Annotated in this window: 48 protein-coding genes, 1 tRNA gene and 2 pseudogenes (1 of these 51 running past the window's edge); 19 read left to right on the top strand and 32 right to left on the bottom strand. The window is 72.4% G+C overall.

Annotated elements, in window-relative coordinates; translation table 11 throughout:
• Positions 1-14: 14 nt before the first annotated feature.
• Positions 15-947: a DUF5995 family protein gene (locus tag Pma05_RS32220; protein WP_203861251.1), complete on the bottom strand. Its 933-nt coding sequence runs from the start codon at positions 945-947 to the stop codon at positions 15-17.
• 320 nt (positions 948-1267) lie between these two features.
• Here Pma05_RS32220 and Pma05_RS32215 point away from each other — a divergent pair, with 320 nt between their 5' ends.
• From Pma05_RS32215 to Pma05_RS42995, 3 genes and pseudogenes are all read left to right on the top strand, one after another.
• A complete protein-coding gene (locus Pma05_RS32215; protein WP_203861250.1) occupies positions 1268-2404 on the top strand; it encodes a glutathione-independent formaldehyde dehydrogenase in 1137 nt (378 codons plus the stop codon).
• A 68-nt stretch (positions 2405-2472) separates the two neighbouring features.
• Positions 2473-3129 (top strand): annotated as a pseudogene (locus Pma05_RS32210) (HAD family hydrolase); the annotation flags it as partial.
• The gene (locus Pma05_RS42995; protein WP_344921149.1) at positions 3106-3477 is read left to right on the top strand and encodes an Mth938-like domain-containing protein; all 372 of its coding nucleotides are present in this window, start codon (positions 3106-3108) and stop codon (positions 3475-3477) included. The pseudogene Pma05_RS32210 and the gene Pma05_RS42995, both read left to right, overlap by 24 nt.
• 33 nt (positions 3478-3510) lie before the next feature.
• Here Pma05_RS42995 and Pma05_RS32205 read toward each other — a convergent pair whose 3' ends face one another.
• Positions 3511-4482, bottom strand: a complete 972-nt coding sequence (locus tag Pma05_RS32205; RefSeq protein ID WP_203861249.1) for a quinone oxidoreductase family protein — start codon at positions 4480-4482, stop codon at positions 3511-3513.
• Positions 4483-4859: 377 nt separating this feature from the next.
• Between Pma05_RS32205 and Pma05_RS32200 the strand changes: the two genes are divergently transcribed.
• The gene (locus tag Pma05_RS32200; RefSeq protein ID WP_203861248.1) at positions 4860-5687 is read left to right on the top strand and encodes an FkbM family methyltransferase; all 828 of its coding nucleotides are present in this window, start codon (positions 4860-4862) and stop codon (positions 5685-5687) included.
• Between the two features lie 102 nt (positions 5688-5789).
• On the opposite strand, the gene Pma05_RS32195 is transcribed toward Pma05_RS32200, so the two are convergent.
• Positions 5790-7802 (bottom strand): acyltransferase family protein, encoded by a 2013-nt coding sequence (locus tag Pma05_RS32195; protein WP_203861247.1) that lies wholly within the window; start codon positions 7800-7802, stop codon positions 5790-5792.
• Positions 7803-8383: 581 nt separating this feature from the next.
• Here Pma05_RS32195 and Pma05_RS32190 point away from each other — a divergent pair.
• Complete coding sequence (locus Pma05_RS32190; protein ID WP_203861288.1) at positions 8384-9409, top strand: NADPH:quinone reductase; 1026 nt, start codon at positions 8384-8386, stop codon at positions 9407-9409.
• A 62-nt stretch (positions 9410-9471) separates the two neighbouring features.
• On the opposite strand, the gene Pma05_RS32185 is transcribed toward Pma05_RS32190, so the two are convergent.
• The 3 genes from Pma05_RS32185 to Pma05_RS32175 form a co-directional block, all read right to left on the bottom strand.
• Positions 9472-10815 (bottom strand): beta propeller repeat protein, encoded by a 1344-nt coding sequence (locus tag Pma05_RS32185; RefSeq protein WP_203861246.1) that lies wholly within the window; start codon positions 10813-10815, stop codon positions 9472-9474.
• A gap of 52 nt (positions 10816-10867) precedes the next feature.
• Positions 10868-11398, bottom strand: coding sequence for an RNA polymerase sigma factor (locus Pma05_RS32180; protein WP_203861245.1), 531 nt, complete (start codon positions 11396-11398; stop codon positions 10868-10870).
• 307 nt (positions 11399-11705) lie between these two features.
• Complete coding sequence (locus tag Pma05_RS32175) at positions 11706-12620, bottom strand: NADP-dependent oxidoreductase (protein WP_203861244.1); 915 nt, start codon at positions 12618-12620, stop codon at positions 11706-11708.
• A gap of 410 nt (positions 12621-13030) precedes the next feature.
• Here Pma05_RS32175 and Pma05_RS32170 point away from each other — a divergent pair, with 410 nt between their 5' ends.
• A complete protein-coding gene (locus Pma05_RS32170) occupies positions 13031-13975 on the top strand; it encodes a PDDEXK family nuclease (protein WP_239313523.1) in 945 nt (314 codons plus the stop codon).
• Positions 13976-14064: 89 nt separating this feature from the next.
• Here the strand turns inward: Pma05_RS32170 and Pma05_RS32165 are convergent, their stop codons facing one another.
• Positions 14065-15711 (bottom strand): long-chain fatty acid--CoA ligase, encoded by a 1647-nt coding sequence (locus Pma05_RS32165; RefSeq protein WP_239313520.1) that lies wholly within the window; start codon positions 15709-15711, stop codon positions 14065-14067.
• Positions 15712-15764: 53 nt separating this feature from the next.
• Here Pma05_RS32165 and Pma05_RS32160 point away from each other — a divergent pair, with 53 nt between their 5' ends.
• From Pma05_RS32160 to Pma05_RS32150, 3 genes are all read left to right on the top strand, one after another.
• A complete protein-coding gene (locus tag Pma05_RS32160; RefSeq protein WP_239313518.1) occupies positions 15765-16259 on the top strand; it encodes an NUDIX domain-containing protein in 495 nt (164 codons plus the stop codon).
• Between the two features lie 161 nt (positions 16260-16420).
• Positions 16421-17206 (top strand): helix-turn-helix domain-containing protein, encoded by a 786-nt coding sequence (locus tag Pma05_RS32155; RefSeq protein ID WP_203861243.1) that lies wholly within the window; start codon positions 16421-16423, stop codon positions 17204-17206.
• Positions 17203-17382, top strand: coding sequence for a DUF397 domain-containing protein (locus Pma05_RS32150; RefSeq protein ID WP_203861242.1), 180 nt, complete (start codon positions 17203-17205; stop codon positions 17380-17382). The genes Pma05_RS32155 and Pma05_RS32150 overlap by 4 nt, the downstream gene beginning before the upstream one ends.
• Positions 17383-17531: 149 nt before the next feature.
• Here Pma05_RS32150 and Pma05_RS32145 read toward each other — a convergent pair whose 3' ends face one another.
• Positions 17532-19160, bottom strand: a complete 1629-nt coding sequence (locus Pma05_RS32145; RefSeq protein ID WP_203861241.1) for an MDR family MFS transporter — start codon at positions 19158-19160, stop codon at positions 17532-17534.
• Between the two features lie 306 nt (positions 19161-19466).
• Here Pma05_RS32145 and rfaE2 point away from each other — a divergent pair, with 306 nt between their 5' ends.
• On the top strand, positions 19467-21575 hold the full coding sequence (rfaE2, locus tag Pma05_RS32140; RefSeq protein ID WP_203861240.1) for a D-glycero-beta-D-manno-heptose 1-phosphate adenylyltransferase: 2109 nt from the start codon (positions 19467-19469) through the stop codon (positions 21573-21575).
• A gap of 14 nt (positions 21576-21589) precedes the next feature.
• Positions 21590-22519, top strand: a pseudogene (locus Pma05_RS32135) (glycosyltransferase family A protein); the annotation flags it as partial.
• A 61-nt stretch (positions 22520-22580) separates the two neighbouring features.
• Here Pma05_RS32135 and Pma05_RS32130 read toward each other — a convergent pair.
• The 5 genes from Pma05_RS32130 to Pma05_RS32110 all read right to left on the bottom strand — a co-directional run bounded on the left by Pma05_RS32130 (position 22581) and on the right by Pma05_RS32110 (position 27348).
• Positions 22581-23684, bottom strand: coding sequence for a glycosyltransferase family 9 protein (locus tag Pma05_RS32130; protein ID WP_203861239.1), 1104 nt, complete (start codon positions 23682-23684; stop codon positions 22581-22583).
• 22 nt (positions 23685-23706) lie between these two features.
• Positions 23707-24282, bottom strand: a complete 576-nt coding sequence (locus Pma05_RS32125) for an Hsp20/alpha crystallin family protein (protein WP_203861238.1) — start codon at positions 24280-24282, stop codon at positions 23707-23709.
• A 323-nt stretch (positions 24283-24605) separates the two neighbouring features.
• On the bottom strand, positions 24606-25121 hold the full coding sequence (locus tag Pma05_RS32120) for a DUF2231 domain-containing protein (protein ID WP_203861237.1): 516 nt from the start codon (positions 25119-25121) through the stop codon (positions 24606-24608).
• A 134-nt stretch (positions 25122-25255) separates the two neighbouring features.
• Positions 25256-26446: a low temperature requirement protein A gene (locus tag Pma05_RS32115; RefSeq protein ID WP_203861236.1), complete on the bottom strand. Its 1191-nt coding sequence runs from the start codon at positions 26444-26446 to the stop codon at positions 25256-25258.
• Positions 26447-26700: 254 nt separating this feature from the next.
• Positions 26701-27348 carry a maleylpyruvate isomerase family mycothiol-dependent enzyme gene (locus Pma05_RS32110; RefSeq protein WP_203861235.1) on the bottom strand — a complete coding sequence of 216 codons (648 nt, stop codon included), beginning with the start codon at positions 27346-27348 and terminating at the stop codon, positions 26701-26703.
• Positions 27349-27469: 121 nt separating this feature from the next.
• Here Pma05_RS32110 and Pma05_RS32105 point away from each other — a divergent pair, with 121 nt between their 5' ends.
• Complete coding sequence (locus Pma05_RS32105; RefSeq protein WP_239313516.1) at positions 27470-28543, top strand: sigma-70 family RNA polymerase sigma factor; 1074 nt, start codon at positions 27470-27472, stop codon at positions 28541-28543.
• A 163-nt stretch (positions 28544-28706) separates the two neighbouring features.
• On the opposite strand, the gene Pma05_RS32100 is transcribed toward Pma05_RS32105, so the two are convergent.
• The 5 genes from Pma05_RS32100 to Pma05_RS32080 all read right to left on the bottom strand — a co-directional run bounded on the left by Pma05_RS32100 (position 28707) and on the right by Pma05_RS32080 (position 31466).
• Positions 28707-29441, bottom strand: coding sequence for a hypothetical protein (locus tag Pma05_RS32100; RefSeq protein ID WP_203861233.1), 735 nt, complete (start codon positions 29439-29441; stop codon positions 28707-28709).
• Positions 29438-29725 carry a hypothetical protein gene (locus tag Pma05_RS32095; protein ID WP_203861232.1) on the bottom strand — a complete coding sequence of 96 codons (288 nt, stop codon included), beginning with the start codon at positions 29723-29725 and terminating at the stop codon, positions 29438-29440. Before Pma05_RS32095 ends, Pma05_RS32100 begins: the two co-directional genes overlap by 4 nt.
• Before the next feature lie 632 nt (positions 29726-30357).
• Positions 30358-30837 carry an SRPBCC family protein gene (locus tag Pma05_RS32090; protein ID WP_203861231.1) on the bottom strand — a complete coding sequence of 160 codons (480 nt, stop codon included), beginning with the start codon at positions 30835-30837 and terminating at the stop codon, positions 30358-30360.
• A complete protein-coding gene (locus Pma05_RS32085; RefSeq protein ID WP_203861230.1) occupies positions 30834-31157 on the bottom strand; it encodes an ArsR/SmtB family transcription factor in 324 nt (107 codons plus the stop codon). Before Pma05_RS32085 ends, Pma05_RS32090 begins: the two co-directional genes overlap by 4 nt.
• Before the next feature lie 232 nt (positions 31158-31389).
• Positions 31390-31466: transfer RNA gene (locus tag Pma05_RS32080), tRNA-Thr, on the bottom strand.
• Between the two features lie 163 nt (positions 31467-31629).
• On the opposite strand from Pma05_RS32080, the gene Pma05_RS32075 reads away from it, so the two are divergent.
• Entirely contained in the window at positions 31630-33354 is a 1725-nt protein-coding gene (locus Pma05_RS32075) for a metallophosphoesterase family protein (RefSeq protein ID WP_203861229.1), read from the top strand.
• 51 nt (positions 33355-33405) lie between these two features.
• Here Pma05_RS32075 and Pma05_RS32070 read toward each other — a convergent pair whose 3' ends face one another.
• The 6 genes from Pma05_RS32070 to tmk all read right to left on the bottom strand — a co-directional run bounded on the left by Pma05_RS32070 (position 33406) and on the right by tmk (position 39451).
• Positions 33406-34251 carry a PSP1 domain-containing protein gene (locus tag Pma05_RS32070; protein WP_203861228.1) on the bottom strand — a complete coding sequence of 282 codons (846 nt, stop codon included), beginning with the start codon at positions 34249-34251 and terminating at the stop codon, positions 33406-33408.
• Positions 34252-34386: 135 nt separating this feature from the next.
• Complete coding sequence (locus Pma05_RS32065; RefSeq protein ID WP_203861227.1) at positions 34387-35121, bottom strand: hypothetical protein; 735 nt, start codon at positions 35119-35121, stop codon at positions 34387-34389.
• On the bottom strand, positions 35121-35426 hold the full coding sequence (locus Pma05_RS32060) for a hypothetical protein (RefSeq protein WP_203861226.1): 306 nt from the start codon (positions 35424-35426) through the stop codon (positions 35121-35123). The genes Pma05_RS32065 and Pma05_RS32060 overlap by 1 nt, the downstream gene beginning before the upstream one ends.
• Entirely contained in the window at positions 35427-35753 is a 327-nt protein-coding gene (locus tag Pma05_RS32055) for a YbaB/EbfC family DNA-binding protein (RefSeq protein WP_203861283.1), read from the bottom strand.
• A 222-nt stretch (positions 35754-35975) separates the two neighbouring features.
• Positions 35976-37250 carry a DNA polymerase III subunit delta' gene (locus Pma05_RS32050; RefSeq protein ID WP_203861225.1) on the bottom strand — a complete coding sequence of 425 codons (1275 nt, stop codon included), beginning with the start codon at positions 37248-37250 and terminating at the stop codon, positions 35976-35978.
• A complete protein-coding gene (gene tmk / locus Pma05_RS32045; RefSeq protein ID WP_239313541.1) occupies positions 37250-39451 on the bottom strand; it encodes a dTMP kinase in 2202 nt (733 codons plus the stop codon). The genes Pma05_RS32050 and tmk overlap by 1 nt, the downstream gene beginning before the upstream one ends.
• A gap of 469 nt (positions 39452-39920) precedes the next feature.
• On the opposite strand from tmk, the gene Pma05_RS32040 reads away from it, so the two are divergent.
• Positions 39921-41141, top strand: a complete 1221-nt coding sequence (locus tag Pma05_RS32040) for an amino acid deaminase/aldolase (protein ID WP_203861224.1) — start codon at positions 39921-39923, stop codon at positions 41139-41141.
• A 36-nt stretch (positions 41142-41177) separates the two neighbouring features.
• Here Pma05_RS32040 and Pma05_RS32035 read toward each other — a convergent pair whose 3' ends face one another.
• The gene (locus Pma05_RS32035) at positions 41178-41822 is read right to left on the bottom strand and encodes a TetR/AcrR family transcriptional regulator (protein ID WP_239313514.1); all 645 of its coding nucleotides are present in this window, start codon (positions 41820-41822) and stop codon (positions 41178-41180) included.
• A gap of 195 nt (positions 41823-42017) precedes the next feature.
• Between Pma05_RS32035 and Pma05_RS32030 the strand changes: the two genes are divergently transcribed.
• Both Pma05_RS32030 and Pma05_RS32025 read left to right on the top strand, forming a co-directional pair.
• The gene (locus Pma05_RS32030) at positions 42018-43340 is read left to right on the top strand and encodes a D-arabinono-1,4-lactone oxidase (RefSeq protein WP_203861223.1); all 1323 of its coding nucleotides are present in this window, start codon (positions 42018-42020) and stop codon (positions 43338-43340) included.
• A gap of 61 nt (positions 43341-43401) precedes the next feature.
• Positions 43402-44328, top strand: a complete 927-nt coding sequence (locus tag Pma05_RS32025; RefSeq protein WP_203861222.1) for a GNAT family N-acetyltransferase — start codon at positions 43402-43404, stop codon at positions 44326-44328.
• Positions 44329-44349: 21 nt separating this feature from the next.
• Here Pma05_RS32025 and topA read toward each other — a convergent pair whose 3' ends face one another.
• The 6 genes from topA to Pma05_RS31995 all read right to left on the bottom strand — a co-directional run bounded on the left by topA (position 44350) and on the right by Pma05_RS31995 (position 52755).
• Complete coding sequence (gene topA / locus Pma05_RS32020; RefSeq protein WP_203861280.1) at positions 44350-47241, bottom strand: type I DNA topoisomerase; 2892 nt, start codon at positions 47239-47241, stop codon at positions 44350-44352.
• A 371-nt stretch (positions 47242-47612) separates the two neighbouring features.
• Positions 47613-48392: a hypothetical protein gene (locus Pma05_RS32015; protein ID WP_372441594.1), complete on the bottom strand. Its 780-nt coding sequence runs from the start codon at positions 48390-48392 to the stop codon at positions 47613-47615.
• Positions 48389-48931 carry a hypothetical protein gene (locus tag Pma05_RS32010; protein WP_203861221.1) on the bottom strand — a complete coding sequence of 181 codons (543 nt, stop codon included), beginning with the start codon at positions 48929-48931 and terminating at the stop codon, positions 48389-48391. The genes Pma05_RS32015 and Pma05_RS32010 overlap by 4 nt, the downstream gene beginning before the upstream one ends.
• Before the next feature lie 315 nt (positions 48932-49246).
• Positions 49247-51631 carry a sodium-translocating pyrophosphatase gene (locus Pma05_RS32005; protein WP_203861220.1) on the bottom strand — a complete coding sequence of 795 codons (2385 nt, stop codon included), beginning with the start codon at positions 51629-51631 and terminating at the stop codon, positions 49247-49249.
• A 286-nt stretch (positions 51632-51917) separates the two neighbouring features.
• Positions 51918-52355 carry an ATP-binding protein gene (locus Pma05_RS32000; protein WP_203861219.1) on the bottom strand — a complete coding sequence of 146 codons (438 nt, stop codon included), beginning with the start codon at positions 52353-52355 and terminating at the stop codon, positions 51918-51920.
• 43 nt (positions 52356-52398) lie between these two features.
• Positions 52399-52755 carry an STAS domain-containing protein gene (locus tag Pma05_RS31995; RefSeq protein WP_203861218.1) on the bottom strand — a complete coding sequence of 119 codons (357 nt, stop codon included), beginning with the start codon at positions 52753-52755 and terminating at the stop codon, positions 52399-52401.
• A gap of 128 nt (positions 52756-52883) precedes the next feature.
• Between Pma05_RS31995 and sftH the strand changes: the two genes are divergently transcribed.
• Both sftH and Pma05_RS31985 read left to right on the top strand, forming a co-directional pair.
• On the top strand, positions 52884-55577 hold the full coding sequence (gene sftH / locus Pma05_RS31990; RefSeq protein WP_203861217.1) for a DEAD/DEAH box helicase: 2694 nt from the start codon (positions 52884-52886) through the stop codon (positions 55575-55577).
• Positions 55578-55705: 128 nt separating this feature from the next.
• Entirely contained in the window at positions 55706-55915 is a 210-nt protein-coding gene (locus Pma05_RS31985) for a hypothetical protein (RefSeq protein ID WP_203861216.1), read from the top strand.
• Between the two features lie 71 nt (positions 55916-55986).
• Here the strand turns inward: Pma05_RS31985 and Pma05_RS31980 are convergent, their stop codons facing one another.
• Positions 55987-56691: a glycoside hydrolase family 12 protein gene (locus Pma05_RS31980; protein ID WP_239313512.1), complete on the bottom strand. Its 705-nt coding sequence runs from the start codon at positions 56689-56691 to the stop codon at positions 55987-55989.
• Between the two features lie 565 nt (positions 56692-57256).
• Between Pma05_RS31980 and Pma05_RS42990 the strand changes: the two genes are divergently transcribed.
• On the top strand, positions 57257-57671 hold the 5' portion of the coding sequence (locus Pma05_RS42990) for a hypothetical protein (protein ID WP_239313547.1). Its footprint extends 128 nt past the window's final position; 415 of the gene's 543 nt are visible here — the first part of the coding sequence; it begins with the start codon at positions 57257-57259; the stop codon falls past the right edge of the window.

Raw genomic sequence — 57671 nt, 5'->3', positions numbered from 1 at the left:
CTCCGCCGCCGCCGTCAGTACGCCGGCGGCACGCCGAACGGGTACGCCAGCGGCGGCGCGTCGCCGTTGTGCCCGGCACAGTACGCCGCCCGGGGCCCCGGCCCGGTGAACGGCGGGACGTAGCTGGTCAGCGTGGCGAGTCCGGTGGCGATGGCCAGCGCGCCGGACTCGATGTCGAGTTCGACCAGGGTCCGGGCGAAGGGGGTACGGGCGCCCGCCAGTCGCACGGCGTTGCGCCACGCCTGCTCCCGCCAGCTCACCAGCAGCCCGAGGGCGGCACTGGTCGGGATGCCGGTGTCGAAGCCGTCCCGGTCGAGCCGGGCGATCAGCTCCGCGAGCAGCGGGTCCAGCACGGCGGCCAGAATCTCGTTGACCTTGTCGTGGTCCGGCTTTCGGCTGCTGCCGTCCGGGGCGGTCAGCCCGACCCGTTCGAGCACGTACGGCAGGTCCCGGTTGATGTGCGCGTTCATCCCGAGCAGCAGGTCACCGGCTCCGGTGAGCCGGCGGGACCGGGCCGCGTCCAGGGCGGCCAGCCAGGCGGCCGGTACGGCGGAGCGCCGCCCGGCGGCCCAGTCGTCGTACGCCCGGTAGTAGTACTCGGCGAAGAGCGCGCCCTCCCGGTTGACCCAGGCGTTGTCGACGAAGTACCCCTCCTGGTCCCGCCCCCACCTGAAGCCCTCGGTGGTGCGCAGGTACGCGAGCGTGAAGCTGGCGTGGTGCTGGCAGGACCGCCCGAGCGCGCCGAACCGCTCCCGCAGTCGCCCGATCGTGTCGGCCACGCACTCCGACCCGCCGTCCGGGCAGGTGTCGGGTACGACGGCCCGCACCGCCGCCCCGGCCGGTCGGGACGGCGACGGTGCGGCGGCGACGGGTGGGGCGGGCGACAGAACTCCCGTCACGCCCAGCGTGGCCGCCAGCAGAGCCCGCGTCGCCGCCCGCCGTCCCATGTCCGCCCCCTCAGATGATGATCGACATCGATGCCAGACATCATTCCGAATCTGAGTGACCAGTCAGGAACATTGGTCCGATACCCGACTCGACCAGCAAAAAGAGCCGGATTGGCCGCTACCCTGGCGGCCAATCCGGCTGCTCTCGCGCACTTTGTCGTGCGCGTGGCGCCGGGCAGCCCCGGTCGGCCCGCCGGGTCAGGGCGGCGCGGGCCGGCCGGGGCATCCGGCCCAGGATCCGATTTGCTCCTTATCCGAAGATCATCCGCTTAGGCTGGAGCCGGGAGTGGCAGCGCCGCCACGCGCCGGAGGGAGCAGCCATGAAGGCAGTGGTCTACCAGGGGCCGCGCGAGGTCGCGGTGGAGAACGTCGAGGACGCCCGGGTCCAGGATCCCAACGACGTGGTCGTACAGGTGACCAGCAGCGCGATCTGCGGCTCCGACCTGCACATGTACGAGGGGCGTACCGCCGCGGAGCCGGGCACCGTCTTCGGGCACGAGAACATGGGCATCGTGGTCGACGTCGGCCCCGGCGTGGTGCACGTCAAGCGGGGCGACCGGGTGTCGATGCCGTTCAACGTCGCCTGCGGGTTCTGCAAGAACTGCCTGGCCGGCTACACCGGCTACTGCCTCACCGCGAACCCCGGCTTCGCCGGCGCCGCCTACGGGTACGTCAAGATGGGCCCGTACCGGGGCGGCCAGGCCGAGTACGTCCGGGTGCCGTTCGCCGACTTCAACTGCCTGAAACTGCCGCCCGGCAACGAGCACGAGAACGACTTCGCGATGCTGGCCGACATCTTCCCCACCGGCTACCACGGGGTGGCGATGACCGAACTGCGCCCCGGCGAGACCATCACGGTGATGGGCGGCGGCCCGGTCGGACTGATGGCGGCGTACGCGGCGACGCTGATCGGCGCGGCCAAGGTCTTCCTGGTCGACCGGGTACCCTCCCGGCTCCAACTCGCGGAGTCCATCGGCGCGATCCCGATCGACTTCACCAAGGGGGACCCGATCGCGCAGATCCGGGACCAGACCGGCGGCGACGGCACCGATCGGGGCGTCGACGCGGTCGGCTACCAGGGGACCGGAAAGGGCGGCGAGGAGCAGCCGGCGGGGGTGCTGAACAGCCTGGTCGAGATCGTCCGGGCCACCGGCCAGATCGGGGTGGTGGGGCTCTACGTACCGCACGATCCCGGGGCACCCGACGAACACTCCCGCAACGGCGAACTGCTGTTCCGGGTCGGCAAGTTCTTCGAGAAGGCGCTCCGGATGGGCAGTGGGCAGACCAACGTCAAGGCGTACAACCGGTACCTGCGGGACCTGATCATCGCCGGGCGGGCCCAGCCGAGCTTCGTGGTCAGCAAGGAGTTGCCGCTCGACGCGGCACCGGAGGGTTACGAGCGGTTCGACAAGCGCGACGAGGGCTACTCGAAGGTGCTGCTCAAGCCCGCCGCGTGACCCGTCCGGCAGCCGGCCGGCCGGTGCCCAGGGCGGCCGGCGACGCCCGACTGGGGCAGGATGGAGCCGTGGTGGATGCGGTGGTCTTCGACCTGGACGGCGTACTGGTGGACTCGGAACCGGTCTGGGAGCGGGTCCGCCGGCGTTACGTCGACGCCTCCGGCGGCCGGTGGCAGCCCGACACCCAGCGCCGGCTGATGGGGATGAACACCGGCGAATGGGCCCGCTACCTCGGCGAACTCGGCGTACCCGGCAGCGCCGAGCAGGTCGCGACCGACGTGATCGACTTGATGGCCCGGGAGTACCAGACCCACCTGCCGGTCATCGACGGCGCGCCCGAGGTGGTCCGCCGGCTCGCCCGGCACTGGCCGCTCGGGCTGGCCAGCTCGTCCCCGCGCAAGCTGATCGACGTGGCGCTGGACGCGATGGGGCTGACCGACCAGTTCCGGGTGACGCTCTCCACCGAGGAGGTGGCCCGGGGCAAGCCGGCCCCGGACGCCTACCTCGGAGTCGCGCAGCGCCTCGGCGTGTCCGCCGGCCGCTGCGTCGCGGTCGAGGACTCCAGCAACGGGGTACGCTCGGCCGCCGCCGCCGGGATGCGGGTGGTGGCGATCCCGCACGGGTCGTACCCGCTCGACCCGGACGCCGAACAGCTCGTCGCGGTGGTGTTGCCGCACGTCACCGACCTCACCGAGAGGTCGGTGCCGCCGGCCCGGTCGCCGCGGATCCAGGAGATCTCCTGGGGCCGGATGACGGTCGACGGGCTTGGCGAGGGCAAGGACTTCAAGCTCTATCCGGGCGGCGGCCGGTCCTGGGACTGGACCGAGACCGGCACCCGGCACGAGCCCGGGATCCAGCCGGCCGACGTCGAGGAGTTGCTCGACAACGGGGCGACCCGGGTGGTGCTCTCCGAGGGCTTCGACGGGCGGCTCCGGGTCGACCCGGCGACGCTGCGGTTCCTCCAGGAACGGGCGGCCGAGGTGCACGTGGCCCGGACCGGCGAGGCCGTCGAGCTCTACAACACCCTCGCCGTCCGCGAGCCGGTGGGCGGCCTCTTCCACTCCACCTGCTGAGTCTGTCCGCCCGACCCGGGGCGGCCGGCGCCGTCAGCCGGGCAACAGCAGGGACTTGCCGCTGGTACGCCGTCCCTCCAGGTCGGCGTGTGCCCGGGGCGCGTCGGTGAGCGGGTACGTCGCGCCGATCCGGATCGACAGCCGCCCCGCGCCGATCCAGCCGAACAGGTCGGCGGCCCGACCCAGCAACTCGGCGCGACTCTCGATGTGCTGCGGCAGGGTGGGCCGGGTCAGATAGAGCGAGCCTCCGGCGGCCAGCCGCTCGGTCTCGACCGGCGGCACCGGCCCACTGCTGGCGCCGTACGCGACCAGCAGGCCACGGCGACGCAGCGCGGCCAGGCTGTCGTCGAAGGTGGCCCGGCCGACGCCGTCGTAGACCACCGCCGCACCGGCACCGCCGGTCAGCTCGCGGACCGTGTCGAGGAAGCTGTCGTACCGGGCGACGTGGTCCGCACCCGCCTGACGGGCCAGCTCGGCCTTCTGGTCCGTCGAGGTGGTGCCCACGACGATCCCACCGGCCAGCTTGACGAGCTGGGTGAGCAGCAGTCCGACCCCACCGGCCGCCGCGTGCACCACTACCGGCTCGCCGGCCGCCACCGGATGGGTGGTGTGCGACAGGTAGTGCGCGGTCAGCCCCTGCATCATCGCCGCCGCCGCGACCGGGAAGTCGACGTGTTCCGGCACCGGCACCGCCCGCTCGGCCGGGATCGCGACCTGCTGGGCGTACCCGCCGGGCACGCTCACCCAGGCCACCCGGTCGCCCACGGCGACACCCTCGACCCCCGGCCCGACCGCCGCCACCGTGCCGGCGCCCTCCTGCCCCGGCACCGCCGGCAGGTCGCCCGCGTACGGCTGGACGCCCTGCCGCTGGTAGACGTCGGTGAAGTTGACCCCGACGGCGGCGACGTCGACGAGGAGCTGACCGGCGCCGAGCTGCGGCGTCGGGGCGTCCACGATCTCCAGGACCTCCGGTCCGCCGTGTCGCCGCATCAGCACCGCCCGCATGCGGCCATCGTCCCCCGTACGCCGCCACGGCACCCCCGGATCCCCGCGATCGGCGAGAACCGTCGGCCCCAGCGGTGTCGGCTTTCCGACCGGCTCGGATCGGTGGGCGTACCGGCTCCGGCGGGGAGAACGGCGCCGGAGAACGGGGTTTGTGCGGCGTACGCCCGGGAGCGCCGGGACTGTCCCGCACCCCGGTCACGACCTGGGAAAACGCGAGACTGTTCCGCGTATTACTCCGCTACGTATCGGGTCTGTTGCTCTAGGTGATTGTCTGCGTAACATGCCCGAGGAGCAGGCCCTACTGGAGGAGGTCGCTGGAGCCGGCGGGCCCCGGACGGGTGACAAACCCCCAACGATCAGCGAGAACGGTCAACGGTATGCCAACTTTTCGATCGACGCTGCGCCGTGCCTACCACCAGTCCGGTGCGCACCACGTCCGCCGGGCCGCCCACCGGATCGCCCTCCGTACCCGCGCAGGGGCGTTCCGCAACGAGATCGGCGTCGTACTGCACGCCGACCACACCGACATCAGGGGTACCGAACTCGCCGTCTACAAGGGAAACCTCGACCGGAAGGCGGTTGCCGCCTGGCGACGCCTGGTCTCCGAGATCCGGCCCACCGTGGCGATCGACGTCGGCGCCAACTACGGCGAGGTGGCCTTCTCGACCTGCTACTACGGCCTCCGCGAACTGCATCTGGTCGAACCGAACCCGGCCGTCCTGCCCTGGCTGCGCAAGACGATCGCGGCGGCCACCGGCGACTACCCGGGCACCGTGCTGCACGCGGGTGCCGCCAGTGACCGGGCCGGCACCGCCCGGCTCTACCTGCACGAGCACACCGGTGTCGCGTCGCTGCGGGTGCGGAACGACCGGGGCGTCGAGGTGGAGTGCTTCCGGCTGGACGAGCGGATCCAGCTCGGCGACGACGACTCGCTGCTGTTCAAGATCGACGTCGAGGGTCACGAGCAGGCCGCCCTGGAGGGGATGGCCGGGCTGTTCCACCGCCGCCGGGTCGCCGGCATCTGCGAGATCCTGCACGCCGACGACGACCTGCTGAAATACCTCTGCGCCAACTTCACGGTCGCCCTGCAACAGGCCGGCCGGGAGCAGCCGGTGGACGAGTCGCAGTTGCGCGACACCGTCGCCCTGGCCCGGGAGACCGGCTGGGGCGACCTCAGCAAGGACGTGGTGCTCCGGTCCCACTGACCGCCCGCCGCCCGCCGAGTGCGCCACCTGCCGAGCGCGCCACCCGCCGAGCGCGCCACCCGCCACCCGCCCAGTGCCGAGCGCCGACGGCTACGGCTACGGCTACGGGACGCAGACGAACTGCGGATCCGCCCAGACCCCGACCGCACCACCGGACGGGCTGCTGGTCACCAGGTCCACGACGCTGGCGCTGGCGATCGCCACGTCGATCTGCTCGGCGCTGTCCACCCCGCTCCGTACGCCCGACTCGAAGACGGTCACGTCGTCCGCGCGTACCGCGAAGGCGACCTCGACGTCGTCGGTGCCGACGTCGATCACGGCCCGGAGCCGTTCGCAGCCGGCGGGCGGCTGCACCCGGACCCGGCTGGGCGCCGCGGTGAGCACCGCGCGCGGATAGACCTGGCCGTGCACGGTGACCGAGCCGGGGGTCGAGCCGGTCGCCGGGGTCGGCGACGGCCGCTCCGAACTGCCGTCCAGCAACATGGGCAGGTCGGACAGGTGGTAGGTGACCTCGGCCGCGGCCGACTGGACCTGGCTGCGGGTCGTCACCCCGGGCCACAGGTTGAGCGCCATGACCGCCAGACCGACGGCCAGCACCGCGACGGTCGAGGCCATCGCCCGGTGCCAGCCCCGCGCCGCGCCGCCCGACGCCGTCGGCCTCACGGGCGTCGGGCTCGCGGGCGTCGGGCTCGCGGACGTCGGGCTCACGGGCGTCGGGCTCACGGGCGTCGGGCTCACGGGCGTCGGGAGCGGGGGCGTCGGGAGCGGGGGCGGGAGTGTCGGGAGCGTCGGCGTCGGCGTCGGCGTCGGCGTCGGCGGAGCGGCCGGAGCGGCCGGAGCGGTTCCGGTGGCGGCTTCGGGTACCCCGGCTCCGGCGCCCTGGCCGGACGGTGGCGCGGTACGGGCGGTCCGGTGCCGGCGCGGGCTGACCCGGGCCGGGAGCAGCGCCGGGCGGCGGCGGGCGGCCAGATCCTCGATCCAGCCGAACAGCACCACCGCCACGGCCACCAGCAGCCAGACGGCGGCCAACCGGACCGTGACGACCTGCACCCAACCGGAGACGGCCAGCGGGGCGATCAGCGCACCGGCCAGCACGGCCAGCGGCAGGTGCCACAGATAGATGGTGACCGCACGGGCGTTCAACAGCCCCACGAGGCGGTCCAGCAGGCGGATCCGGCCCAGCCAGTCGAGTCGGGGCCGGAACCGGAGCACCGTCGCGACGAACGCCATCGACCACAGGGTGTTGCCGCCGGCGACCCGGTTCAGGTCGTAGTTCCCGGTCGACCAGCCGACCGCCAGCACCCAACCGGCCCCGGTGACCGCGAGCAGCGCGACCGCCAGCGCGTACCGCCGGGCCGGGATCCGGCGCAGCAGCCCGTCGTGGTGCGCGAAACCGAGCAGCCAGCAGGCCAGGTACGTGCTGACGTTGGTGGCCTGCTCGTTGAAGTACCCGCCGACGTTGACGACGTTGAACCGGAAGGCGATCGGCAGCGCGACCGCCACCGCCAGGCTGTGCCAGGGCCAGCGGCGGAACGCGGCGAGCAGGGCCGGCGAGAGCAGCACCAGCCACAGATAGGTGACGATGTACCAGAGCACCACGTTGTAGGCCCAGGCCCAGGACTGGCCGCCGACCGGCGGGGTACGGGCGGGGAAGGCCCACCAGACCAGTTCGCCCCAGCCGAGTTCCGCGGCCGGTGCCGTACGCCAGCCGGTGACCAGCAGCAGCGTGACCGTTACCGCCCCGAACCCCCAGAGCGGGGGCAGCAACCGGCGCAGCCGTCGCCCGACCGCGCCCCGGCCGGTACGGTCCAGCGAGCTGGCCATCAGCGAGCCGGCGAGCGCGAACATCAGCCCCATCGCCGGGAACAGCACGGTCAGCCAGATCCACCCGAGTACGTGGTAGGTCACCACCCGGACCAGCGCCGCCGCCCGCCACAGGTCCAGGTACCGGTCCCGACCGCCCGCCCGACCACCCGACGAGCCGCCCGCCGAACCGGCCGAGGAGCCGCCTGCCGAGCCGGCCGAGGAGCCGTCCGTACCCGCCGAGCAGCCATCCGCCGAACCGGCCGCCGGCACGACCTCAGCCGGCACCGCATGCTCGGCTGAGGTTCTCATCGGCGTCTCCACGTCTCCGGTCGGCCCGCGCCCGACGGTCCCGGGCGACTCGTACGTCGTCGGCACGGGCGCCCCGGACTACTCCCCGTCAACGCCGCCCGCCCGGCCCGCACCTCCGGCGGAACCGACCGGCAGGCCGGCGCCCTCGACAGACGGACCCTTGCCCACCAGTCCTACCCGACAAACCTGAACGATCCCTGACCAGGCTTTCACAACGTGTTCCCCGTCGCTTCCCGGCCCGTTCCGCCAGCCAACCGCGAGGCCGGGCGGAGTCGACCACGGGTCGGACCTGTGGCGGCGGCGAGCGCGGGTGTGGCCCCCGCCCCAGTTTGTGACGCCGCACACCGGCGACCGACGACGAAACCCTGCCGATCCACCCGTTCGGGCAGCAAGATGGTGATCGGTCGTTCGTGTGCACCCGTTCGGGCAGCACGATGGTGATCGGTCGTGGCGCGTGCGGGATTCGGGGCGAGCAGGTCGGGGCGAGCGGGTCGGGGCGAGCAGGTCGGCCGGGCTGGCCTGGCCGGCCGGCGGATCGAGACGAGAGGTGATCGGACGTGGCAGCACCGGAGAAGTCGACGATGAAGGCGGCCGTCTACCAGCGCACCGGCGATCCGTCCGTGCTGGAGCTGGTGGACCGGCCGGTGCCGGAGCCGGGTCCGGGCGAGGTGCTGGTCCGGGTCGCCGTCTCGGGGGTGAACCCCACCGACTGGAAGTCGCGGCAGGGCGACGGCTCTGGCGGGCCGCCCCGGAACGGCTGGCAGATCCCGAACCAGGACGGTGCGGGGATCATCGAGTCGGTCGGTACCGGTGTCGACGCGAAGCTGGCCGGCGAGCGGGTGTGGATCTGGGAGGCGGCCTGGCAGCGGCCCTGGGGCACCGCGGCGGAGTACACGGTGGTGCCGGTCCGGCAGGTGGTGCGGCTCGGCTCGGCCTCGTTCGACCTCGGCGCCGCCCTCGGCATCCCGTTCCTGACCGCGCACCGCTGCCTGACGGTCGGCGAGACGATGCCCGACCGCCTCGACGTCGGCGCGCTGACCGGGCGCACCATCCTGGTGCAGGGCGGGGCGGGCGCGGTCGGCAACGCCGCCATCCAGCTCGCCCGCTGGGCCGACGCCACCGTCATCGCCACGGTCAGCAGCGCGGAGAAGGCCCAGCTCGCGGTCGCGGCCGGCGCGTCGTACGTGATCGACTACCGCGAGGAGGACGTGGTGGCCGAGGTCCGGAAGATCACGCCGGACGGGGTGGACGCGATCGTCGAGGTCGCCGCCGCCCGCAACGCCGAGATCGACTGCCAGGTGATCGGTGCCAACGGCGCGGTCGCGGTGTACGCCGACGACGGTGGCGCCGCGCTCACCCTGCCGGTCCGCCCGCTGATGGTGCCGAACGTCCGCTGGCAGTTCGTGCTGGTCTACACCCTGCCGACGGTCGCCAAGGCGCTGGCCGTGACGGACGTCGCCGCCGCCGCGTCGTCCGGGGTGCTCCGGGTCGGCACCGAGGCGGGCCTGCCGCTGCACTACTACCCGCTGGACCAGGCCGCCCAGGCGCACGCCGCCGTGCAGAACTCGGCGGTCGGCAAGGTGCTGGTGGTGACCAGCGAGTCCTGACCGTCACCGGCACGGCTGCCCGCGCTCCGCCCGGCGGTACGGGGTCGACACGCCGGGCGGGGTCAGCGGTTGATCGTGGGCGGGCCGACGTACGACCAGGCGATGCCGTCCGAGGAGAGCCATCCGCCGGAGGAGTCCTGGGTGCCGTGCTGGGCATAGCCGCCGGGAACGGCCACCGCCGAGGCACCGGGACCGACCGGGATCTCCCGCAGCCGCTCGCCCCGGTCGAGGCTCTCGAACATCATCGGGTTCTCGCCGGCCAGGATGCCGGCCTGGATCAAGAGCGCACCGTCGGGCCGGACCGAGGCGTGGATCATCCGATCGCCGACCTGGGCCCGTGCGGCCGTACGCCGCCAGGTCCGCCCCTGGTCGACGCTGCGGTACACCCGCAGCTCGCCGTCGACCTGGCCGACCGCGTACGCGACCTGGTCGCCGATCGCCAGTGCGGCGGCCCCCGCGTTCCCGCCCGCCTCGATGTCCTCGGGCAGCACCGTCCGCCGCCAGCTGCGTCCACCGTCCGAGCTGACCCCGATCGCGCTGCCGCTGAAGATCGCAACGTTCTCCGAGACGGTGCCGTTCTCCTCCCGCACCGAGCCGATGGTCTCGTCGGCCCAGCCGGTGACCCACAGCCCGGCGCCCGCCGCCCTGCCCTCGATCACCCGCGCGTGTTGCAGCGGCACCTGCTCGGCCAGCCGGACCACCTCCCCGGTCGCCGGGTCCGCCGCCAGCACCGTCAACCCGTCGATGTCGGGCAGCCACTCCAACGGCCGGTACGTCTCCGGCACGGCGGCGACCTCGGTGATCTGGATCTCCCGCCAGTTGACCCCGCCGTCGGTACTGGCGAGCCAGAACTGCCGGATCCGGTCGCCCTCGATCACGCCGTCGTCGCGCTTCGGCCTGGTCTGCACCTCGGCCACCAGCGTCCGCGGCGCCACCACCCGCAGCCCGACCAGGCTGTTGTCCGGCACCGGCAGCGGGTACGACTCCCAGTTCGCCCCGCCGTCGACGGTGGCCGCGAGCCGGATCGCGCAGTTCTCCCCTTCGCAGTCGCGGTATCGCAGGTAGAGCCGGCGCAGGTCGCCGGCGAGCATCCAGCCGGTCACGGTGGGCAGGGCTGGCGGGTTGGCTCCCGGCGAGGCGCTCGGGGCCGGCGTCGGGACGAAGTCGGGCGTACGGTCGAGCGCGATCGGCGGGCCCAGGGTGCCGTACCGGTCACCGCCGTCCCCAGAGGGCAGGCCGCGCCAGACCGCCCCGGCACCGACGACGACCACGGCGGCCAGCGCGGCGGCCCCGGCCACCCGGGTACGCCGCCGTCGGCGCCGCGCCCGGCGTTCCACCTCGGCGAAGTGCGGCCTGAACGCGGCCTGGGCCGCCTGGTCGAGGCCGGGAAAATCGAGTTCGGGCATGGATATCCTCCGGTCTGGGTGTGCGACGTGGATACGGGGAAGATCGGGCGGGTCAGCGGCGGTTCGCCCGACCGGCGGCAGCGCCGCTGACTGGTGATGCCGCCTCGTCCAGGTGCTCGGCGAGCGCCTGCCGGCCGCGTACCAGTCGGGTCTTGACGGCCTCCACCGAGCAGCCGAGCGTGGCGGCGACCTCGGCCACCGGCAGGTCGCCGATGTGGTGCAACACCACGGTCTCCCGGGTGGCCCGGGGCAACCGTTGCAGGGCGGCGACCAGCGCCACGTGGTCGGGTGAGAGTTCCGGGCTGCCGCGCTCGACTCCGGTCAGCCGGCCGGACCGGATCAGCCGGTCGAGCCGCAACTGGCGCCGGAACCGGCTCCGCGCCACGTTCAGCGCGACCCTACGCAGCCACGCCTCCGGGTTGTCGAGCTGCCGGAACCGGCCCGACCGGGTCAGTGCCCGGACGAACGCCTCCTGCACGGCGTCCTGCGCCTCGGCGTAGTTCGCGGTAACCGCGAAGAGCTGGGCCACCAGCCGGGCCGCCGAAGCCGCGTACACCTCTCGAATTGCCTGCTGTCCGTCCACATCATCCCCTGCCCACCGACCGCGTTCACCCAGTACGACCCCCCGCCGGGTCGTCCGGTGACATCCGAATCGGCGGTCGCCCCGTGGGGCGATCCGAGCGAGCCAGTCCGGTCGCCGGGTCCACCGTCGATGGTGGTGGACGACGTGGACCCTCCGATCGGCGCGGATGCCGACCGTTGCCGATGCGGTGACGGCTTCGCCGGGTCTGCGCCCGGCCACTGCCGGTGCGGAGGCGCTGCGCCTGGTCTGCGTGCGACCGCTGCCCGGTGCGGAGGTGCTTCGCCGGGTCGGTGCCCGGCCGCTGCCGCTACGGCACGAGGACGATCTTTCCGCGCAGCCGTCCCGCCTCCACGAGCCGGTGCGCGTGGGCCGCCTCGGCCAGCGGTAGCGAGGCCGCGACCCGGGTCCGCAGCCGCCCCTTGGCCACCTCGGTCATCAACTCCGCCAGCATCGGCTGGTCGAGCCGCACCAGGACCGTCTGCTGCCGTATCCCGCGCGGTGGATCGAGCGGCGGTACCGGCCGGGTCGTCACCAGCGTGCCGCCGTCGGCGACCGCGGCTCCGGCCGCCGCCCCGACCGGTACCGCGTCGAAGACCGCCGGGACCGGTCCGAACCCGGCCAGCTCGGCGGAGCGGGGCACCACCTCGGCGACGCCGAGGCCGCGTACCCACTCCTCGTCGTCGGAGCTGGCCACCGCGACCACCCGGTGGCCGGACCGGGCCGCCAGTTGCGCGGCGAATCCGCCCACCCCGCCGCTGGCACCGGTGACCAGCACCGTCGACCCGGAGCCCAGCGACATCGTCTCCAGCGCCTGCCGGGCGGTCAGCGCGTTCAGCCCCACGGTGGCCGCCTCCGCCGCGTCCAACTCGTCCGGCACGGCGACCAGCCAGTCCCGCCGGGCCACCACGAACTCGGCGTACGCCCCGACGGCGCCCCGGGTGAGGTACCACGGCACCATTCCGGCGACCCGACTGCCGGGCCGGTGTTCGGTGACCCCGTCCCCGACCGCCACCACGTCACCGGCGAAGTCCCAGCCGAGCAGGAACGGCGGCTCGATCGGGCCGCCGGGGATCCGCCCGACCCGGGCGCCCAGGTCGGCGGGATGCACCGCCACCGCGCGTATCCGGACGAGGATCTCGCCGGGGCCGGCCACCGGGTCCGGCCGCTCGACCACCCGCAGCACACCGGGACCGCCCAGTGCCGTCACCGCCACCGCTCGCATCGCTCGCCCCTTCCGCGTGGCCAATATCCTTCCCGCCGCAACATCGAGTTGGCAACGGGTCGACCCGGCACCGGACCGCCAGGTGGCGGCCGGACGCTCGTCGGGTGGCGGGTGGGGCGCGCTGGATCGTGTGCTGCTACTGCCCCTCTGGGGGTAGCAAGAGCACACGATCCAGCGGGCCCCCACCCCCGTTGTCCACAGGGGTGGGGAGTGGGGTGGAGGTGGGTGGGATGGCGCGGGATAGTCGGCGGATGCCGCGCCGTGCCAGCGTTCCGGGTCGTGCCAACGTTCCTCCGCCGGGTCGCGGTGGCGTTCCTCAGCCGGGTCGTGCCAGCGTTCCTCAGTCTGGTCGGGGTGGTGGCGGGGCCGGGGCGCGTCGGGGTGGCGGGGTCGGACCGCGTCGGGAGGTCGTGCCCGGGTTACGGCCGCCACCGCCGCCGGACGCGGACGAGTTGACGTACCTGCGGTGGCTCCAGGACGACGTGGTGAGCCGGCGACAGGCACTGCGGCACCTGTCGGCGAAGGCGCTGCAACACCGGTTGGCGACCGGCGAGTGGCAGATCATGTCCCGGGGCGTCTATCTCGCGCACAACGGCCCGGTGACCCGCCAGCAGCGGCGCTGGGCGGCGATACTGGCGGCTGGCGCCGGACGGCGTGCCGTGCTGGCCGGACTCTCCGCGCTGGAGGTGCTGGGCATGCGCGGCTACCACAGCGCGACGCTGCACGTCCTGATCCCGGCACGTCGCCAGGACCGCGATCCCCCACCCGGCGTCGTGGTGCACCGCACCCGGCGACTGACCGAGGCCGACGTCCATCGGCTGGGCCTGCCGCCGTGCACGATGCCGGCCCGGTCACTGCTCGACGCGGCACAGTGGGCCACGGACGACGAGCGGGCGCGGGCGATCATCGCCGCCGGATTCCAGCAGCGGCTGGTCGACGGCCCGGAACTGGACAGGGCCCTGGCCCGGCTACCCCGACTACGTCGCCGGAGTCTCATCGTGGCGGCAGCCGCCGACGCACGCGCCGGGGCCGAGTCCGTCGCCGAGTCGGACCTGCTCCGGCTGTGCCGGCGGGAGGGTCTGCCGACACCCAGCCGGCAGGTCCGGCGAACCGACTCTCGGGGGCGGCGCCGGTATCTCGACGTCTACTTCGAACAGTGGAAGGTCATGGTCGAGATCGACGGGGCACAACACCTGGAGGTACGCCACTGGTGGGCGGACATGCGCCGGCAGAACGACCTCTGGATCAGCCGGATCCGGATCCTCCGCTTCCCCGCCTGGCTGGTCCGGGACCGCCCCGCCGACGTCGCCGCCCAACTACGCGCCGCCCTCCTGGCCGCCGGCTGGCGCCCGTGAAAGACGACCTGCGTGTGCTGCCACTACCCCTCCAGGGGTAGCAACCGCACACGCTCCGGTCCGGCCGGGCCCGGCCAGGCCCGGCCAGGTCAGGTCGACAGTACGATCACGTCGAGGGTGGCGGCGGCGTGGTCGGCGCGGATCCGCTTCTTGTCGAACTTGCCCACCGAGGTCTTCGGGACGGCGTCGACGAAGGCCCACCGCTCCGGTACCTGCCATCCGGCCACCCGGTCGGCGAGGAAGTCCCGCAGTTCCTCGGCGCTCACCTCGGCGCCCTCCCGCCGTACCACCGTCGCGAGTGGACGCTCGTCCCAACGCGGGTCCGGTACGCCGACCACGCACGCCTCCAGCACCGAAGGATGCGCCATCAGCGCGTTCTCCAACTCGACCGAGGAGATCCACTCGCCACCGGACTTGATCACGTCTTTCGCCCGGTCGGTGAGGGTGATGAAGCCGTCCGCCGAGAGCGTGCCGACGTCACCGGTACGCAGCCAGCCGTCCCGGAACTTCTCCGGGTCGGGTGCGTCGTCGCCGACGTACCGTGCGGTCACCCACGGGCCACGGACCTCCAGTTCGCCGACGGCCCGACCGTCGGCGGGCAACTGCGTGCCGTCCGGGCCGACGATCCGGGCGGCGACCCCGGCCGGCACCCGCCCCTGGGTGTAGCGGTAGCGCCAGGCGTCGTCGCCGGTCGCGCCGGCCGGCGGTCGGGCCACCGAGCCGAGCGGGGACATCTCGGTCATCCCCCAGGCGTGGATCACGTCGATCCGGTGCCGCTCCGCGAAGGCGTGCATCAGCGCGGGCGGGCAGGCGGAGCCGCCGACGATCACCTCGGTCAGCGAGGAGGTGTCGACGTCGTTGGCGTCCAGGTGGTTGAGCAGGTCGGTCCAGATCGTCGGTACCGCGCCGGCCAGGGTCGGCCGCTCGGCCGCGATCATGGCGGCGATCGGGGCGCCCTGGAGGAACCGGTCCGGCATCACCAGGGAGGCGCCGGAGAGGAAGGCGGCGTACGGGATGCCCCAGGACATCGCGTGGAACATCGGCACGATGGCGAGTTCCCGGGTGGTCGGGCCGAGCCCGAACGACTCCGGCAGGCAGATCTGCACCGAGTGCAGCCAGATCGACCGGTGCGAGTAGGCGACGCCCTTCGGGTTGCCGGTGGTGCCCGAGGTGTAGCAGAGCGCGGCAGCGTCCCGCTCGTCCAGCTCCGGCCAGTCGTGCCGGTCCGGCTTGTCGCGCAGCAGGTCGTCCCACCGGTGTACGGCGATCCGCCCGCCCCCGGCCGCCAGCAGCGGGGCCGGGTCAGCACCGCCGACCACCACCACGTGCTCTACAGTGGACATCTCAGGCAACGCCCTGGCCAGCAACGGGATCAGCGTCGAGTCGACCAGCACCACCCGGTCCTCGGCGTGGCTGGCGATGTAGGCCACCTGGTCCGGAAAGAGGCGGATGTTGAGCGTGTGCAGCACAGCGCCCATGCTCGGCACCGCGAAGTAGGCGACCAGGTGCTCGGCGTTGTTCCACATGAAGGTCGCCACCCGCTGGTCACCGGTGACCCCGAGATCGTCGCGGAGCGCGTGCGCGAGCCGGGCGGCGGTCGCACCGACCTCGGCGTACGTCATCCGACGGGAGCCGTCGCCGCGCCAGGTGGCCACCTCGGCGGTGCCGTGCACCGTGCTGCCGTGTTCGAGGATGCGGGAAACCAGCAGGGGCGCGTCCATCATCGTGCTACGCATGGACCACAACCTAGTGTCGCAGCTCACACCTTGACCACCCGGAAGGTAGCCCGATGAGCAGTATCCCGTGGGCCGAGTCGTACCTCGGTCAGCTTCGCGCCCTCGCCGGTGACCGTGTGCTGATGTTCGTCGGCGCCCGAGCCGTGGTACGCGACGCCGCCGGCCAGGTGCTGCTGATCGAGCGCTCCGACAACAGTTACTGGGCGCTGCCGGCCGGCGCGATGGAACTCGGCGAGTCGATCGCCGAGTGCGCGATCCGCGAGGTCTGGGAGGAGACCGGGCTGACCGCCACCGCCGTCACCCCGTTCGCCATGTACACCCACCCGGAGCGCACCTTCACCAACATGTTCGGAGACACCTACCAGCTCTTCGTCGTCGCCTTCCGGGTCGACGCCTGGTCCGGCGAACTGCTCACCAGCACCGACGAGACCACCAACGCCGGCTTCTTCGGGCCCCGGGCGCTGCCCGCGCCGGTCTCCTCCACCGTGCTGGAGACCCTGGACGACCTGGCCGCCTTCGAGCAGACCGGCCAGGTCGTCCTGAAATAGCGAGGGTAAAGCGAGATCGACAAGGGCTCAATCGGATTCGCCGATATCTACTCTGGACTATCGTCCGACATCGGCGAAAAATAGGCAGCGGTCAGCATTTGCCATTCCGGCTCCGGGCCGCCAAGAGAAAGTTCGGGCCGCCGCGAGAAAGTTCGAGAATAATGAGTCACAGTGGTGTTCCGCAGATCCTGAAGTTCCTGCGTACGCTCAACGGTGGTATGACGCAGGAACAGGTCGCCGGACGGCTGAACGTCTCGACGTCCTTGATCGCCAAGTTCGAGACGAGCCGGCTGATACCCATGCCGGACACCGCGAAACGAATAGACGAGCTGTTCGGCAGCGGTGATCTGGTGCAGAGCACGGCAGCCATGGCCAGGAAGTCCGCGTCGCAGGAGTGGTTCCGCGAGTGGCCCGACGTGGAGCGCGAGGCCGTCGCCATTCGGGGGCACGAGGCAAACTACGTGCCCGGCCTGCTCCAGACCGAGGCGTACGCCCGGGCGGTCCTGACCTCCGGGCTGTTCGACGCCGACGAGGTCGAGGCGCAGTTGGCGCTCCGGATGGAGCGCCAGGCTGCGGTGTTCGGCCGCGAGAAGCCACCGGTCTGCACCTTCATCGTCGACGAGTTGGCGCTGATGCGCGGCGAGCCTCGGCCGATGCTGAAGGAACAGTTGGCGCACCTGGTCGAGATGTCGACCCGGCCACTGGTCTTCATCCACGTCGTGCCGCGATCCGCCGGGCTGTATCTCGGGCAGATAGGCCCGCTGGTCCTGGCCTCCCTGCCCGGCGGGGGCGACGTGGCATTCCTCGAAGACCAGGCGGCGGGACGGCTGCTGGCCGAGCCGGACCAGGTCGCCGCGATGGCGCGGGCCTGGGACGCGATACGCTCGGTAGCACTCCCCCGAGACATGTCCCGGGACCTGATCGTGAGGATGGCGAACGAGCTATGACTCCCACCTGGCGAAAGTCGACCCGCAGCAACGCGAACGGCGGCAACTGCGTCGAGGTCGCCGACAACCTTCCCGGCCGCGTACTCGTCCGGGACAGCAAGGACCCGCACGGGCCAGCCCTCACCTTCGGCCCGGCCGCGTGGCGGCACTTCGTGCACGGCGTCGCCGCGCACTGACAGACGGCGTCGCCGCGCGCTGACGCGTCGCCGCGCGCTCACAGCCCCGAGCCGAACGCCCCCGGTGCCCAGCGCGCGGTGCCGGGGGCGTTTGCCGTTGCCGTACCCCTTGAGGGTGGCGCGACCCTCGAAGCGGCACCGCCACGGCCTCAGATCATCGTCTGGGCGTTCGCCTCCATCTCGGTGGCCGCGTCGCCCTTCCGGTCCCGGGCCAGCCCCTCGCCGGAGCCGGCCGGCGGGCCGCCGCGCAGCTCCTGGTTCGGCATCGCCAGGGTGACCGCCACCGCCAGGAACGCGATCAGCCCGGCCACCAGGAAGACGGTGTGCAGCGCGCCGACGAACGACTCCTGGACGGCGGCCCGGATCGGCTCCGGCAGCGCCAGGATCCGGGACGGTTCGTTGACCGAGAACTCCTTGGTGGCCCCGGCGAACTGCGCCCGCTGGTCGGGCGGGAGTTGGGCGATCGCGCCGGGCAGCCGGTCGGCCAGCCCGCCGGAGAGCCCGGCGGTGAGCACCGCGCCGAGGATCGCCACCCCGAACGAGCCGCCGAGGGACCGGAAGAAGGTGGCGGCCGAGGTACCGGCGCCGAGGTCGCGCATCTCGACCGCGTTCTGCGCGGCGAGGATCAACGACTGCATGCAGAGGCCCAGCCCGACGCCGATGATCACCATGTAGACGAAGGCGTTCCAGAGCGGGCTGTCGACCTGCAACTGGGTGAAGAGCAGCATGCCGGCGACCAGCACGATCGCCCCGACCACCGGAAACCACTTGTACCGACCGATCCGGCTGATCGCCCGCCCGGAGAGTACCGAGGTGACGATCACGCCGGCCATCATCGGCAGCATCAGCAGACCGCTGTTGGTCGGCGAGGCGCCCTTGACGATCTGGAGGTAGAGCGGGATGAAGATGATCGACCCGAACATCACCAGGCCGAGGATGAAGCCCGCGCTGTTGGCCAGCGCGAAGGTGGCTCGGCGGAACAGCTTGAGCGGCAGGATCGGCTCGGCGACCCGGGCCTCCTGGACCAGGAAGAGTACGCCGAGCACCGCACCGGCCACGAAGAGCCCGATGATGACCCCGGAGCCCCAGGCGTACTCGTTGCCGCCCCAGCTCAGCGCGAGCAGCAGCGTGCTCACCCCGGCCACCAGCAGGCCGGCGCCGAGCCAGTCGATCGCGTGCTGCCGTCGCTGGAACGGGACCAGCCGCATCACGTGGTAGCAGACGATGAGGGCCACCACCGCCAGCGGCACGTTCAGGAAGAAGATCCACCGCCAGTCGTGCTCGGCGAAGTAACCGCCGACCAGCGGCCCGGCCACCGAGGAGAGCCCGAACACCGCACCGAAGAGGCCCTGGTAGCGGCCACGCTCCCGGGGTGACACCACGTCCGAGATGATGGTGAAGGCCAGCGTCATCAGACCGCCGGCCCCGAGCCCCTGCACCCCACGGGTGATGATGAGCTGGGTCATGTCCTGGGAGAAGCCGGCGGCCAGCGAGCCGACCAGGAACGCCCCGATGGAGAAGAGGAAGACGGGGCGACGACCGAAGAGGTCGGCCATCTTGCCGTACAGCGGGGTCGAGGCGGTCGACGCCAGCAGGTACGCGGTGACCACCCACGAGTAGTGGTTGATCCCGCCGAGTTCGCCGACGATCGTCGGCAGCGCCGTACCGACGATGGTCTGATCCAGTGCCGCCAGCAGCATGCCGGTCATCAGGCCGCTCATCAGCAGCAGGATCTGTCGGTGGGTCAGCGCCGGGCGTGCGCCGTCAGCGGTGGTCATAGTGCCTTCTCCCCCCGTTGGCACAGAAGATGCGTATGGCACAGAAGATGCCTACCGCCAGTCTCGACCTGGTCCACCGTCGGAGCCGCACGAACGCGGACGCTGTGATCGCGATCATGCCCCTCGGCAGGCGCCAGCCGGACCCCACCGCCACGGGGAACATGTGGCGACGAACCCGTTCGGGTCACGTCTCGCGGAAAGTCCTTCCCGGTACGACAGGTGCCAAACCCGCCGTACGGCCACCGTCGCCCGGACGGGTACGGCGGGACCAGGTTTGTCCGGCCGGGCACCGGGGACCCGCGCCACATGGCAACAGACGCAGCGGAACAGCGCCGGTTGGCCTCGGTGGTGGAGAGCTGGCTCGGCAGGGGCGTACTGGTGGTCGGCGACGCCATGCTGGACGAGTGGCGGTTCGCCGAGTCGGACCGGCTCTGCCGGGAGGCACCGGCCCCGGTGTTGACCCTGCGCCGTCGGCTGACCGCGGCCGGTGGCGCCGCGAACACCGCCGTCAACCTGACCGCGCTGGGCGGTCGGGCGTCGCTGGTCGCCCCGATCGGCGCGGACGTCGCCGGTGACGAACTGCACGACTGCCTGGACCGGGCCGGCGTCTGGGACCGGACCATCAGCCAGCCCGGCCGGCCCACCCCGGTGAAACGGCGACTGCTCGCCGCCGACCAGATCCTGCTCCGCGAGGACGAGGGGGACGCCGACGAGACACTGCCGGAGGAGGGCGTACGCCGGATGCTGAACGCGCTCGCCCGGGCGACCGAGGAGTTGCGGGCCGACCAGGACGGCCAGCCGCCGACCCTGGTGGTCTGCGACTACGGCCTCGGCGCACTGCCCGAGGCGGTACGGAGCTGGCTGGTCCGGCACCGCGACTCCTTCGCCACCGTCGCCCTGGACGCGCACGACCTGGCCTACTGGCGTGGACTCGCCCCGACCGTGGTGACCCCGAGCTTCGCCGAGGCGACCCGGCTGCTCAACGAGGCGGTCTCCGCCGGCCCGCCCAGCCCGACGTCGGCGGTCGCCGGCACCCGGGTCAGCGTCGCCGAGGACGGCTCGACGGTCGCCACCGGCGGAAAGGCCGCCCCCGAGAGCGGAAAGCGCGACGTCGAGAGCGGGAAACGCGATGCCGAGAGCGGAGGACACGGCGCGGACGCCGGCAAGGACGCCGAAGGCGGCGCCGCGAGGGAGACCGGCGGCCGGGCCGGAAAGACCGGAGGGTACGCCGGTCGGCCAGCTCCGGCGTTCGCCGCCGGTGGTACCGAGGACGGGGGCCGGGACGGTGACGGTTCCGCCACCCCGGAGGGTACGCCGCCGGGTGGTGCCGAGGGTGGCGGTCCGGTCGGCGGGGACGGCCTCACCGTGACCAGTGACGAGATCGGGGTCTCCGGCGACGACATCGTGGTGGCCGGCGACGAGACGTCGAGTGCCGCCGGTGGACGTCCGGTCGCGGCCGGCGGGGCCAGTCGGGCGCTGGTCGCCCAGGCCCGCCTCGCTGAGCTGCGGGAACGCACCGGTGCCGACGTGGTGGCGGTGACCCTGGACGCCGAGGGCGCGGTGGTGGGCGGTGCCGACGGACGGTCCCGGCGCAGCCACGCGACTCCGGTACCGGCGAGCTATGCGGTCGGCGCCGGTGACGCGTACCTGGCCGCGATGACCCTGGCGCTGGCCGCCGACGCGCCGCTGCCGACCGCCGCCCAGTTGGCCCAGCTCGCCGCGACCACCACCGTCTCGGACACCGGTACCTGTGTCTGCCTGCGGGCGGACCTGCTCGCCGCGCTCGGCTCGGCCAATGACGAACCGGCCCGGATCGTGCTCGACCGGGACGCCCTGGTCGAACTCGTCGAGCGGCACCGGGCCGAGGGGCGGGCGGTCGTCTTCACCAACGGCTGCTTCGACGTACTGCACCGGGGGCACGTGCGCTATCTCGACCAGGCCCGCGACCTCGGCGACCTGCTGGTGGTGGCGGTCAACTCGGACGACAGCGTACGGCGGCTGAAGGGCACGGACCGGCCGGTGAACCCGGTGGAGGACCGGGTGGCGGTGCTCGCCGCACTCTCCTGTGTGGACCATGTGGTGGTCTTCGAGGAGGACTCGCCGACCGCGCTGATCGAGGCGGTCCGCCCCGACGTGTACGTCAAGGGCGGCGACTACCCGCCGGACATGGTCCCGGAGGCGCCCCTGGTACGCCGGCTCGGCGGCCAGGTCCGCACCCTCGGCTACGTACCCGACAAGTCCACCTCGGCCGTCATCGACCGGATTCGCTCCCGCGCCAAGGAGTCGGCACACCCAGCCGACCCGGCACACACAGCCAAGCCGGCACACACAGTCGACCCGGCACAGACAGTCGACCCGGCACACCCAGCCGACCCGGCGCACACGGCCGAGTCCGCGTCGAGCCGGCGGGTGTGAACCGGCCGGCCCGGATCACCCGGCCGCTCGAACCGGGCAGCCGGGAGGACTTCCGGCTGCCCCGGCTGCTGGACATACTGATCCCGACCCGGAACCGTCCCGCCGAACTGGCCGTCACCCTCGCCGGACTGGCCGCCCAGTATTCCGAGGACGCCGGCCGGCGCGGCGACGAACCCGGCCGGGGCACCCGGGGAGCCGGCCAGCACCCCGAGGAGGAGGCTGGCCGGGACGGCAGGGGCGGATTCGGGGTGGTGGTCAGCGACCAGTCCGACGGGGAGCCGGGCTGGGCCGAACCGGCGGCGGCGGCGATGGTGCGGGTACTCCGGCACCGGGGCCATCCGGTGCTGCTCACCCGGCGGCTGCCTCGGCGGGGCCTGGCCGAACACCGCGCCTATCTGCTGGACGCCTCGACGGCCCGGTACGTGCTCTTCCTCGACGACGACGTCTGGCTCGAACCCGGTACCGTCGACCGGCTGCTCACAGCGATCCGGGAACTCGACTGCGGTTTCGTCGGCAACGCGGTGCACGGACTCTCCTATCTGGACGACGTACGCCCGGAGACGCACCGGCACTACGCCGAGTGGGACGGCCCGCCGAGGCCGGAACGGCTCCGCCCCGGCACGCCGGAGTGGGACCGGGCGCAGATCCACTCGGCGGCGAACCTGCTGCACGTCACGGCGGCGCGACGGCTGCCGGCCGGGCAGTGGCGGGCGTACAAGGTCTCCTGGATCGGCGGGTGCGTGCTCTACGACCGGTCCCGGCTGCGCGCGGCGGGCGGGTTCGACTTCTGGACCCGACTCGACCCGGGGCACCAGGGCGAGGACGTGGCCGCCCAGCTCGCCGTACAGGCCCGGTACGCCGGAGCCGGCGTCCTGCCCAGCGGGGCGTACCACCTGGAGGCGCCGACCACGGTGACCGAGCGGACCATGGAGGCGTGGGAGGTCACCGAGCGGACCACGGAGGGGTGGGAGGCCACCGAGCGGGGGACCTTGGATGCGTGGGAGGTCACCGCGCGGTCAGATCGGCCACCGCCGACAGCACCTCCACCACCGGTACGTCGGTGACGAAGGAGACCCGGTGCGGGCAGGCCGGACCGCCGCCGCCCCGGGCCGGATAGATCTCCCGGCTACAGTCCCGGCCGCAGACCGGGCAGTTGAGGGTCCACGAGGCGATCGGCCGGTGCCGGGCGCGCAGCGGTACCGCACAGTTGATCAGGTTGCCGACCCAGAAGATGCCGACCGTCGGAGTGTCCAGCGCGGCGGCGACGTGCACCGGACCGGTGTCGTTGGCCACCACCACCTCGCAGCCGGCGTAGCAGCCGATCAGGCCGCCCAGCGACAGGTCGCCGACCACCGAGCGGACCGGCTGCCGGGCCGCCGCCACCACCTGGTCGGCGAGGTCCCGCTCGTCCGGGGTACCGGTCACCAGCACCTCGTACCCGTCGGCGGCCAGTTGGTCGGCGACCTCGGCGAACCGGTCCGCCGGCCAGCGGCGGCGCGGATCGCTCGCCCCGGGGTGCAGGGCGATCCGGGGGCGCACCGGTTCGCCGAGCACCATCCGTGCCTCGGCCAGGTCCGCCTCGGTCGCCGCGAGCCGGGGCACCAGGCCGGTCGGGCCGGCGCCGACCAGGCCGGCGACCTCCAGGTAGCGGACCACCTCGGGCTGGTAGTAGACATACCGGAGCCACCGGTCCAGCGGCGGCGCGTCCTCGCTGCGCAGGCCGGCGGTCACCCGGGCACCGAGCGCGGCGACCAGCGGGTTGGAGTTGGCCCCGCCGCCGTGCATCTGGAGCGCGATGTCGAACCGCTCCCGGCGGGCGGTGTCGAGGAACCGGGCCATCGAATCCGCCGACGGCTCGGGCTCCTCCGGCCCGGCCACCCGGATGCCGGGCGCGGGCGGCACCACCAGTACCCGGTCGACCGGTCCGGGCCGGTCCCGGAGCAGCCGCTCGTGCCAGGGTGCGCCGATCAGTACCAGCTCGGCGTCCGGATAGCTGGCCCGCAGCGCGTCGAGCGCCGGCAGCGCGAAGACGAAGTCGCCGAGCGCGTTGGCCCGGAGTACCGCGATCCGCTCGACGTCACCGACCAGATCGCGCACCTTGCCGATCATCGGGTACGGGTCCGCCGCCCGCTCAGCCCGTGAACCCGGGACCCGGGGTACCGGCGGCGATGTCCGGCCGGTGCAGTTCCCGGTCGGCGGCCGGGTCCACGGCCACGGGCCGGATGCGGGCTCCGGCGGTACCCCCGGCGCGCTGGCCCGGGTCGAACCGCCGGCTGCCGATGGTGATGGTCCGGCGACCCGGCCGGGCTGCCTTCGGCATCGTGACGGTGAGCAGTCCGTGATCCATCACGGCGTCGATCCGGTCCGGGTCGACCGGTGCCGGCAGGTGCACCCGGTGCTCGAAAGAGCGGGTCTGCGATCCGCTGCCGACCATTCCGTGGTCGGCGTTGACCTCGGCCTCGGAGCGGGCCCGGATGCACAGCTCGCGGTCGTCGAGTTCCAGGGCCACCTCCTCCGGGGCCACCCCGGGCAGCCGGGCCACCACCGTCCAGCCGCCGTCGCTCGGGGTCAGCTCGACCTCGGATTGCCCGTTCCGGCCTCCGACCAGCGCGGAGCCGACCAGCCGGCCGAGTTCGGCGCGGAGCGCCTGCAACTCACCGAACGGATCCCAACCCCGGTCTCCGGTGCCACGTCCTGGCTCAGCCATGCCGCCGTGTTCCCTCCCGTCGGGTCCTGCCACTCGTCCGATCCACCGCCCGCCACCCGCAGACCCCGCGCCGCACGGCGCGGACCGCAGGCTGGCGGCACGATCCCGGATACCCGCCCACGGGCCGGTCAACGCCTCCGCAGCCCGACCGGTGCGCGTCCGCACCGTCAGACCGGCCGCTGGCCCGGGATGGCCGCGGCCGGGCTGCCGGCCACGCCGGAGGACTGCCGGACGTGCCGGTGGTCACGCCGGAGGACTGCCGTAGCCGTGGCCGCGCCGGAGGAGTGCCGGACGTGCAGGTGGTTCCGGTTGTCCGCCGAGGGTCACCGCTCCTCGGGTCGGTCGGCGGACGCGGCGGCGGTGGTCCGGGGACGCAGCGAACTCGGCGCGTTCAGGTCGGCCTCCGGGTCCACCCCGACGCCGAGCCGGTCCACCAGTTCGCCGCCGAGCCAGGCGCCGACGGCCAGGCCGGCGATCGCCACCACCTCGATCGCGACCAGGGCACCGCCGGCCGTCCGGGTGTACGCGGCCAGCCGCACCACGAAGACCGCGGCGAAGAGCAGCAGTACGGCGATGTTGGTCGCGGCGTGCGCCACCCCCACCCGCTTGGCCCGGGTCCCGGCCGGTATGGCCAGCAGGTCCACCGCGCCGGCCAGCACCGCGAGTATCCCGCCGATCAGGCCGACCAGGATGTTCCAGTACGCCAGCTCGCCGAGGAAGGTCGGGCCGCCGGCCACGTCGATGATGTCGAAGATCGTGGCGGCCACGAAGAGGGCGATCGGGAACATCACCAGCATCGGATGGACCGGGTGCCCGAGCACCTTGAGTCTGCTCTCCATGATCGTCGCCTTCCAGGCTCAAGCGGATGCCGGCGCTCGCAGCACACGCCAACGCGCCGGTAATACGGGTCCGCACGCTGCCGACGCCGTACCCGAATTGTCCGTCCTCAAACCCTCCGTACCGAGGTGATCCGCTATTTCGGGGGTGAATGGTGGTGCCGGCGGTTCCTCGGGTGCAGGGCCAGCGCCCGCCAGTCGGAGATGACCACGCCGAGCAGCACGGCGTTCACGATGGAGAGGATCAGCAGCGGAGCGAGGAACATCATCGGCGGGCCGAGCAACACCAGCACGCCGAAGCCGATCAGCCGGGACCGGGCCACGCTGCCCAGCACCCGGTACTCGAAGACTGCCCGGGCGAGCAGGAACAGCGCGGGTCCGACCATGATCGCCGCGACCTTGGGCGAGGTGGTCCGCCCGAACGGGTGGTCGATCACGATGTGGTCGCCGACCGCCGACACCACCACCCCGGCCAGCATCAGCAGGTGGGCGTAGGACGCCGAACGGCCGATCCGGACCGGGTCGGCGGCCGACCGGATCGCCTCGCCCATCAGCGCGCCGCCCCGGTGGAAGTAGATCAGCCAGAGCAGTACCGCGCCGACGAACGCGGACACGAAGGCGATGGTCCGGTTGATGGTGAAGTCGCCGCTCTCCAGTGCCGCGCCGGCGACCAGGATCAGCTCGCCGAAGGCGATGGTGAGAAACTGGAAGTACCGGGTCGACAGGTGCTCGCCGGCCACGGTCCACTCGGAGACCCGCTGCCGGCCCAGGCCCGGGGCCGGATACTGGAGCATGTCCGCCGAGTAGTCGATCGCCACGGCGACGATCCACAGCGCGCCCCGCAGCGGGTCCTCGGTGAACGCCCCGGCGATCCACGGTATGGCGGAGACGAGATACCAGAAGAGGATCCGGAGGATTCGGTGCCGGGCCTCCCGCCCCCGGACGATCAGCAGCAGGTAGATCCCCCGGACGATGTGCACCCCGACGTACGCGCTGGCGAAGACCAGGTCACGGTCGCCGTACGCCTCCGGCAGGGCGGCGGCCAGCAGCAGGCTGCCGAGCATGGTGCCGACGATCAGGATCTGGATCGACGGGCGGGACGGGTCGAACCGGGCGACCACCCAGGCGGTGGCGGACCAGGCCCACCAGACCGCGAGCAGCAGTACGGTCATCCGGAACGCGCCGGCCCAGGTGAGGTCGCCGACCAGCTCTTGGGTGAGCTTGGTGAGCGCGAAGACGTACACCAGGTCGAAGAAGAGTTCGACGAAGGCCGGCCCGTACAGCCCGCCGCCCTCGCGCGTCGACCGCCGGTCCCCGTCCGTAGCCATCAGCCCGCCCCCGCCCAGCTTCCCAGGCGCGCGGCGGGTCGCGGGCGGGGTTTGGCGGAGCCGGCCCGGACCCGGCCCTGCCCGGACCCGCTGTCACCCGAAGCCGGCCTGCCCCAGACCCCCCGTTGGCCGGACCCCCGTTGCCTGGACCCGGCCCCGCCTGGACCCGGCCCCGCCTGGACCCGGCCCCGCCTGGACCCGGCCCCGCCTGGACCCGGCCCTGCCCGGAGTCGGCCTTGCCTGGAGCCGGCTGATCAGCCCTGGGCGCAGCGCTCACGCAGGGTCGGCACACCGTCTCCGGTCAGCTCGTCGCAACAGTCGCTCCGTCCGGTCATCGCCATCACCAGCGCCACGGTGCGGCCGGAGACCACCGGCCCGGAGCCGGCGGCGAACGGCCCGTCGGTCGCGGCGAGGCGTAGCCCGCCGACCCGTCCCTTGGCGAGGACGACAAGGTCGGATCCGTGGTAGTACTCGGCCAGCCGGGTGACCGTGCCGATCGGGTAGTCGCGCCGGATGCCCAGCGGCCGTCGGATGTCCTCGCCGTGCACGATCACCTCGCCGAGCATCGCGATCGTCGGCAACGGCGGTTTGGTGGTGCTGGTGACGGTCGCGCGGAACCGCTCCAGCGTCTCCGCCGGGCTGGCGCCCATCTGCTCGGCCAGCCGCATCGCGACCTGCCGGTCGAAGTCGAACCGGCAGCGGATCACCCCTGCCAGCCAGCGCAGCGGGCCGAGGCTGGCCCCCGCCGTCAGGTGCGCCAGCACCTCCCGTACGGACAGTCCGGCGCAGAGCGAGGGGGTGGCCCACTGGTCGTCGGTCAGCCCGGTCAGGTCGGCGGCCAGCGCCGCCCGCTCGGCGTACACCAGCTTCCAGAGGTCGGTCTGCGGGCTCGGATCGGTCATGGGAGGGCCTCCTGACGGAACGGTCGGTGCGAGGGATCTGCGGGCCGGTTTACGGGTCGGCCGGAGATGGGACTGTCAGGCCGGGCCGGAATCGTCGCCCCGGTGGAGCAGAATTTCGGTTGTGAGCGACCTCTCCCCGGCCCGGTCCACCGACACCCGCAGTGGCAGCGGCACTGACAGCGGCAGCGGTGACGCCGACCTGCGCGATGCCCGGGACGGGGACGACGCGGCGTTCAGTCGGCTGGTGGCACCGCTGCGGCCGGAACTGCACGCGTACTGCTATCAACTGCTCGGCTCGGCGCACGACGCCGACGACGCCGTCCAGGACGCCCTGCTCCGGGCCTGGCGCGGACTGGCCGGCTTCGAGGGCCGGGGTTCGCTGCGATCCTGGCTCTACACCGTGGCCACCCGCACCTGCCTGGACATCGTCCGGGGTCGGAGCCGGCGGGCGCTGCCGGTGGACCTCGGCCCGGCCGGCGAGCGGGTCGTACTGGACTCCGCCGCGCCGTCGACCGAGGTCGGCTGGCTGGGCCCGTACCCGGACGCGGACCTCGCGGGCGGCCCGGCCAGCCCGCACGCCCGGTACGAGCGGCGCGAGGCCGTCGAACTCGCCTTCGTCGCCGCCCTGCAACACCTGCCGGGCAACCAGCGGGCCGTACTCCTGCTCTTCGACGTGCTCGGCTTCTCCGCCGCCGAGATCGCCGACCTGCTCGGCACCTCTGCGACCTCGGTGAACTCGGCCCTGGCCCGGGCCCGCCGGCTCCTCGCCGCCAGACTGCCCGCCACCACCCAGCAGCGGACCCTACGGCTGATCGGCGACGACCGGGTACGAAAACTCGCCGCCGGCTTCGCCGACGCGCTGGAACGCCACGACACCGACGCGCTGATCGCGCTGCTGACCGAGGACGTCACCTGGTCGATGCCGCCGCTGCCACACTGGTACGCCGGCCTTCCGGCGGTCGCCGAATTCGCCCGCGAGGTCCCGATGGGCCGCTGCCCGAGCTGGCGTACCCGGATCGTCAGCGCGAACGGCCAGCCGGCGGTGGCCTGTTACGTCGGGCCGGACGCCGCCGCCCCGCACGCCGCCTGGTCGATCACGGTGTTGACCCTGCGCGGCGATCGGATCGCCGGGCTCATCTCGTTCCTCGACGCCGCCCATGTGACACGGTTCGGCCTGCCCGCCGTACTGCCCTGACGAACCGGCCCGTGCCCGTCCGAGATCACCGAAGGCCGGACCGTCTGGTGTATGAACTCAGGCCAGATTTCTCCACGTCGACCTCCACTGGCAGCGACCGCGCGCCGATGTCTCGTCGCCAGCCCCGCTCGCTCGTCGGGCCTTCCCGGCGCAGTGCGATCGGCTATCTCTCGGGAGGCTTCCTGCGACCCAGCCGTCGCCGCAGCCGCGTCTTGGAGAACTGCACCACGTTACCGACCAGCGCCTGATCAGGTGCCGCCACGGTGTATCCACGGGCCTGTAGTTCGGCAACGGCAGTTGACGGGTCCCGGCGGACCGCAGCCGCCAACTGCCTGCGGCGGAAGTCGTCCCGGCTCCTCTCCAACACCGGCTTCCAGCCTGCTTGGGGTTCGAGGATGTCCTCGGCGATCAACGCCTCGATGATGTCTTCGAGTGCGACCCGGTAGCGGCGGCCACCAACCGGAAGATGCAGCTTGCTGACGCTCCCTCCGCTCTTGCCGGACGCCAGGAGAAGCTCGTCCCAAGCCTCCCCAGAGGCGAAGATCTGGAGATGAGCGTCCGGATATCCGATCTTGTCCCGCTCGTAGTCGTAGTGGAACAACTCCAGGGCCGGCTTGCCGGCGGACACCAGGAAGTTGGATTTCTTGACCGTCAGGTAGCCGTCACCGTCAAGAAAGACCTGGCCAGAGACGGTGAGCCAGCATGGCACGCCGCCACGAGTTCTCATCGGAATCGGTTGAGGACGCTGACCTCGACGCAACTCGGTGCCAAAGACCACCATGCCGTCCGGGCGTTCGAGGATGCCGACGAACGCCCCCTCGCACACCGTGCGGTTCAGCATGTTGATGAGGTCTTTGGCGAACCGCTCGGCAACCTTGCCCGGTTCGCTCCGGCTCACCCGATCATCGTCCAGAGGACAAGCGCCTCGGGCGACCGGAAGTCACGCCTCGCGGCCTGACCGGCCAGTTCTTCGTACGTCAACCCGAGTTCGTCAAGCTGACGTTGGACGAACGCGTCCCACTCCTGACGAGAGGGCTGCCAGGTGCAGGCGTCGTCCTGCTGTGCAGAAGCAGCAAGCGGCGGGGTCATCTTGTTGACCTTCCAGGCGGATGGCGGATCCTGGTTGGTGCTTCCCAGCGTACTGTCGCCAGCGACAAGATCACTTCTGGTTACCCTTGCCATGCCGTAAGTAACTGCCGGTCGGGCCCGACGTTACCGGCTCGGTGAGTTCAGTCAACCCGACAACCGGCGCTCTCCCGCCGGCCGACCTGGGTAACCGCACTGGACCTCACGGAGAGATCGCCCCCGCTCGGGCGAAGGTTGCCTGCTCAGAAGGGCCAAGGTGGAGCCGTCGAGGGGTTCGACGTCGAGCCGCACCGGGAGACCAACAGCCGGAAGGTCGCGAAGCCGACCGATCCCCAGAGTAGGTAGCTGGCTCACTTTCTGGGATCGCGTCCGAGGCAGTGCCCCGAGCACGGAGGAGACCTGGTCGATGCTCAGCGGCAGCGGGGTCACCTCGATGATCTTGCTCCGCCGCGCCGGTCCGCCGATCATGCCGATCGACAACGGCGGTACGAACGCTGAAGCGGTGCCCTGCGATAGACATCGGCCAGGGCACCGCTTCGGCTGAGCCGCCTGACGGAATCGAACCGTCGACCCAAGTTTCTCGACCACTGTGCCGCCAGGCTTGTCATTGAACCTTTTTCAACCTGAACCGCGCGGCACATGCGCCCCGCCTTCCACCTGCGGCCACCACGGACCGCAAGGGGAGGTTGAAAAAGGTTCATTGATGGTCAGTTCTTGATCGGCAGAATTCAGCTGCCCTCGGGGAACAGAGCGGCGTACCGGGTCAGGTACAGCGGCCATCCTTCATCGTGGGCAACGCCATCGCTGACGGACTGCCAGCCAGGGCCATGCCGGTCGAGCTGGCGATGTTCCAGCTCCACCCGGGTACGCTGCGGGGTCTCGGCGATGAACCGCACCTCGACCTCGCTGGTGAGGTCCGGATCGGTCTCGACCTGCCACTGCGGGCTGATGTCCCAACTGAACACGACCCGGTCGGGTGGTTCGTAGGCCAGTACCCGCGCCCAGCGGCACTCGCTGCCATCCACGCCCCGGTCGTAGATGTGACCGCCGACCTTCGATTCGAAGACGGTCTCGGCGATCGCCGCACCGAGCAGGTTGTGCTCCGGCGGCTTGAAGTCGCCGAACCGCTCGGTGAACACGGTGAAGGCCCGCTCGATCGGCGCCTCGACGACGATCTGCCGGCGAACCACAGCCGTTGCTTCGGTCATGACTTCTCCTCGTTCGGTTGTTCCACGACGTCCTGATAGCTGTCCAGCGCGCGGTTCCAGAACGTCTCAAGTTGGTCGCGCAACGCGGCCACGCCCGCCGGATTGAGCCGATAGACCCGCCGCGTGCCGGCCGCGCGATCGGTGACCAGCCCGGCGTCCTTGAGTACCTTCAGATGCTGGGATACCGCCGGCCGGCTGATCGGCAACACGTCGGCGAGTTCGCCGACGGCCCGCGGTCGCTCAGCCAGGCACGCGACGATGGCGCGCCTGGTCGGATCCCCCAAAGCATCAAAGCCGTCGACAGCTTGGTAAGCATCCACGAACGGTAAGCTACGACTTACGGATGCCCTCAGTCAAGACCGCCGACCCGACAGAGGAACCTTCGCCGCCAACACCTGGCCGCCAGACACCGGAACGACATCCCGCAATCCCCGCGCGACCGTCGAACCCGATCGCCCACCGGCATGCGTCGGGGTTTTCCGGGGCGACTCAAGACCACATAGATAAACATGAGGCCCTGACCGGCGTTCCCGCTGGTCAGGGCCTCAACCCTGGAGCCGCCTGACGGAATCGAACCGTCGACCTACGCATTACGAGTGCGTCGCTCTGACCGACTGAGCTAAGGCGGCAACGCCGGCAAGTGTACGACACCGGGCGCCGGCCCGGCTCGGGGGTTTCCCGGCAGCGCGCTCCGGTACGGCGGTCGGACCCGGGCCGAAGCTCCGCCACCGCCCCGAACGGTCAGCAGGCGGACAGTGTGGTTCGACGCCCGTCCCGACTAGGCTGCCATCGATGACCGATCACCAGGCGCCGCCGATTCCGGCGCAGCCGGCGGCCCCACCCCGCCCCGGCAGCCTCGATCCGCGTGAACTCGGCTTCACCCCGCAGCGCCCGGTGCCCTGGCTGGCGCCGCTGCTGCTGATCAGCACCGGGCTGCGTACCCTGCTGGCGCTGCTCTTCGGTGCGTACCTGGACAAGCGGGAGTTGCAGAACTCGCTGCCCGGGATGGTGACCCGGCAGGTCGGCCCGGACGGCGATCTGTGGCTGGACTTCGTGGCCGATCTGGGTGACGGGTTCAACGCCACCTACTCGGTCGCCTACCTGCTCACCCGGCCCGAGTTGGAGGTCGGTGGGCACCGGCTGCCACGTGGCCAGATGCTGCTGATGGGTGGCGACCAGGTCTATCCGACGGCCAGCGGCGAGGCGTACGAGAACCGCTGCAAGGGCCCCTACCAGGCGGCCCTGCCGCAGCCACCGGCCGACGGCCCGGCTCCGGTGCTCTACGCCGTCCCCGGCAACCACGACTGGTACGACGGCCTCACCGCCTTCCTCCGGCTCTTCGTCCGCTCCCGGGACGACAACGTCGGCGGCTGGCGTACCCCGCAGAGCCGCTCCTACTTCGCCGTCGAGTTGCCGGCCGACTGGTGGCTGTTCGGACTGGACGGGCAGTCCGGGGTCTATCTCGACGACCCGCAACTGCGCTACTTCGAGGAGGCGGCGAAGGGGCTCACCGCCGAGTCTCGGGTGATCATCGCGGTGCCGGAACCGAGCTGGGTCAAGGCCGTCGACAAGCCCCACGAGTACGACACCATCGACTATTTCATCCGTACCGTGGTCGCGCCGACCGGTGCCCGGGTGCGGCTGCTGCTCTCCGGCGACCTGCACCACTACGCCCGGTACACCGGACCGGACCGCGACCTGGTCACCTGCGGTGGCGGCGGCGCCTACCTCTATCCCACCCACAAGCTGCCGGGCCGCATCGAGGTACCACCGAAGGACACCCTGGTCCGGCGGGCCAGCACCAGCCAGTCGTACGAGCTGGCCGGCCGCTATCCGGACGCGGCCCGGTCCCGGCGGTACGGCTGGGGCATCTTCGGCCGGCTCCCGCTGCGCAACCCGGGCTTCATGACCCTGCTCGGCGGGTTGCACACGCTGCTGATGCTGGCCATGGCCGGGGTGGCGGCCCCGCGCTCCGAGGAGGCGGCCCAGCGGCTGTTCAGCATCCCGCTGGCCATCATGCTGCTCGTCACGCTGGTCGGCGCGGTCTTCTTCGCCAAGCCGCCCAGCGCCAGCGGCAAACGGCACGCCCGGCACTGGATCCTCGGGCTCTGTCACGGCATCGCGCAGATCGGACTGGCCGCCGCCGGTACCTGGCTCTGGCTCCAGCTCTTCTTCCACGCCTGGCCGTGGCCGCTACCGGTGGTCGCGGCGGCGGTGGTCTACGGGCCGATCGCCGGCCTGGTGGCCAGCCAGCTCACCGCGCTCTATCTGCTGGTGGCCGGCTCGTTCGGGGTCAACCTCAACGAACTCTTCGCCGGGCAGGGCATCGAGGACGCCAAGTGCTTCCTCCGGCTGCACATCGCCGCCGACGGTACGCTCACCGGCTACCCGATCGCGGTGGACAAGATCTGTCGCCGTTGGCAGGCCGAGCCGGTCGGTACCCCGGACGCGGCCTGGCTGACGCCGAGCCAGCCGCTGCCGTTCCGGCTCGCCGAACCGCCGTTCACGCTCCGCTGACCCGGCCGACCCACCAGCGTCTCCGCCGACGAGCCCCGGCCAGGACGGGAGTCAGCCGGCGTAGTGCTCGTCGTGGGCCTTGCGCGGGCCGCAGACCGAGGCGCGGCTGCACGAGCAGCGTGACCCGTCGGCGTCCATCCGGACCACCACGGAGTCGCGCGGCACGCTGTGCGCGACCACCCGACCGGATCCCTCCGGAGTGGAGACCCGGGACCCGACCGCCGGTGCCGACGCCTGGAACTGCTGATAGAGCGGATGCTCGTACTTCAGACAACACATCAGCCGGCCGCAGGCGCCGGAGATGCGCAGCGGGTTGAGCGGCAGCTCCTGGTCCTTGGCCATCCTGATCGTCACCGGCTCGAAGTCGGTCAGGAAGGTGGCACAGCAGAGGTCACGCCCGCAGGAGCCGATCCCGCCCTGCACCCGGGCCGAGTCCCGGGCGGAGAGTTGGCGCAGCTCGACCCGGCAGTGCAGGGTGGCGCCCAGGTCGCGGACCAGCGACCGGAAGTCGACCCGGTGTGGCGCGGTGAAATAGATGGTGGTCCGCGATCCGCCGGGCCCGCTCGGCGTCGACTCGACGACGTGGTCGACGGCGACCACCTTCATCGGCAGCCCGTGCTCCCGGATCAGCCGCTTCGCGGCGACCTTCGCCTCGGCCTTCCGCTTGCGCAGCATCTCGTCGCGGCGCAGGTCCTCGTCGCCGGCCAGCCCGGCCAGCCGGGGGAAGCCGCTGGTGTCGTCCGACACCCACTGCGCGGCCCAGACGCATTCCGCCACCTCGGTCCCCTCGTCGGTGGGGACCAGCACCCGGTCGCCGACCGCTGGCCGCAGCTCGCCCGGGTCGAGGTAGTAGAGGCGGCCGTAACGGTTGAAGCTGACCGCGCACAGCATGCCCATGCGCTCACCCTACGACGGATCCGACCATCCGCAGAACCTCGTCCATACGTTGCCGGCTCGACTCGTTCGTGTGTTGCCGGCTCGGCAGGCGACCGCCGCTCGGATCGCCGGTCGGGAGGAAGGGCGATCGATCCGTCACAGGACGATCCGGCCGCCGTCGGGGCGTACCGGTGCCGCGTCCGGAGGGCGATGGTCGAGGAAGTCGAGCTGCGCCGCCCAGCGCTGCGGCAGCGCCTCCGCCCGGTCGTACGCCTCGGCGACCGTGGCCAGGATCCGGGCGCCGATCTCGGCGGCGGCGGACTCGACCGGCAGTCCGCCGGGCAGGACACCGGACGGCGGAGTGCCGGGCAGGACACCGGACGGCGGAGTGCCGGGCACGACACCGGACGGTGCCGACGCGTACCGGCCCGGTCGGGCCGTCACCACGGCCACCGCCTCCGCCGAGCCGAGCACGTCGGCGAGGGTACGGGCCAGCGCGTACCGGGTGTCGGCGATCCACCCGGCGACCGCCTCGGCGTACGCCGCCGTCGCCTCCGCCCGCCCCGCCAGGTCGGTCAGGTGCCCCGCCACCCCACTGCGGTGTGCCGCGTACGCCTCGGCGGCCGGGCCCTGCCACGAGCCGCCGTCGGCCAGCACCGCCCCGACCTCGTGGTAGGTCCGGCGCAGTTCCGCGCTCACCTCGGCGGCGCCGGCCAGCGCCCCGGGCCGCAGCCCGAGCACCGCCCGCACGGCGTCACCGGGCAGCACCCGGACCCGGCGCAGCAGTGGCCAGATCCGGTGCCGGTCCGGCGCACCAGCGGCGGCGAGGACGTCGTCGACCCGCCCGGACAGCGCGACGGCCGGCTCGGCGAGCTGGTCGAGGACGTCCATCACGCCTCCTCCGGCCGCCGGTGGTACGCCGCCGCGTCGCTGTCGGCGTATCCGGTGGCGGCGACCCGCAGCGCGGTGCCGGTGTCGGTCAGCCGCTCGGCCGTGGCCAGCAGCTCCCGGGCCCGGTTGTCGAGCGCGGTCGACCACTGCCGGTGCAGGATCCCACCGACCTCGCCGAGCCGCCCCGGCTCGTCGGCGGCGAAGGCGCTGCCGTCCGGCCCGGCGTACGGCAGCCGGCGCGCGAGGTCGGCGAGGCTGCCACCGGCGGTGTCGAGCCGGCCGGCGAGGTCACGGAGGCCGTCCACTCAGTCCTCCATCAGTCGGCGGTACTCGCCGAACGTCTCGGTGTAGAGCTTCTCCCGGGCCCACCGGGCGGCGTCGTCGGCGGCCGTGATGGCGGCCTTGACCGACCGGGCCACGTCCGGCCCGGTACGCACCTGCGGCGCGCCCAGGAACCGCAGGTCGTCGACCGCCCCGTCGGCGGTGACGATCAGCTCGACCAGCCCGTCCGGGGAGCGGACGATGACCTGCACCCGCCGGATCGCCTCGTCGAACTCGGCCCGCAGCGTCTCGATGCGCCGATAGCGCTCGATCGCCTCCTCGACCCACGACTGGTCGATCTCCCGCGCCACCGGCAGGTCCTCCCGCTTCCCGACGCGACCGCCGTCGAGACGGTTCACCGAATGTGCCACCTTCGCTGCGCTACGGCACCGAACCGTACCGGGCGACCTACCCGAAGGGAACCCTTCGCCCCAAGATCTCCCTGATCAGGACGGAACTCCCGGGCGGTCCGGAATCAGCGGCCGGCCACGACGGTCGGTCCGGCAGGGCTGCGGAAGTCGCGACGGTGCCGCTCAGCCGCGCCAGAGGGCGAGCATCATCGCCTCGACGGCGATCCGTGGCTTGACGTTGGTCTCGATCGCCGTACGGCAGCCGAGCACCGCCTCCAACCGGCGCAGGGTGCCCTCGGCGGTCCACTTCCCGGCGGCCGAGTTGGCCATCCCGGCGACGTCGGTGTGCACCGGCTCGACCGGGGCACGCAGCGAGCGGGTGAGTACGTCCCGATAGAAGCCGGCCAGGTCGACCAGGGCCCGGTCCAGCGCGTCCCGCTGGGCCCGGGTGGCCCGGGACTTCTGCCGGCGTTCGAGGTCCTTGAGCTGGCCGGCGGCGCCCCGGATCGCGCCCGCCGCGCCCCGCCCGGTGCCCCCGGCGCCCAGCGCGGTCTCCAGCGCGGCCCGCTCGGCCGTGTCGGCCTCGGCCACCGCTGCCGACGCCTCGGCCTCGGCCGCCTCGATCAGCGCGGAGGCGGCGTCGAAGCAGGCACCGACGCCGGTCAGTTTGCGCGGCAGGGCGAGTACCGCCTCCCGCCGCTTGCGCGCGTCCGGATCCCCGGCCAGCCGGCGGGCCCGGCCGACGTGTCCCTGGGCCGCCGCTGCCGCCCAGGCCGCCACGTCGGGCGCGATGCCGTCCCGATCCCGGAGTACGGCCGCCACCGCCTCGGCCGGCGGCTGGCGCAGCGCCACCACCCGGCATCGCGAGCGGATGGTCACCGAGATGTCGTCCGGGTGCGTCGACGGCGTGCAGAGCAGGAAGACGGTACGCGGCGGCGGCTCCTCGATCGCCTTGAGCAGCGCGTTGCCGGCCGCCTCGGTGAGCCGGTCCGCATCCTCGATCACGAGTACCTGCCAGCGTCCCCCGCTCGGCGTGCTGGCCGCCCGCAGCACCAGGGCCCGCATCTCGCCGACCCCGATGGAGAGTCCCTCCGGCACCACGAACCGTACGTCGGCGTGTGTCCCGGCGAGCGTCGTGTGGCAGCCGGCGCACTCGCCGCAGCCGGTGCCCCGCTGACATTGCAGGGCCGCCGCGAACGCCCGGGCCGCGACCGACCGCCCCGAGCCGGGTGGTCCGGTGAAGATCCAGGCGTGCGTCATCGCACTGCCGGCACCGGCCGCGTCCGGGGTACCGGCGGCTCGGTCGACCTCGACCGCCGGGTCGGTCGGACCCGTGCCGTCGACGGAGACCAGCTCGGCGACCGCGGCGGCCCGGATCGCCTCCGCGGCGGCGGCAGCCCGGCGGAGCAGGTCGACCGCCTCGGGCTGCCCCACCAGGTCGGCGAAGACATCGGACATCAGGGGCGCCGTTCGAGTTCGACCCCGCCCGCCGCGCCACCAGCGCGCTCCTGCCCAGCCCGGCCCGGCCGCTCCGGCTCTGCGACCGCCTCGGTGGCGACCTCGGTGGCGACCGACAGGTCCGCCCGGGTGTGCAGCTTCGTCTCGGCCCGCAGTTCGGCTTCGGACAACACCGGTCGGGTCGAGACGTCCGGCGGGTTCGCCGGCTCCGGATGGCCGGTCGCGTCCTGGTCGGCGAGCATCCCGGTGACCCGCTCGGCCACCGCCGCCGCCAGGTCGTCGGCCGGGCGGGAGGCGTCGAGCACCAGGTAGCGCTTCGGGTCGGCGGCGGCCAGGTCGAGGAAGGCGTACCGGACCCGGTCGTGGAAGTCGATCGACTCGCCCTCCAGCCGGTCCGGGTCGCCGCCCCGGGCGTCCACCCGGGCCAGGCCGGTCCGGGGCTCGATGTCGAGCAGTACCACCAGGTCGGGCTTGAGGCCGCCGGTGGCCCAGGAGGAGAGCCAGGAGACCTCCTCGACCGGCAGGGTCCGGCCGGCGCCCTGGTAGGCGAGGGACGAGTCGACGTACCGGTCGCTGACCACCACCGCGCCCCGGGCCAGCGCCGGGCGGACCACCGTGGCGACGTGGTGGGCCCGGTCGGCGGCGTAGAGCAGCGCCTCCGCCCGGGGCGCGAGCGCGTCCGGGCCGGTGGTCCGGCCGAGCACCAGGCCGCGGATCTGCTCACCGATCCCGGTCGCGCCCGGCTCCCGGGTCACCACCACCTCGTGGTGTTGCCGGCGTAGCGCCTCGGCCAGCCTGCTCACCTGGGTCGACTTGCCGGCGCCCTCACCGCCCTCGAAGACCACGAAGGCACCGGTCGAGGCGAACGGCTCGGCCGGAAAGAGCGGACGCCCCCGGATCGATCCCCAGAGGTCGGAGAGCACCGGTACGCCCGGCTTGTCGTCCATCTGGCGGAACGCCTTGATCCCGGTGAGGATGCCGGCCGCACCGGCGACCAGCAGCAGCAGTCGGGTCGAGGAGACCGAGATGCCCAGGTCGGCGATGCGCAGTTGCCGGGAACCGCCGACGCCGACCAGCAGGCTGCTCACCGAGATGGCCAGGATCAGCACCAGCCTGGTACCGGTCTGCACCACGGCGAAGACCCGGCCGCGTACCTCGTCGGCGATCTCCCCGCCGAGCAGCGTGGTACCGGACAGGAAGGCCATCCCGGCGCCCGCGCCGACCAGTACCGCGCCGAGGATCGCCATCGAGAGGTGGATGGAGCCGGCGAGCATCAGCACCGAGGCGCTGGCCAGCACGATGCTCACGCCGAACCAGCGCCGCCGGGACATCTCCCGGACGATCATCGGCCCGAGCCCGATGCCGAGCGACAGGCCGAGGAAGATCGAGCCGAAGAGCAGGTAGAACGCCGCGTCACCGGCGGCCAGCGACTTGGTGAAGAAGTTCGCCGTACCGATCACCACGCCGCCGCCGGCGAAGGCACCGAAGATGCCCAGCACCAGGCCACGGACCAGCGGGGTCTTGCCGATGAACCGCCAGCCGTCGACGAACTGGCGCAGCACGCTCTGCTCGGCCTTCTGGATGCTCTCCCGGCGACCGCTGCGACCGCTGATCTCCCGGATGCCGAAGAACACCACCAGCGCGGTGGCCAGCCGAGTCAGCGAGTTGAAGTAGAGGGCCAACTGGGTCGGGTCGGCCCAGCCGGGCGGCGGACCGCCGGAGGCCGCCCGGATGCTCCGGTCCAGTACGGCGATGCTGACCGCGGCGAGCACCGGGGTGAGCCCGTACGTGGTGATCAGCGTGAGCTGGTTGGCCATCTCCAGCCGGGACCGGGGGATCAGGTTCGGGACCGCGGCCTCCTTGGCCGGGATCCAGATCAGCGTGATCGCCTCGATCAGGAAGGTGGCGATCGCCGCCCAGCCGACCACCAGGCCACCGCCGACGTCCAGCAGCGCGGCGAGCGGGATCGAGGCGAAGAGCACGAACCGGAGCAGGTCGCAGATGACCATCGTGAGGCGCCGGTCGAACCGGTCGGCGAGTACGCCGGCGACCGGGCCGAGCAGCATGGCGGGGAGCAGTCGTACCGCGATCACGGCGCCGAACGCGAGGCCCTTCGCGGTGTCCCCGGTGACCTGGCTGGACGCGAAGATCGAGGTGGCCAGCAGGCCGAGCCAGTCACCGAACGAGGCGGCGCCGAGCACCAGCCAGAGCCGGCGGAACGGGCGGATCCGGAGTACCGAGCGGAGCGCCTGGAAGCCGGTCCGGTCGACCGACCCGGTGGCGGAGGGGGGCGTGGGCGTGTTCGGCGGCGACTGCGCTGTGCGCTCCGCGCTGCTGTCGTTGTCGTCGATGGCCGTACCCCTCCGCGCCCCGGCCCATGGCTGGGCTCCCCCGAGCACACTCTAATCGCGGTACGGATCCGCCCCGACCCCGACATTCCCCCGAACCGGGAGCCTAGGGGTCTGCTCGCAGGTCTTGGTACCCGGGCTGGCCGACCGGGTCGACCGGGTCGACCGGGTCGACCGGGTCGGTCGGGTCGGTCGGGTCGGTCGGGTCGGTCGGCCACCGCCGCTCGGGCGGGCCGCGTCGGACCCCGCCACGGACCGCTGACGCCACACCCGGATATGCGAGACGGTTTCGCATTACCGATGTGGGAGTTAGCGTGCTCAAGTGGCCACCGAACGCGACATCCTGCGCCGACGCCTGGACCGGGCGACCGCGCATCTCGAAGCACCCTTCGCCGCAGTCGACCTCGACGCGTTCGACGCCAACGCCAGCGCCCTGACCGGCCAGGCCGGTGGCAAGCCGCTCCGGATCGCCAGCAAGTCGCTGCGCTGCCGGACCCTGCTCGGCCGGGCGCTGGCCGGGCCCGGCTCGCGCGGCGTGCTGGCGTACACCCTGGCCGAGGCGATCTGGCTGGTCCACGGTGGCGTGACCGACGACGCCCTGGTCGGCTACCCGACCACCGACCGGCAGGCGCTGGCCCAACTCGCCACCGACCCGGAACTGGCGGCGAAGATCTGTCTGATGGTGGACGACCCCGCCCAACTCGACCTGGTCGACGCGGTCGCCGCCCCCGGCTCCCGGGCGGAGATCCGGACCTGTCTCGACCTGGACGCGTCCTGGCGGCCGATGGCCGACGCCTTCGGTGGCCGGCTGCACATCGGCACCCGCCGCTCACCGGTGCACTCGGTCGACCAGGCCGGCACGCTGGCCGGCGCGATCGCGCAGCGGCCGGGCTTCCGGCTGGTCGGCCTGATGGCGTACGAGGCGCAGATCGCCGGACTCGGCGACGCACCGCCCCGGCAGGCGGTACGCGGTGCCACCATCCGGCTGCTGCAACGGCGGTCGTACCGGGAACTGCTGCACCGGCGCGCGGCGGCGGTCGCGGCGGTACGCGAGCACGCCGACCTGGAGTTCGTCAACGGCGGCGGCACCGGCAGCGTCGCGCTGACCGCGGCGGACCCGGCGGTAACCGAGATCACCGCCGGGTCGGGCCTGTACGGGCCGACGCTGTTCGACGCCTACCGGAGCTGGCGGCCCCGACCGGCGGCGTTCTTCGCGCTGCCGGTGGTACGCCGTCCCGCCGCCCGGGTGGTGACCCTGCTCGGCGGTGGTTGGGTGGCGTCCGGGCCGGCCGACCGGACCCGGCTGCCCACCCCGTGGCTGCCGCCGGGTCTGCGGCTGACCGGCACCGAGGGCGCCGGGGAGGTGCAGACCCCGGTGACCGGCGCCGCCGCCGAGTCGCTACGGGTCGGCGACCGGGTCTGGTTCCGGCACGCCAAGGCCGGCGAGCTGGCGGAACATGTCGGAGAGCTGCACCTGCTGGAGTCGGACCGGGTCGTGGGCACGGCGCCGACCTATCGTGGCGAGGGCCGGTCGTTTCTCTGAGCGCACACCGGCCGGGCGTTTCTCCTGGCGGCGGCGCTAACCGGCCGAGGGCGCGGCGTCGACATGCCGGTGCAGGTACTCCCGGATCAGCGCGGTCGCCTCGGTCAGCACCTGCTCGTCGCCCTCCGGATCACGCCGGAAGGCCAGCTTGATCAGCGCGTCGGCCGCTTCGACCGCGATCTCCAGCGCGAAGCGCAGCCGGGGCGCGTCGCTGGTGCCGAACTGCTCGACCAGTACCCGGGCCAACTGTTCGGCGATGACGCCGTTGTTGTCCCGGTCCTCGTCGAGCAGGTGCACGTCGACGACGTCGCCGAAGTGCAGGGTACGGAAGCCGGGCACCCTCCGGTGCATCGTGATGTACTCGTCGATCGCGGCGTCGACCCCGTCCCACCAGTCGGTCAGGTCGCCCCGGGAGAAGCGGTCACTGAGCCGCTCCAGGTACGCCTCCATGTTGCGCAGGGTCAGTGCCTGCACGATCGCTCGCTTGTCGGGGAAGAACTGGTACACGGACCCGATGGCCACTCCGGCACGCTCGGCGAGCAGGGTCGTGGTCAGCCCTTCGTAGCCGACCTCGTCGACTATCTCGGCACAGGCGTCGAGCATGCGCTGGACCCGGGCGACGCTGCGGCCCTGCACCGGTACGCGGCGCAGTGGACCGGATGTGGCGGTTGACGTGGACACTCGTCGCCACTCCCTTTCGACGGGGTGAAGGTTACTAGGCGTCACGGTTTCGGAACGCTATCGGGACTAACGAGCCGAACGGATATCGGTATTTACTCGCCGTGACGATCCTGATTTACTCGCCCTGGTACACCTTGACGCGAGTCTAATTCATGTTTGTCCATCGGCGACCTGGTCAGAGCCAGGGGAGGTCAGATGAGCGGGCGTACCACACCAGCCGGAGTCACCTCCTCATGGTCCAACTGGGCCGGCAACCAGCGCGCCAGCGGCGACGCGCTGCGACCGTCGACCGTGGACGAGATCGTCGCCACGGTCCGGGCCGCCCGAGCCGCCGGCCGGCGGATCAAGCCGGTCGGCAGCGGCCACTCGTTCACCGCGATCGCCCGGGCCGACGACCAGCGGGTCGATCTCACCGCGCTCGCCGAACCGGTCCGGGTCGATCCCGGCCGTCGGCTGATCACCGTACCGGCTGGGGTCACCCTGCACGTGCTCAACGAGACGCTCGCCGGACACGATTTGGCGCTGGCCAATCTCGGCGACATCGACGCACAGACGATCGCCGGCGCGATCTCCACCGGTACCCACGGCACCGGCGCCGGCTACGGCTGCCTCTCCACCTTCGTCGCCGGCCTGACCCTGGTGACCGGCACCGGAGAGCTGCTGGAATGCTCCGCCGACCGGAACCCCGACGTCTTCGCGGCGGCCCGGGTCGGGCTCGGTGCCCTCGGTGTGATCACCGAGGTGGCGTTGAACTGTGTGGACGCCTTCGTGCTCCGTGCCGACGAGCGCCCGGCCCCGCTCGCCGAGATACTCGCCGGGCTGCCGGAGCTGGTCGGCGGAAACGACCACTTCGAGTTCTACTGGTTCCCCTACACCGATCGGGTGCAGGTGAAGGTCAACAACCGGGTACCCGTCGACGACCGGCCGCTGCCCCGGTTCCGGAGCTGGCTGGACGACGACTTCCTGGCCAACTCCGTCTTCGGCGGAGCCTGCCGGCTCGGCCGGGCCGCCCCCGCCCTGGTACCGACCATCTCCGCCGTCTCCGCCCGGGCGCTCACCGCGCGCAGCTACACCGCCCGCTCCGACCGGGTCTTCTGCACGCCGCGCCGGGTCCGGTTCGAGGAGATGGAGTACGCCCTGCCCCGGGCCGCCCTGCCGGAGGCGCTGGCCGGGCTGCGCCGGGTGATCGACGAGCTGCCGTTCCGGGTGCTCTTCCCGGTCGAGGTCCGGTTCACCGCCCCGGACGACATCTGGCTCTCGCACGGCCACGGGCGCGAGTCGGCGTACGTGGCGATCCACCAGTACGTCGGGATGCCGGCCGAGCCGTACTTCCGGGCCTTCGAGCGGATCGCGACCGAGCTGGGCGGCCGGCCACACTGGGGCAAGCTGCACTACCGGGACGCGGAGTCGCTGCGCCCCGCGTACCCCCGGTTCGACGACTTCCTGGCCGTGCGCGACCGGCTCGACCCGGATCGGATCTTCGCCAACTCCTACACGGCGCAGGTGCTCGGGGCCTGACCAGCCTGACCAGGCCGGAAATCGTTCGGGCCGGGGCCGGGCGATGCCGTATACAGGGCCGGTGACGAGCCCTCCACCGCGAATGCGGCGCTACTCGGACGGCGACCTGCCACGCCTGGCCCAGACCTTCGCGAGCTGGATCGCCGAGGCCGGCCGGTGCGGATACGACCACGTCGGCGAGGTGCCGCACCGGATCTACGAGAACCTCCGGGGCCGGCCGGTGGGTGAACTGGTCCAGCTCTGGGAGTCCGGCGACGAGATCGTCGGACTCGCGATCAACCTGCGCTTCGGCGCCGCGTTCGACGTCTTCACCGCGCCCGCGCTGCGCGGCACCGCCGCCGAGGTCGAGATGCTCCGGACGGCGTACCAGACCACCGCCCGGGCGATGACCGCCGGCGAGCCGTACGTGCTGACCGACGTCTTCGACTGCGACAGCACCCGGATCCGACTGCTCACCGAACTCGGGTTCGCGCGGTTCCGCACCTGGGACGACGTCACCGCCCGGGTACTCGCCGGCCCGGTCGACGAGCCGGTCACGCCGGAGGGCTTCGTCCTGCGTACCGCCCGGCTGGCCGACGCCGACCAGCTCGCCCGGGCCCGCAACTCCGCCTTCGACGCGGACTGGACCGCCGAGCTGTACCGATCGGCGGTGATGACCCGGCCCGGCTACGACCCGGAACGGGAGATCGTCGCCGAGGCCCCGGACGGGCGGATCGCCGCCTTCACCGTCTACTGGCTCGACGGGCGCAACCGGGTCGGCCACTTCGAGCCGGTCGGCACGCACCGGGACTTCCACCGTCGCGGGCTGGCCCGGGCGGTGATGCTAACCGCGACGCACCGGATGCGGGCCGCCGGGATGACGACGGTGACCGTCAACTACACCGCGGACAACCTGCCCGCCGCCGCGCTCTACGCCTCGCTCGGCTTCCGCCGCGAACACCAGACCCTCGGCTTCCGCCGCCCCCACCCCGACCCCGCCGGAGGGTGAGCGGGCCCGGCGGCGTACCCCTCACTCGGTCGGCTCGGTGGAGGCCGCCGCCTTCCTGGGGGCGGCCTTCTTCGCCGGAGCCTTCTTCGCGGTCGTCGCCTTCGCGGTCGTCGCCTTCTTCGCGGCGGTCTTCTTCGCCGCCGTCTTCTTGGCCGCTGTCTTCTTCGCGGCGGTCGGCTCGCCGTCGGTGGCCTTCGCCGGCGCCTTCTTGGCGGTCGCCTTCTTGGCCGCCCGCTTGCGCGGCGCCGGGCCCTTGGCCCGCTTCTCGGCCAACATCTCCGACGCCTCCTCCAGGGTCAGCGCCTCCGGAGTCTGGCCGCGCCGCAGCGACGCGTTGGTCTCGCCGTCGGTGACGTACGGCCCGAACCGGCCGTCCTTGATCACCAGCGGCTTCTCGGTCAGCGGATCCGCGCCCATCTCCCGCAGCGGCGGGGCCGCCGCCCGGCGCTGCCGGGTCTTCGGCGCCGCCAGCAGGGCCAGCGCCTGGTCCAGGGTGACCGTGAAGAGCTGCTCCTCCGACTCCAGCGAGCGGAACTCGTCGCCGCGCTTCACGTACGGGCCGTAGCGGCCGTTCGCGGCCAGCACCTCGGCACCGTCCGGAGCCACCCCGACCACCCGGGGCAGGGTGAGCAGTCGCAGCGCCTCCGTCATCGTCAGCGACTCCGGGGACTGGGAGCGCAGCAGCGACGACTTGCGCTCGCCACTGGAGACGTACGGGCCGAACCGGCCGGACTTGAGCACGATCGGCTCACCGGTCTCCGGGTGCTCGCCGAGTTTGCGCTCCCCGCCACCGCCGAGGAACAGCTCGTGCACCTTCTCCGGGGTCAGCTCGTCCGGCGCCACACCCTCCGGGATCGGCGCCCGGTCGCCGCTCGCCGCCGTGTCCTCGGGCGGGCCGCCGTCGCCGCTGTCCCGGGGTGCCGGGGCGGCCGGCTCCGCGCCGGGCAGGCTTCGTTGCAGGTACGGGCCGTAGCGACCGACCCGGACCACGACGTCGCGCCCCTCGTCGTCCCGGAACAGCGGGATCGAGTTCACGCTGCGCGCGTCGATCTCGCTCAGGTTCTCGGTGACCATCTTCTTCAGCCCGCCGGACCGGGCCACCGACTGGTCGCCGCCCATCTCGCTGCCGAAGTAGAACGAGGTCAGGAAGTCCACCGCCGCGTGGTCACCACCGGCGATCTCGTCCAGCTCGTTCTCCATGGCGGCGGTGAAGTTGTAGTCGACGAGTCGCGGGTAGTGCCGCTCCAGCAGGCCGACCACGGCGAACGCCAGGAAGGACGGGATCAGCGCCTGGCCTCGCTTGAAGACGTACCCCCGGTCCTGGATGGTGGCCATGATCGAGGCGTACGTGGAGGGGCGGCCGATGCCCAGCTCCTCCAGTGACTTGACCAGCGACGCCTCGGTGTAGCGGGACGGCGGTTGGGTGTGGTGCCCGGTCGCGGCGAGTTCCTCGGCGGTCAGCGGCTGGTCCTTGACCAGGTTCGGCAGCCGCCGCTCGGCATCCTCGGCCTCGGCGTTCTCGTCGTCGGACGACTCCACGTACGCCCGCAGGAAGCCCGGCTCGGTGATGGTCTTACCGGTCGCGCCGAAGTCCGCCTCCTCGCCCGCGCTGGAGACCGCCCGGATCCGCACCGAGACGCTGGAGCCGACCGCGTCGGTCATCTGGGAGGCGATGGTCCGCCGCCAGATCAGCTCGTAGAGCCGGAACTCCTCAGCGGAGAGTTCCTTCGCCAGCTCACCCGGGGTGCGGAAGTTGTCCCCGGCGGGGCGGATCGCCTCGTGCGCCTCCTGGGCGTTCTTGACCTTGCCGGTGTAGCGGCGGGGCTCCGGCGGCACGTTCCGCTCGCCGTACAGCTCGGCGATCTGCCGGCGGGCGGCCGCGATGGCCGTCTCCGACAGGTTCACCGAGTCGGTACGCATATAGGTGATGTAGCCGTTCTCGTACAGCCGCTGGGCGGTACGCATCGTCTGCTGCGAGGAGAAGCGCAGCTTGCGGGCCGCCTCCTGCTGGAGCGTCGAGGTGATGAACGGCGCGTACGGGCGGCGCCGGTAGGGCTTCTCGTCGACCCGGGTCACGGTGAAGGGCCGCCCGTCGAGGCGGGCGGCCAGGCCACGGGCCCCCGCCTCGTCGAGGTGCATCACCCCGGCACCCGGCTTCACCTGGCCGGTGGTCGGCTCGAAGTCCTTGCCGGTGGCGATCCGGTCGCCATTCAGCGCGACCAGGGTGGCGGAGAAGCTGCGCGGCCCGTCGGCGGCGCCCCGCACGCCGAGGGTGGCCAGGATGTCCCAGTACTCCGCGCTGCGGAACGCCATCCGCTGCCGCTCGCGCTCGACCACGATCCGGGTGGCCACCGACTGGACCCGGCCGGCGGAGAGCCCGGAACGGACCTTCCGCCACAGCACCGGGGAGACCTCGTAGCCGTAGAGCCGGTCCAGGATCCGCCGGGCCTCCTGGGCGTCGACCAGGTCGCGGTCGATCTCGCGCGGGTTCGCCACCGCGGCCTGGATGGCCTGCCGGGTGATCTCGTGGAAGACCATCCGCTTGACCGGCACCTTGGGCTTGAGCGTCTCGACCAGGTGCCAGGCGATGGCCTCGCCCTCGCGGTCCTCGTCGGTGGCGAGGAAGACCTCGTCCACCTCCTTGGCCAGCCGGGTCAGCTTGCTGATCTGCTGCCTGCGGTCCGGCGACACGACATAGAGGGCCGCGAACCCGTTGTCGACGTCGACGCCGAGCCGGGCCCACGACTCACCCTTGTATTTGGCGGGCACGTCGTCGGCGTTGCGCGGCAGGTCACGGACGTGACCCAGGCTGGCCTCGACGACGTACCCCGGGCCGAGATAGCCCGAGATCGTCTTGGCCTTCGCCGGTGACTCGACGATGACCAGACGGGTGCTCCTGGCGTTGCTCGGCACGTCTCTCCTGACCTCACTCACGATCTTTCCCCCTGCGGACCGCCCTGTCCGCGCTCGCCGCCGGGGCCGGATCGGCCGCCCGGTGGCCAGACGTCCAACGTAACGCGCTCCCCGACGGTGGAGTTGCGCGGCCCGCGAAGAGCACCGCTACGCTGCGGTGACACCGGGTGCAACAACACGGGACGGGCGGTCATGCCGGACGGCGACACCGTACACCCACGGGCGATCGGTGCGGGTCCAACCGGACGGATCATGCCCCACTCGGTGGGCCGCTAACCGGACTAACCGAACAAATCTGACTTCCGGCTGTCCGGGATACGACACCGGTCGATTCCTCCGGCCCTCGGGCGAGGTAACCCGATCGAGGGTACTCACGGCGGACCGCCCGGCCACTGGCCCGGCGGCGCGGTCGGCGGGCGGTCACCCACCAACTCCGCCAGCCGGGCCAGCCGGCGTCGCCCGGTGATCCGGTACGCCGGACCGCCGGCACCCGCGTCGAGCAGTACCGCCGGCAGGCCGATCGCGGCCAGCGCCGCGCCGACCGGCTCCCGGCACGCCTCGTCGGCGGCACCGAGCCGGAGTACGAAACCGAGCGGCTCGGGAGAACCGGCCGCCGCCGCCCAGAGCCGCAGCCGGGGCCCGGTCAGGAAGAAGTTGCCGGGCGGCCGTTTCACCGTGCCGCGCAGCCAGGCCCCGGCCAGCGGGGCGAGCAGGGTGCTGTAGGAGGTCTGCACCCCGTGCTGCTCCGCCACCCGACCCAGCCAGCTCGCGGTCAGCCCCCGGCGGGCCAGCTCGGCGACGAGTACGTGCACCCGCCAGGCGGCGTCCACCACGATGGTGATCCTGGCCGTGCCACCCATCCGGACCAGCTCGCCCGGCCCGGCCAGCAGCCCGGCGAGGTCACCGACGGACGGGTCGGCCGCCTCCACCCCGAACAGCGAGAGCTGCCGTACCGGCGGGGTGGCCAGAACCGGACCGCTGGTCGCATCCGCCGGGACTGCCGGAACCGGAGCATGGGGCTGGGGCGAGGGCTGGGGTGGAATGACGGCGGGCGGTTCCGGGACCGGTTCCGGGGGCGGGTCGGGTGGTTCGGGAGCGGTACCGGCCGGGTCGGTGGACTCGGCCGGTACGGGCGGGACGGGCGGCGTCAGCGACACTCCGGAACCTCGTCGAAGGCCCGCTTCAACTCCACCGAATCCAGCTCGCTGGTGTCGAGCGAGCTGGCGACGTACTCCTCGTTGAGGGTGTCGACCGCGGCATTGACGCCGTCGTAGAACTCGCTGGCCTGCCCGGTGCCGAGTGCCTCGATCGTCGCGCCGGCCCGGCCGTAGGCGTCCCGGACGGCGGTCAGCGAGGCGACGAAGCCCTTGGAGACCGCCTCACCCTTCTCGGCGTCCGGTACGCCGGCCGCCTCCACCTTCTGCCGGGCGGTCTCGCTGGCCTGTTCGGCACCTCGGAGCAGCCGGACCAGGTTCTCCTTGGCCTGCGCCGGACTGGTCTGCGCGGTCATCTGCTGCTGGGTGCTCCGGGTCAGCGTCCCGATCTCGGCCCGCCACGGGGCCAGTGCCGCGCAGACCGCGGCGGCCCAGGCCTGCGGGCTGGGTCCCCCGGCGCAGCCCCCGAGGAGCAGGGCGATCGTGCACAGGGCCGCCGTGAACCTTCCGGCGGATGCCGTGCGGGGGGTACGCATGCGTTGCAGCGTACGGGTTGGAGCCGGCTTCGCGAGGGGGGTAATCGGCCGAGCCGCCCCGGACCCGCCGTCGGACCGCCCGAACCGGCCCGGCGGCGCCGCAGCCAGGAGCACCCGAGCCGGTCAGCGGTGCCGCACGTCGTACCGCCCGGGCCGACCAGCGGCGGCGCCACGTTCGGACCGCCCAAGCCAGCCAGCGGTGCCGCACCTCGGACCGCCCGGGCCGGCCGGTGCCGGAGGCCGCCGTCGCCGCTGCGGAGAACGGACCCGGGCCCGTCGCATGCGCGACGGGCCCGGGTCGGGGGTTGTCCCGCCTCAGGCGTTGGCGGTCTGCGGCTGCTGGTCCGAGCTGCCGCCGCCGGCGCCTCCGGCACCCGGGTCGGAGTCCGACATCGCCACCGGCTTGCGCTTGCTGAACACCACCGCCGCCACGATGATCAGCGCCGCGGCGACCGCGACCCCGATCCGCAGCCCGGTGTTCTTGTCCTCGCCGACGCTCCAGGCCACCACGGCCGGGGCGATCAGCAGGGAGACCAGGTTCATCACCTTGAGCAGCGGGTTGATTGCCGGTCCGGCGGTGTCCTTGAACGGGTCACCGACCGTGTCGCCGATCACCGTGGCCTCGTGCGCGGGCGAGCCCTTACCGCCGAACGCGCCGTCCTCGACCAGCTTCTTGCTGTTGTCCCAGGCACCGCCCGAGTTGGCCAGGAAGACCGCCATCAGGGTGCCGGCCCCGATCGCACCGGCCAGGTACGCGGCCAGCGCACCCGGGCCGAGCCCGAAGCCGACCGCGATCGGCGCCAGGATGGCGAGCAGCCCCGGGGTCATCAGCTCGCGCTGTGCGTCCCGGGTGCAGATGTCGACCACCTTGCCGTACTCCGGCCGCTGGCTGTAATCCATGATCCCGGGCAGCTCGCGGAACTGCCGGCGTACCTCCATCACCACGGCACCGGCCGAGCGGGAGACCGCGTTGATGGCCAGACCGGAGAAGAGGAAGACGACCGCGGCACCGACGATCAGACCCACCAGGTTGCGCGGGTTGGCGACGTTGAGCAGCCCGTCGATCGACAGGTCGGAACCCGCGTCCCGGAGCGCCGTGCCGAGCGTGTCGGTGTACGACCCGAAGAGCGCGGTGGCGGCGAGCACCGCCGTGGCGATCGCGATGCCCTTGGTGATCGCCTTGGTGGTGTTGCCGACCGCGTCCAGCTCGGTGAGCGTACGCGCGCCCTGCTCGTCGATGTCGCCGGACATCTCGGCGATGCCCTGCGCGTTGTCGGAGATCGGCCCGAAGGTGTCCATCGCGACGATCACGCCGACCGTGGTGAGCAGACCGGTACCGGCCAGCGCCACCGCGAAGAGCGAGAGCGTGAGCGAGCCGCCACCGAGCAGGAACGCACCGAAGACCCCGGCGCCGATCAGCAGCGCGGAGTAGACCGCCGACTCCAGCCCGACGCTGATCCCGGCGAGTACCACGGTGGCCGGGCCGGTCAGCGACGACTTGCCGATGTCCTGCACCGGCCGCCGGTTGGTCTCGGTGAAGTAGCCGGTCAGCGCCTGGATGGCAGCGGCCAGCACGATGCCGATCACCACGGCGCCGATGGCGAGGATCCGCGGGTCGATCGGCTCGGCCGCACCCTCGGCGAGGCCGAGCGTGGCCCGCCAGCCGTCGCCGAGCAGCCCGGCCCAGGTGGCCGGCAGGTAGACGAAGGACATCACCGCGACCAGGATCGCCGAGACCGCCGCGGAGGCGTAGAACGCCCGGTTGATCGCGGTGAGCCCGGACCGGTCGCCGGCCCGCAGCCGGGTGATGAACACCCCGAGGATGGCGATGAGTACGCCGATGGTGGAGACGATCAGCGGGAAGACCAGCCCGTGCTCGCCGAACGCCGCCCGGCCGAGGATCAGCGCGGCTACCAGGGTGACGGCGTACGACTCGAACAGGTCGGCCGCCATACCGGCGCAGTCACCGACGTTGTCGCCCACGTTGTCGGCGATGGTCGCCGCGTTGCGCGGGTCGTCCTCCGGGATGCCCTGCTCGACCTTGCCGACCAGGTCGGCGCCGACGTCGGCGGCCTTGGTGAAGATGCCGCCGCCGACCCGCATGAACATGGCGAGCAGCGCGGCACCGAAGCCGAAGCCCTCCAGCACGGTCGGCGCGTCACCCCGGTAGATCAGGACGACCGCCGCCGCCCCGACCAGGCCGAGGCCGACGGTGAGGAAGCCGACGACGCCACCGGTGCGGAACGCGATCTGCATCGCCGCTTCCCGGCCGCCCTGGTGCTCGCGGGCGGCGGCGGCGACCCGCAGGTTGGCCCGGGTGGCCAGGGCCATGCCGGCGCCACCGATGAACGCGCTGAACAGGGCACCGACCACGAAGAAGCCGGAGCGGCCGATCTTCACCAGCGTCTCGCTGCCGTCGGTGTCGTGCACCGGCAGCAGGAAGAGCAGGATCACGGCGACCACGACGAAGATGCCGAGGGTACGGAACTGGCGCAGCAGGTAGGCCGAGGCCCCCTCCTGCACGGCTCCGGCGATCTCCTGCATCTTCTCGGTGCCCTTGCCGGTCGACAGCACGGCCTTGGTCAGCGCGCCGGCGAAGCCGAGCGCCACCAGGGCGATAACTGCCGCGACGACGACGTACGTGAGGTTCTCGCCGCCGAGGGACAGCCCGCCACCATCGGCGGCCATATAGTGGGACATCTATGTCCTCCTGTACCGAACACTCGCGCCGGGCCGGCGGACGAACCGGCCAGACGTCTCCACGCGTGGAGCGACAATTCGCAAGCGTTCCGCCGACCCACGGCACCCGCGATCGGCGATGCTCCCCCACCCACAGGAGCGGGACCAGCACACTTGCTGATAACCCCGGGTACTCTAGCGGTCCGTCGTGTTGGAGGTCACACAGAGGACCCACCCGGTCGCGATGATCTTCGTCGCTGTGTTAGCCGCGCGGTTCTGGTAATGCGGGTGCCGGCGAGAATCCGGGCTACCGCCCGAGCGGCCAGGCCATCCGGACCTCGGTGCCGACACCCTCGTCGACGGGACGCACCTGGAGGTCCTCGACAAAGCCCGCGAGCAGGGCAAACCCGACACCCACCGTCAGGGCCTCGTCGGTCAGCGACTCGTCGGCCAGCTCGTCCGGGGGCAGCGCGGCCAACCCCAACCCGGCCTCGATCGGCGCCCGGTCGATCACCCGCACCGTGTACGCCGGACCGTCCGACATCTCGACCAGCACCAGATCGCGCAGCCCGTACTGCCGGTGCAGGGCGACCGCCCGCGCACAGGCCTCACCGATCGCCAGCCGTACCTCGTCGAGCAGTTCCTCGGGTACGCCGGCCCGCCGGGCCACCGCGACCCCGACCAACCGGGCGGTACGGACGTGGACCGGGGCCGGAGTGAAGGAGAGCCTGACCCTCGACATCACGCGTCGACCGTCGACATCAGGCAGCGGCATCGGCATCTCGACATCAGGCATCGGCACCGGAGGACTCGGCCGACGTGGCGGCGTCCAGCGTGGGGTAGATCGGGAAGACCTGGTCGAGGGCGGTGATCCGGAAGATCTTGAGCAGCGGCTCCTTGTCGCAGACCAGCCCGAAAGTCCCGCCGACCGGACGCAGCCGCTTGAGCGCCCCCACCAGCACGCCGAGACCGGTCGAGTCGAGGAAGTCCACCCGACCCAGGTCCACGACGATCGCCCGGGACCCGCCGTCGATCAGCTCGACCAGACGTTCGCGCAGTCGCGGGGCGGTGTAGACGTCGACCTCGCCGCCGACCTCCAACACCGTGTGCTCACCGATGGCGCGGGTCGTCAGCGACAGATCCATCAGTCCTCCTCTGACCGGCCAGGAACGCTCCTGGGCATCTAACCATCGACCAGCGGACCGCGCAGCGACGGCGGAACGACCGCTACCCGACCTTCCGACGCACGTACGAGAGTGCGAGAGTGCAGGGCGTGACGTTCCCAGCAACAGTATCGGCCGGTGCCGGTGCCGAGGGCTCCCGCCCGACCGGTCGTCCTGGTGCGGGTGAGCTGCTGGACCTGCTGCGCGCCCGGACGCACGGCGGCGCGGCCGGCACCCCGGTCACGCACGTCGAACGGGTACCGGCCCGCCCCGGCACCGTGGCCGACTGGCCGGAGTGGGTACCGGCGGAGCTGCGCGCGGCCCTCGCCGGGCAGGGCGTGGTCGCGCCGTGGCGGCACCAGGCCGAGGCGGCCGGGCACGCGTACGCCGGTCGGCACGTCGTGGTCGCCACCGGCACCGCGTCGGGAAAGTCACTCGCGTACCAGCTCCCGGCGCTGGCCACGCTGCTCGCCGACCCCCGGGCCACCGCGCTCTACCTCGCCCCGACCAAGGCACTCGCCGCCGACCAGCTCCGGTCCGTCGCCACACTCGACCTCGACGGGGTACGACCGGCGTGTTACGACGGCGACACCCCGCGCGCCGAGCGGGACTGGATCCGGGCGCACTCCCGGTTCGTGCTGACCAACCCGGACATGCTGCACCACGGCATCCTGCCCGGGCACGCGAAGTGGTCCGCCTTCCTGCGCCGACTGGCCTTCGTGGTGGTCGACGAGTGCCACACCTACCGGGGCGTCTTCGGGTCGCACGTGGCACACGTACTGCGCCGGCTGCGACGGCAGGCCGCGCGCTATCCGGGTACCCCCAGGTCGGTGCCGGGGCAGCGGGGCGCGACCGGCGGTCCCGGGTCGACGCCGGACGGGCCGGTCTTCGTGCTGGCCTCGGCGACCTCGGGCGACCCGGCCGCGGCGGCCGAGCGGTTGACCGGGCTGCCGGTCACGGCGGTCACCGAGGACACCGCGCCGCGCGGCGGGTTGACCTTCGCGCTCTGGGAACCGCCGCTGCTGCCACCGTCGCAGTCGGACGGCCCGACCCCGGCCGCCCTCGCCGAACCGCTACCGGCGGGCGCCGGGCTCGACGCCACGCCGGCCCGGCCGATGCTTGGCGATGGGCTCGACGCCACGCCGGCCCGGTCGACGCCCAGCGACGGGCTCGACGCCGCACCGGCCCGGTCGATGCTTGGCGATGGGCTCGACGCCACGCCGGCCCGGTTGACGCCCAGCGACGGGCTCGACGCCGCACCGGTCCGGTTGGCGCGTGGCGATGGGCTCGACGCCGCGCCGGTTCGCCGCTCCGCGCTGCGGGAGACCGCCGACCTGCTCAGTGACACGGTCGCGGCCGGGGTGCGGACGCTGGCCTTCGTCCGGTCCCGGCGCGGGGCCGAGGTGATCGCCACCACCGCCCGGCGCTCGCTGGACGAGGCCGTGCCCGGACTGGGCGCGCGGGTCGCCGCCTACCGGTCCGGCTACCTGCGCGAGGAGCGCCGCTCGCTGGAGCAGGCGTTGCTCGGTGGTGACCTGCTCGGGCTCGCCTCGACCAGCGCGCTGGAACTCGGCGTCGACCTGGTCGGCCTGGACGCCGTGCTGATCTGCGGATATCCCGGCACCCGGGCCTCGCTCTGGCAGCAGGCGGGCCGGGCCGGGCGGTCCGGCCGGGAGGCGCTGGCGGTACTGGTGGCCCGGGACGACCCGCTGGACACCTATCTGGTACACCACCCGGCGGCGCTGTTCGGCCGGCCCGTCGAGGCGACCGTGCTCGACCCGGCCAACCCGTACGTGCTCGGGCCGCAGCTCTGCTGCGCGGCGGCCGAGTCCCCGCTGACCCCGGCCGACCTGGAACTCTTCGGCGAGGGGGCGAAGGAGGCGGTCGAGGCGCTGGTGGCCGCCGGCGCGCTCCGGCACCGCCCGACCGGCTGGTACTGGCGGCACAGCGGGCGGCCCGAGGTGGACCTGCGCGGCACCGGCGGCGCGCCGGTGGACGTGGTCGAGTCGTCGACCGGCCGGCTGCTCGGCACCGTCGACCCGGCGTCGTCGCACTTCCAGGTCCATCCCGGCGCGGTCTACCTGCACCAGGGCGTGTCGTACGTGGTGGACGCCCTCGATCTCGACGACGGGTGCGCGCTGGTGCACGCCGAGGAGCCGGACTGGTCCACCCATCCCCGGGACGTCACCTCGCTCTCCGTCGTCTCGGTCCGCTCCTATCTCGACGCCGGCCCGGTCGGGATGTTCCTCGGCGAGGTCGACGTGACCAGCCAGGTGGTGTCGTACCAGCGCCGCCGGCTCGCCTCCGGCGAGGTGCTGGCCACCCTGCCGCTGGACCTGCCCGCCCGGGAACTGCGTACGGTCGCGGTCTGGTTCACGGTCTCGCCGGAGTCGCTGGCGGCGGCCGGCGTGGAGGCGGCCGAGATGCCGGGCGCGCTGCACGCGGCCGAGCACGCCGCGATCGGGCTGCTGCCGCTGGTCGCCACCTGCGACCGCTGGGACATCGGCGGCCTCTCCACGGCCAACCATCCGGACACCGAGGCGCCGACGGTCTTCGTCTACGACGGGCACCCGGGCGGTGCGGGCTTCGCCGAGCGGGCGTACAGGGCGGCGTCGGAGTGGCTGTCGGCGACCCGGGACGCGATCGCCGAGTGCGGCTGCGAGGCCGGCTGCCCGTCCTGCGTGCAGTCCCCGAAGTGCGGAAACGGCAACTATCCGCTGGCCAAGCCGGAGGCTGTCCGGGTCCTCGACGTGGTACTCGACAACCTGGCCAGGGTGGCTCCGGCACAGCCCGCCGGCACCTGATCGCGGGACCGATCGCGGGACGGATCGCGGACTGATCGCGGATAGTCGGTATTCGCATGCATGGATCTATGAGGATCTGGTTACGTTACGCTGGGAGCGCTTCCACGGATCCGCCTGAGGAGGACGTCGTGGCCGACACCATCGCCGAGACCGTCGAACTGCTGTACACCATCGACCAGGCACACCTGACCGTTGACCAGCAGATCGCGCTCTCGCAGGCGTACGCGGCACTGGCCCAGGCAGAACGCCTGGACCAGATCCACCAGATGCTGCACAGCATCCACCAGGTGCTGAACAGTTGGGCGGTACGCCGGGCCACCGAGGGCAGCATCCGCTGAGGGCGCGGGAGGGGGCCCTTCCCGGGATACCTCTCCGGGAGAGGGCCCCTTCCGGACAGCCGAGGGTGCGGTCAGCCGGAGACCGAGAAGCTGTTGGTGACGAAGTCCCGGCCGCCGGCAGACGAGGTGATCTCGTAGCCGAGCTGGACGTCCCCGATCGTGACGTCACCGAACCAGCCCCGGTCGCGGATCCAGGTGGCGATGCCCCGCACGTCGACCGTGCCGGAGTTGGTGTTGCTGGTCCGGATGAACGAGTAGACCTGGTTGGACCCGTTCGAGCCGCGATAGATGTCCCAGGTGTGCCCGCCGACCGATGCCCTGACCTGGAAACTGCCGAGCGGGCCGACCGGCCCGTACTTGTTCATCCAGAGCATGATCTCGTGCGCGTGGTCGGTGGTCCAGATGTCGTACGCCGTGGTGTAGGCGATGCCGCTGCCGCTGGTCGGTACCGTCACGTTGAAGCTGCTGGTGACGTTGCCGAGGGCGCTCACCCGGCGCCCGATGTACCGGGTCGCGTTCGGGTACGCCTTGATCCCGCCGGTGTTCGGGTGGTTGGCCCAGACTCCCCAGTTGCTCGGCGAGTTGGCCCAGATTGTCTGCGGGCCGTACCCCGAGCCCCAGATGTTGTTGTAGAGCGTGTACCCGCCACTGGACCAGGTGCCCCAGCGGTCACTGGAACTCCAGACAGCGGCCTGGACGGGCGCGGGTACGGCGGTGACGGTCAGTACGACGGCGAGCGCGAACGCGCCGATCGCCAGACGTGCGGTGCGCAGCACGATGACCTCCTTGTCGGCCCGGCGCCGACGGGACGGACGCCGGGATAGCCGGAGCAGTCGAGGGCTCGACTGCGGCCTGGAGATGACGCGCGCGACATCGCTCACCGAAAATTTAGTTTTGGATCCAAACTAAGTCAATAGATACCCACCGATCACAATCGGGTGAAGCCGCGCCCTTCGTGATCACATTGACACCCTCGAATCTCCGCCGCATAGGTTTAGCTTCTCTCACGCTCAGTCATCGCCGCTGGTCCGGTCCGCACACCCAGCGTCGCCCGCACGTCGTCCAGGATGTCGTCCGGCCCCATCCCGACGTCCGGCAGATGTTCCCGACCCCTACCGGGCGGCCGGGGGCGACCTGGACACCCGAGTCGTTATCGGCCGCCCGGTCGTAACGCCTCTGGTGTCCAGGCGTCGGAGGCGGGAGGACGGCGAAGGGTTGCGGTGGGCCGGCGATCCGTGTTCCCGTCCAGCTTTCGCGAACCGGGCTCTGACCGCCGCCGACCGAACCTGCACCGCCGATTCACGCTCGCGGGGCGGTGCCCCGAACGGCTACCGTCGGCACATGTCCGCCCCGGCACGCCGGTACCGCTACATCGGACCCGCCGACATCCGGGCCGCGATCCGCCCGGCCGGTGCCGGGTACCGGGTCACCTGCCTGGCGGACTTCACGCGCTGGGTGTCGTCGGTGGCCGAACCGGAGCTGGCCGAACCCGTCAGCTATGTGGTCGACCTGACCGGCGTACTGCGGCTGGCGCCCCGGCGCAGTGAGCACGTCGCCTGCGCCGAGGGGCAGGACGTACTCGGCGCCGGAGAGGTCGCCTTCGTGCACGAGCGGGCCGGCGGACCGAAACCTTCCTCCGGTCACTGGGTCGTCGGTTACGTCAGCAACCAGTCGACCGGCTACTGCCCCGACCTCGACTCCTGGCCGGCGGTGGCCTCGGCACTCGACCGGGCCGGCCTGCCGCACCCGGACGCTT

The organism is Plantactinospora mayteni (assembly GCF_016862935.1).
Taxonomy (GTDB): domain Bacteria; phylum Actinomycetota; class Actinomycetes; order Mycobacteriales; family Micromonosporaceae; genus Plantactinospora; species Plantactinospora mayteni.
Note: the sequence above shows the minus strand (reverse complement) of the source record. Positions and strands in the feature narration are given on the sequence as shown.

What these genes read in the sequence shown, in the direction of transcription:
- Pma05_RS32005 (WP_203861220.1), bottom strand. Translation starts at nt 51,631, where the DNA reads ATGTCCCACTATATGGCCGCCGATGGTGGCGGGCTGTCCCTCGGCGGC.
- Pma05_RS32090 (WP_203861231.1), bottom strand. Translation starts at nt 30,837, where the DNA reads ATGACCGAAGCAACGGCTGTGGTTCGCCGGCAGATCGTCGTCGAGGCG.
- Pma05_RS32185 (WP_203861246.1), bottom strand. Translation starts at nt 10,815, where the DNA reads ATGCCCGAACTCGATTTTCCCGGCCTCGACCAGGCGGCCCAGGCCGCG.
- Pma05_RS31995 (WP_203861218.1), bottom strand. Translation starts at nt 52,755, where the DNA reads ATGGATCTGTCGCTGACGACCCGCGCCATCGGTGAGCACACGGTGTTG.
- Pma05_RS32125 (WP_203861238.1), bottom strand. Translation starts at nt 24,282, where the DNA reads ATGGCTGAGCCAGGACGTGGCACCGGAGACCGGGGTTGGGATCCGTTC.
- Pma05_RS32150 (WP_203861242.1), top strand. Translation starts at nt 17,203, where the DNA reads ATGACTCCCACCTGGCGAAAGTCGACCCGCAGCAACGCGAACGGCGGC.
- Pma05_RS32095 (WP_203861232.1), bottom strand. Translation starts at nt 29,725, where the DNA reads ATGGCAAGGGTAACCAGAAGTGATCTTGTCGCTGGCGACAGTACGCTG.
- Pma05_RS32155 (WP_203861243.1), top strand. Translation starts at nt 16,421, where the DNA reads ATGAGTCACAGTGGTGTTCCGCAGATCCTGAAGTTCCTGCGTACGCTC.
- Pma05_RS32110 (WP_203861235.1), bottom strand. Translation starts at nt 27,348, where the DNA reads ATGACCGATCCGAGCCCGCAGACCGACCTCTGGAAGCTGGTGTACGCC.
- Pma05_RS32160 (WP_239313518.1), top strand. Translation starts at nt 15,765, where the DNA reads ATGAGCAGTATCCCGTGGGCCGAGTCGTACCTCGGTCAGCTTCGCGCC.
- Pma05_RS32165 (WP_239313520.1), bottom strand. Translation starts at nt 15,711, where the DNA reads ATGCGTAGCACGATGATGGACGCGCCCCTGCTGGTTTCCCGCATCCTC.
- Pma05_RS32065 (WP_203861227.1), bottom strand. Translation starts at nt 35,121, where the DNA reads ATGGACGTCCTCGACCAGCTCGCCGAGCCGGCCGTCGCGCTGTCCGGG.
- Pma05_RS32050 (WP_203861225.1), bottom strand. Translation starts at nt 37,250, where the DNA reads ATGTCCGATGTCTTCGCCGACCTGGTGGGGCAGCCCGAGGCGGTCGAC.
- Pma05_RS32120 (WP_203861237.1), bottom strand. Translation starts at nt 25,121, where the DNA reads ATGGAGAGCAGACTCAAGGTGCTCGGGCACCCGGTCCATCCGATGCTG.
- Pma05_RS32010 (WP_203861221.1), bottom strand. Translation starts at nt 48,931, where the DNA reads ATGCGTACCCCCCGCACGGCATCCGCCGGAAGGTTCACGGCGGCCCTG.
- Pma05_RS32190 (WP_203861288.1), top strand. Translation starts at nt 8,384, where the DNA reads ATGAAGGCGGCCGTCTACCAGCGCACCGGCGATCCGTCCGTGCTGGAG.
- Pma05_RS32130 (WP_203861239.1), bottom strand. Translation starts at nt 23,684, where the DNA reads ATGATCGGCAAGGTGCGCGATCTGGTCGGTGACGTCGAGCGGATCGCG.
- Pma05_RS32195 (WP_203861247.1), bottom strand. Translation starts at nt 7,802, where the DNA reads ATGAGAACCTCAGCCGAGCATGCGGTGCCGGCTGAGGTCGTGCCGGCG.
- Pma05_RS32075 (WP_203861229.1), top strand. Translation starts at nt 31,630, where the DNA reads ATGACCGATCACCAGGCGCCGCCGATTCCGGCGCAGCCGGCGGCCCCA.
- Pma05_RS32205 (WP_203861249.1), bottom strand. Translation starts at nt 4,482, where the DNA reads ATGCGGGCGGTGCTGATGCGGCGACACGGCGGACCGGAGGTCCTGGAG.
- Pma05_RS32215 (WP_203861250.1), top strand. Translation starts at nt 1,268, where the DNA reads ATGAAGGCAGTGGTCTACCAGGGGCCGCGCGAGGTCGCGGTGGAGAAC.
- Pma05_RS32175 (WP_203861244.1), bottom strand. Translation starts at nt 12,620, where the DNA reads ATGCGAGCGGTGGCGGTGACGGCACTGGGCGGTCCCGGTGTGCTGCGG.
- Pma05_RS32145 (WP_203861241.1), bottom strand. Translation starts at nt 19,160, where the DNA reads ATGACCACCGCTGACGGCGCACGCCCGGCGCTGACCCACCGACAGATC.
- rfaE2 (WP_203861240.1), top strand. Translation starts at nt 19,467, where the DNA reads ATGGCAACAGACGCAGCGGAACAGCGCCGGTTGGCCTCGGTGGTGGAG.
- Pma05_RS32220 (WP_203861251.1), bottom strand. Translation starts at nt 947, where the DNA reads ATGGGACGGCGGGCGGCGACGCGGGCTCTGCTGGCGGCCACGCTGGGC.
- Pma05_RS32030 (WP_203861223.1), top strand. Translation starts at nt 42,018, where the DNA reads ATGAGCGGGCGTACCACACCAGCCGGAGTCACCTCCTCATGGTCCAAC.
- Pma05_RS32070 (WP_203861228.1), bottom strand. Translation starts at nt 34,251, where the DNA reads ATGGGCATGCTGTGCGCGGTCAGCTTCAACCGTTACGGCCGCCTCTAC.
- Pma05_RS32115 (WP_203861236.1), bottom strand. Translation starts at nt 26,446, where the DNA reads ATGGCTACGGACGGGGACCGGCGGTCGACGCGCGAGGGCGGCGGGCTG.
- Pma05_RS32200 (WP_203861248.1), top strand. Translation starts at nt 4,860, where the DNA reads ATGCCAACTTTTCGATCGACGCTGCGCCGTGCCTACCACCAGTCCGGT.